Source organism: Streptomyces sp. NPDC013317 (assembly GCF_055563155.1).
Genome location: NZ_JBVHDX010000013.1, coordinates 1 through 55980 on the forward strand (window position 1 = coordinate 1; position 55980 = coordinate 55980).

At 71.2% G+C, this 55980-nt stretch carries 55 protein-coding genes, 2 tRNA genes and 1 pseudogene (1 of these 58 only partly in view); 32 read left to right on the forward strand and 26 right to left on the reverse strand.

The window, feature by feature from the left end; all coding sequences use genetic code 11:
• The first annotated feature begins 119 nt into the window (after positions 1–119).
• The 4 genes from ACZ3IJ_RS28385 to ACZ3IJ_RS28400 are packed head-to-tail and all read left to right on the forward strand — an operon-like array spanning position 120 to position 4602.
• Positions 120–674: a helix-turn-helix domain-containing protein gene (locus tag ACZ3IJ_RS28385; protein ID WP_467472669.1), complete on the forward strand. Its 555-nt coding sequence runs from the start codon at positions 120–122 to the stop codon at positions 672–674.
• Positions 664–1953 (forward strand): PBSX family phage terminase large subunit, encoded by a 1290-nt coding sequence (locus ACZ3IJ_RS28390; RefSeq protein WP_467472672.1) that lies wholly within the window; start codon positions 664–666, stop codon positions 1951–1953. The genes ACZ3IJ_RS28385 and ACZ3IJ_RS28390 overlap by 11 nt, the downstream gene beginning before the upstream one ends.
• Entirely contained in the window at positions 1940–3478 is a 1539-nt protein-coding gene (locus ACZ3IJ_RS28395; RefSeq protein WP_467472674.1) for a phage capsid protein, read from the forward strand. The genes ACZ3IJ_RS28390 and ACZ3IJ_RS28395 overlap by 14 nt, the downstream gene beginning before the upstream one ends.
• A complete protein-coding gene (locus ACZ3IJ_RS28400; RefSeq protein ID WP_467472676.1) occupies positions 3478–4602 on the forward strand; it encodes a phage minor capsid protein in 1125 nt (374 codons plus the stop codon). The genes ACZ3IJ_RS28395 and ACZ3IJ_RS28400 overlap by 1 nt, the downstream gene beginning before the upstream one ends.
• Here the strand turns inward: ACZ3IJ_RS28400 and ACZ3IJ_RS28405 are convergent.
• Complete coding sequence (locus ACZ3IJ_RS28405) at positions 4599–4856, reverse strand: hypothetical protein (protein ID WP_467472677.1); 258 nt, start codon at positions 4854–4856, stop codon at positions 4599–4601. The genes ACZ3IJ_RS28400 and ACZ3IJ_RS28405 overlap by 4 nt on opposite strands.
• 91 nt (positions 4857–4947) lie before the next feature.
• On the opposite strand from ACZ3IJ_RS28405, the gene ACZ3IJ_RS28410 reads away from it, so the two are divergent.
• The 17 genes from ACZ3IJ_RS28410 (at position 4948) to ACZ3IJ_RS28490 (ending at position 18760) form a co-directional block, all read left to right on the forward strand.
• Positions 4948–5682, forward strand: coding sequence for a hypothetical protein (locus ACZ3IJ_RS28410; protein ID WP_467472679.1), 735 nt, complete (start codon positions 4948–4950; stop codon positions 5680–5682).
• Between the two features lie 17 nt (positions 5683–5699).
• The gene (locus tag ACZ3IJ_RS28415) at positions 5700–6704 is read left to right on the forward strand and encodes a major capsid protein (protein ID WP_467472680.1); all 1005 of its coding nucleotides are present in this window, start codon (positions 5700–5702) and stop codon (positions 6702–6704) included.
• 14 nt (positions 6705–6718) lie between these two features.
• Positions 6719–6928, forward strand: a complete 210-nt coding sequence (locus ACZ3IJ_RS28420) for a hypothetical protein (RefSeq protein ID WP_467472682.1) — start codon at positions 6719–6721, stop codon at positions 6926–6928.
• Positions 6925–7512, forward strand: coding sequence for a hypothetical protein (locus ACZ3IJ_RS28425; protein ID WP_467472684.1), 588 nt, complete (start codon positions 6925–6927; stop codon positions 7510–7512). The genes ACZ3IJ_RS28420 and ACZ3IJ_RS28425 overlap by 4 nt, the downstream gene beginning before the upstream one ends.
• 11 nt (positions 7513–7523) lie before the next feature.
• Positions 7524–8033, forward strand: a complete 510-nt coding sequence (locus ACZ3IJ_RS28430) for a hypothetical protein (RefSeq protein WP_467472685.1) — start codon at positions 7524–7526, stop codon at positions 8031–8033.
• Positions 8034–8044: 11 nt separating this feature from the next.
• On the forward strand, positions 8045–8464 hold the full coding sequence (locus tag ACZ3IJ_RS28435) for a hypothetical protein (protein ID WP_467472687.1): 420 nt from the start codon (positions 8045–8047) through the stop codon (positions 8462–8464).
• A complete protein-coding gene (locus ACZ3IJ_RS28440; RefSeq protein WP_467472689.1) occupies positions 8458–8778 on the forward strand; it encodes a hypothetical protein in 321 nt (106 codons plus the stop codon). Before ACZ3IJ_RS28435 ends, ACZ3IJ_RS28440 begins: the two co-directional genes overlap by 7 nt.
• On the forward strand, positions 8775–9128 hold the full coding sequence (locus tag ACZ3IJ_RS28445) for a hypothetical protein (protein WP_467472691.1): 354 nt from the start codon (positions 8775–8777) through the stop codon (positions 9126–9128). Before ACZ3IJ_RS28440 ends, ACZ3IJ_RS28445 begins: the two co-directional genes overlap by 4 nt.
• Positions 9121–9555 (forward strand): minor capsid protein, encoded by a 435-nt coding sequence (locus tag ACZ3IJ_RS28450; protein WP_467472693.1) that lies wholly within the window; start codon positions 9121–9123, stop codon positions 9553–9555. The genes ACZ3IJ_RS28445 and ACZ3IJ_RS28450 overlap by 8 nt, the downstream gene beginning before the upstream one ends.
• A gap of 67 nt (positions 9556–9622) precedes the next feature.
• Positions 9623–10102, forward strand: a complete 480-nt coding sequence (locus ACZ3IJ_RS28455; RefSeq protein ID WP_467472696.1) for a phage tail tube protein — start codon at positions 9623–9625, stop codon at positions 10100–10102.
• Positions 10099–10563, forward strand: coding sequence for a hypothetical protein (locus ACZ3IJ_RS28460; RefSeq protein ID WP_467472699.1), 465 nt, complete (start codon positions 10099–10101; stop codon positions 10561–10563). Before ACZ3IJ_RS28455 ends, ACZ3IJ_RS28460 begins: the two co-directional genes overlap by 4 nt.
• Positions 10564–10706: 143 nt before the next feature.
• Positions 10707–13208, forward strand: coding sequence for a phage tail protein (locus tag ACZ3IJ_RS28465; RefSeq protein WP_467472701.1), 2502 nt, complete (start codon positions 10707–10709; stop codon positions 13206–13208).
• 12 nt (positions 13209–13220) lie between these two features.
• Positions 13221–16556 carry a hypothetical protein gene (locus tag ACZ3IJ_RS28470; protein WP_467472703.1) on the forward strand — a complete coding sequence of 1112 codons (3336 nt, stop codon included), beginning with the start codon at positions 13221–13223 and terminating at the stop codon, positions 16554–16556.
• Positions 16557–16564: 8 nt separating this feature from the next.
• On the forward strand, positions 16565–17002 hold the full coding sequence (locus ACZ3IJ_RS28475) for a hypothetical protein (RefSeq protein ID WP_467472705.1): 438 nt from the start codon (positions 16565–16567) through the stop codon (positions 17000–17002).
• A 67-nt stretch (positions 17003–17069) separates the two neighbouring features.
• Entirely contained in the window at positions 17070–18011 is a 942-nt protein-coding gene (locus ACZ3IJ_RS28480; protein ID WP_467472707.1) for an N-acetylmuramoyl-L-alanine amidase, read from the forward strand.
• Positions 18012–18022: 11 nt separating this feature from the next.
• Positions 18023–18397, forward strand: coding sequence for a hypothetical protein (locus tag ACZ3IJ_RS28485; RefSeq protein WP_467472709.1), 375 nt, complete (start codon positions 18023–18025; stop codon positions 18395–18397).
• 12 nt (positions 18398–18409) lie between these two features.
• Complete coding sequence (locus tag ACZ3IJ_RS28490; RefSeq protein WP_467472711.1) at positions 18410–18760, forward strand: hypothetical protein; 351 nt, start codon at positions 18410–18412, stop codon at positions 18758–18760.
• A gap of 1015 nt (positions 18761–19775) precedes the next feature.
• On the opposite strand, the gene ACZ3IJ_RS28495 is transcribed toward ACZ3IJ_RS28490, so the two are convergent.
• A complete protein-coding gene (locus ACZ3IJ_RS28495; protein ID WP_467472713.1) occupies positions 19776–20321 on the reverse strand; it encodes a flavoprotein in 546 nt (181 codons plus the stop codon).
• A gap of 118 nt (positions 20322–20439) precedes the next feature.
• On the opposite strand from ACZ3IJ_RS28495, the gene ACZ3IJ_RS28500 reads away from it, so the two are divergent.
• The 3 genes from ACZ3IJ_RS28500 (at position 20440) to ACZ3IJ_RS28510 (ending at position 22213) form a co-directional block, all read left to right on the forward strand.
• The gene (locus tag ACZ3IJ_RS28500) at positions 20440–21624 is read left to right on the forward strand and encodes a helix-turn-helix domain-containing protein (protein ID WP_467472714.1); all 1185 of its coding nucleotides are present in this window, start codon (positions 20440–20442) and stop codon (positions 21622–21624) included.
• A 100-nt stretch (positions 21625–21724) separates the two neighbouring features.
• Positions 21725–21883: a hypothetical protein gene (locus ACZ3IJ_RS28505; RefSeq protein ID WP_467472718.1), complete on the forward strand. Its 159-nt coding sequence runs from the start codon at positions 21725–21727 to the stop codon at positions 21881–21883.
• A gap of 150 nt (positions 21884–22033) precedes the next feature.
• Entirely contained in the window at positions 22034–22213 is a 180-nt protein-coding gene (locus tag ACZ3IJ_RS28510) for a hypothetical protein (RefSeq protein WP_467472721.1), read from the forward strand.
• 87 nt (positions 22214–22300) lie between these two features.
• Here the strand turns inward: ACZ3IJ_RS28510 and ACZ3IJ_RS28515 are convergent, their stop codons facing one another.
• Positions 22301–22552: a helix-turn-helix domain-containing protein gene (locus ACZ3IJ_RS28515; protein WP_467472724.1), complete on the reverse strand. Its 252-nt coding sequence runs from the start codon at positions 22550–22552 to the stop codon at positions 22301–22303.
• A gap of 255 nt (positions 22553–22807) precedes the next feature.
• On the opposite strand from ACZ3IJ_RS28515, the gene ACZ3IJ_RS28520 reads away from it, so the two are divergent.
• Positions 22808–23005, forward strand: coding sequence for a hypothetical protein (locus ACZ3IJ_RS28520; protein ID WP_467472953.1), 198 nt, complete (start codon positions 22808–22810; stop codon positions 23003–23005).
• Positions 23006–23061: 56 nt separating this feature from the next.
• Here ACZ3IJ_RS28520 and ACZ3IJ_RS28525 read toward each other — a convergent pair.
• From ACZ3IJ_RS28525 to leuS, 5 genes and pseudogenes are all read right to left on the reverse strand, one after another.
• Positions 23062–23991, reverse strand: a pseudogene (locus ACZ3IJ_RS28525) (ComEC/Rec2 family competence protein); the annotation flags it as partial.
• Complete coding sequence (locus tag ACZ3IJ_RS28530; RefSeq protein WP_467472726.1) at positions 23988–24863, reverse strand: ComEA family DNA-binding protein; 876 nt, start codon at positions 24861–24863, stop codon at positions 23988–23990. The gene ACZ3IJ_RS28530 and the pseudogene ACZ3IJ_RS28525, both read right to left, overlap by 4 nt.
• Before the next feature lie 303 nt (positions 24864–25166).
• Positions 25167–26012 carry a DegV family protein gene (locus ACZ3IJ_RS28535; RefSeq protein ID WP_467472728.1) on the reverse strand — a complete coding sequence of 282 codons (846 nt, stop codon included), beginning with the start codon at positions 26010–26012 and terminating at the stop codon, positions 25167–25169.
• Positions 26013–26100: 88 nt separating this feature from the next.
• Positions 26101–26913 carry a hypothetical protein gene (locus tag ACZ3IJ_RS28540; RefSeq protein WP_467472730.1) on the reverse strand — a complete coding sequence of 271 codons (813 nt, stop codon included), beginning with the start codon at positions 26911–26913 and terminating at the stop codon, positions 26101–26103.
• 135 nt (positions 26914–27048) lie between these two features.
• Positions 27049–29928, reverse strand: coding sequence for a leucine--tRNA ligase (gene leuS / locus ACZ3IJ_RS28545; protein WP_467472732.1), 2880 nt, complete (start codon positions 29926–29928; stop codon positions 27049–27051).
• 397 nt (positions 29929–30325) lie between these two features.
• Here leuS and ACZ3IJ_RS28550 point away from each other — a divergent pair, with 397 nt between their 5' ends.
• Complete coding sequence (locus tag ACZ3IJ_RS28550) at positions 30326–31561, forward strand: hypothetical protein (protein WP_467472734.1); 1236 nt, start codon at positions 30326–30328, stop codon at positions 31559–31561.
• Positions 31558–33135, forward strand: coding sequence for an NADH-ubiquinone oxidoreductase-F iron-sulfur binding region domain-containing protein (locus ACZ3IJ_RS28555; protein WP_467472736.1), 1578 nt, complete (start codon positions 31558–31560; stop codon positions 33133–33135). Before ACZ3IJ_RS28550 ends, ACZ3IJ_RS28555 begins: the two co-directional genes overlap by 4 nt.
• Positions 33136–33198: 63 nt before the next feature.
• Here the strand turns inward: ACZ3IJ_RS28555 and ACZ3IJ_RS28560 are convergent.
• Positions 33199–33271, reverse strand: a tRNA-Ala gene (locus tag ACZ3IJ_RS28560).
• Positions 33272–33390: 119 nt separating this feature from the next.
• Between ACZ3IJ_RS28560 and ACZ3IJ_RS28565 the strand changes: the two genes are divergently transcribed.
• Positions 33391–34617 (forward strand): glycosyltransferase 87 family protein, encoded by a 1227-nt coding sequence (locus ACZ3IJ_RS28565; RefSeq protein WP_467472738.1) that lies wholly within the window; start codon positions 33391–33393, stop codon positions 34615–34617.
• Here ACZ3IJ_RS28565 and ACZ3IJ_RS28570 read toward each other — a convergent pair.
• The 3 genes from ACZ3IJ_RS28570 to ACZ3IJ_RS28580 form a co-directional block, all read right to left on the reverse strand.
• Entirely contained in the window at positions 34596–34829 is a 234-nt protein-coding gene (locus tag ACZ3IJ_RS28570; protein WP_260226316.1) for a hypothetical protein, read from the reverse strand. The genes ACZ3IJ_RS28565 and ACZ3IJ_RS28570 overlap by 22 nt on opposite strands.
• A gap of 3 nt (positions 34830–34832) precedes the next feature.
• Positions 34833–35048, reverse strand: a complete 216-nt coding sequence (locus ACZ3IJ_RS28575; RefSeq protein ID WP_467472740.1) for a hypothetical protein — start codon at positions 35046–35048, stop codon at positions 34833–34835.
• Positions 35049–35120: 72 nt separating this feature from the next.
• A complete protein-coding gene (locus ACZ3IJ_RS28580; RefSeq protein WP_467472936.1) occupies positions 35121–36491 on the reverse strand; it encodes an MFS transporter in 1371 nt (456 codons plus the stop codon).
• 157 nt (positions 36492–36648) lie between these two features.
• Here ACZ3IJ_RS28580 and ACZ3IJ_RS28585 point away from each other — a divergent pair, with 157 nt between their 5' ends.
• Positions 36649–37524, forward strand: a complete 876-nt coding sequence (locus tag ACZ3IJ_RS28585; protein WP_467472741.1) for a helix-turn-helix transcriptional regulator — start codon at positions 36649–36651, stop codon at positions 37522–37524.
• A 48-nt stretch (positions 37525–37572) separates the two neighbouring features.
• Here the strand turns inward: ACZ3IJ_RS28585 and ACZ3IJ_RS28590 are convergent.
• The 6 genes from ACZ3IJ_RS28590 to ACZ3IJ_RS28615 form a co-directional block, all read right to left on the reverse strand.
• Positions 37573–37645: transfer RNA gene (locus ACZ3IJ_RS28590), tRNA-Ala, on the reverse strand.
• 85 nt (positions 37646–37730) lie between these two features.
• A complete protein-coding gene (locus tag ACZ3IJ_RS28595; RefSeq protein ID WP_467472939.1) occupies positions 37731–38384 on the reverse strand; it encodes a histidine phosphatase family protein in 654 nt (217 codons plus the stop codon).
• Positions 38381–38821 (reverse strand): ribosome silencing factor, encoded by a 441-nt coding sequence (rsfS, locus tag ACZ3IJ_RS28600; protein WP_467472743.1) that lies wholly within the window; start codon positions 38819–38821, stop codon positions 38381–38383. Before rsfS ends, ACZ3IJ_RS28595 begins: the two co-directional genes overlap by 4 nt.
• Before the next feature lie 80 nt (positions 38822–38901).
• Positions 38902–40626, reverse strand: a complete 1725-nt coding sequence (locus tag ACZ3IJ_RS28605; RefSeq protein ID WP_467472746.1) for an LCP family protein — start codon at positions 40624–40626, stop codon at positions 38902–38904.
• A 19-nt stretch (positions 40627–40645) separates the two neighbouring features.
• A complete protein-coding gene (nadD, locus tag ACZ3IJ_RS28610; RefSeq protein WP_352187874.1) occupies positions 40646–41266 on the reverse strand; it encodes a nicotinate-nucleotide adenylyltransferase in 621 nt (206 codons plus the stop codon).
• 52 nt (positions 41267–41318) lie between these two features.
• Positions 41319–41480, reverse strand: coding sequence for a hypothetical protein (locus ACZ3IJ_RS28615; RefSeq protein ID WP_015033566.1), 162 nt, complete (start codon positions 41478–41480; stop codon positions 41319–41321).
• Positions 41481–41706: 226 nt separating this feature from the next.
• On the opposite strand from ACZ3IJ_RS28615, the gene ACZ3IJ_RS28620 reads away from it, so the two are divergent.
• The gene (locus ACZ3IJ_RS28620; RefSeq protein WP_467472749.1) at positions 41707–42822 is read left to right on the forward strand and encodes a M48 family metallopeptidase; all 1116 of its coding nucleotides are present in this window, start codon (positions 41707–41709) and stop codon (positions 42820–42822) included.
• On the opposite strand, the gene ACZ3IJ_RS28625 is transcribed toward ACZ3IJ_RS28620, so the two are convergent.
• The 8 genes from ACZ3IJ_RS28625 to ACZ3IJ_RS28660 all read right to left on the reverse strand — a co-directional run bounded on the left by ACZ3IJ_RS28625 (position 42807) and on the right by ACZ3IJ_RS28660 (position 51968).
• On the reverse strand, positions 42807–43889 hold the full coding sequence (locus ACZ3IJ_RS28625) for an SCO2583 family membrane protein (protein ID WP_467472751.1): 1083 nt from the start codon (positions 43887–43889) through the stop codon (positions 42807–42809). The genes ACZ3IJ_RS28620 and ACZ3IJ_RS28625 overlap by 16 nt on opposite strands.
• A gap of 120 nt (positions 43890–44009) precedes the next feature.
• A complete protein-coding gene (locus ACZ3IJ_RS28630) occupies positions 44010–44618 on the reverse strand; it encodes an SCO2584 family spore wall biosynthesis protein (RefSeq protein ID WP_467472752.1) in 609 nt (202 codons plus the stop codon).
• A gap of 114 nt (positions 44619–44732) precedes the next feature.
• Complete coding sequence (locus ACZ3IJ_RS28635; protein WP_467472754.1) at positions 44733–46016, reverse strand: glutamate-5-semialdehyde dehydrogenase; 1284 nt, start codon at positions 46014–46016, stop codon at positions 44733–44735.
• A 108-nt stretch (positions 46017–46124) separates the two neighbouring features.
• The gene (locus ACZ3IJ_RS28640) at positions 46125–46604 is read right to left on the reverse strand and encodes a hypothetical protein (RefSeq protein WP_352187868.1); all 480 of its coding nucleotides are present in this window, start codon (positions 46602–46604) and stop codon (positions 46125–46127) included.
• Between the two features lie 166 nt (positions 46605–46770).
• Entirely contained in the window at positions 46771–47898 is a 1128-nt protein-coding gene (gene proB / locus ACZ3IJ_RS28645) for a glutamate 5-kinase (protein WP_467472757.1), read from the reverse strand.
• 115 nt (positions 47899–48013) lie between these two features.
• A complete protein-coding gene (locus ACZ3IJ_RS28650; protein ID WP_467472759.1) occupies positions 48014–48460 on the reverse strand; it encodes a GtrA family protein in 447 nt (148 codons plus the stop codon).
• Positions 48460–49476 carry a glycosyltransferase family 2 protein gene (locus ACZ3IJ_RS28655; protein WP_467472762.1) on the reverse strand — a complete coding sequence of 339 codons (1017 nt, stop codon included), beginning with the start codon at positions 49474–49476 and terminating at the stop codon, positions 48460–48462. The genes ACZ3IJ_RS28650 and ACZ3IJ_RS28655 overlap by 1 nt, the downstream gene beginning before the upstream one ends.
• A complete protein-coding gene (locus ACZ3IJ_RS28660) occupies positions 49473–51968 on the reverse strand; it encodes a YfhO family protein (RefSeq protein ID WP_467472941.1) in 2496 nt (831 codons plus the stop codon). Before ACZ3IJ_RS28660 ends, ACZ3IJ_RS28655 begins: the two co-directional genes overlap by 4 nt.
• A 423-nt stretch (positions 51969–52391) precedes the next feature.
• Here ACZ3IJ_RS28660 and ACZ3IJ_RS28665 point away from each other — a divergent pair, with 423 nt between their 5' ends.
• Both ACZ3IJ_RS28665 and ACZ3IJ_RS28670 read left to right on the forward strand, forming a co-directional pair.
• Positions 52392–55241 (forward strand): bifunctional glycosyltransferase/CDP-glycerol:glycerophosphate glycerophosphotransferase, encoded by a 2850-nt coding sequence (locus tag ACZ3IJ_RS28665; protein WP_467472764.1) that lies wholly within the window; start codon positions 52392–52394, stop codon positions 55239–55241.
• A gap of 8 nt (positions 55242–55249) precedes the next feature.
• Positions 55250–55980 carry the 5' portion of a glycosyltransferase gene (locus ACZ3IJ_RS28670; RefSeq protein ID WP_467472942.1) on the forward strand. 439 nt of this gene lie beyond the right edge of the window, so 731 of the gene's 1170 nt are visible here — the first part of the coding sequence; its start codon is at positions 55250–55252; its stop codon lies off the right edge, out of view.

Genomic DNA, 55980 nt, shown 5'->3' on the forward strand with positions numbered 1-55980 from the left:
ATGGTCGGCACTTTCGTCATCAGCCACACCCGGTTCCCCCGGACCACGACCAAACTGCCCAAATCCCCTTGGGACCACACCACTGGTTCTAAGGCCTTTCGCATGCCCGGAGGTGACCCGTGGGAGGCAACCAGCACAGCCACCCCGTCACCGACCAGACCCGCGACGACGTACGCCGCCTCCACGCGGAAGGGCTTGGCCGCAACGAGATCGCCCGCCGACTGAAGCGCGGCCCACGCACCATCAGCGTCCTCGCCGCCGAGATGGGCCTTTCCTTCGACCGCACCGCCACCGAAGAAGCCACCCGCGCCCGCATGGCCGACCTCGCCGAGAAGCGCAGCATCCTCGCCGACGCCCTCGTCGACGACGCGCTCCGGCTCAGCGAGCAGATGTGGCAGCCGGCCGTCGTGTTCAACATCGGCGGCAAGGACAACGAGTACACCGAGCAGGCCGTCCCCGAGCCGCCGGCGCTCGACAAGAAGAACCTAATGGCCGCCGCCGGTATCGCCATCGAGAAGTCCGTGAAGCTGGCGCCGCCGGAGGACGACAAGGGCGTTGACGGCGCCGTGTCGATGCTCGGTGACCTCGCCCTCGGCCTGAAGCAGGTCTACCAGCAGGCGCAGGCCCGCCAGGCAGCGGAAGCCGACGACGAGGGGGCCGGTGATGCTCCGTGACGTCCCCCTGCCTCTGTCCGACCGGCAGGTAGCCAGCATCGTCGAGTCGCAGGACGCGCCGATCGCCCTGTGGTCCGGCGCCGTGTCCTCGGGCAAGACGATCGCCTCGCTGCTCGCGTTCCTGATCGCGCTCACGGTCGCCCCGGACATCGGCCTCATCGTCATCGTCGGCCGCACACTCCAGACCATCGAGCGGAACCTGATCGACCCGCTCCAGTCCACAATGCTGTTCGGCCCGCTGGCCCGGCACGTGCACCACACCACCGGCTCGACCACGGCAGTCATCCTCGGCCGCACTGTGCACCTCGTCGGCGCGTCCGACGCCCGCGCAGAGGGCCGGATCCGAGGCGCCACGATCGCTCTCGCCTACGTCGACGAAGCCACGCTGGTCCCCGAGTCGTTCTGGATGATGCTGCTCTCCCGCCTCCGCGTCGGGAACCGGTCGCGCCTCCTGGCCACGACCAACCCGGACGGGCCGTTCCACTGGCTGAGAAAGAACTTCATCCTCCGCGGCGCCGAGGTCGGCCTCACGAACTGGCACTTCACCCTGGACGACAACCCGTCCATGGACCCCGGCGTCGTCCGGCGCCTCAAAGCGCAGTACATCGGCCTGTGGTACCGGCGGTTCATCCTCGGCGAGTGGTGCCTCGCGTCCGGCGCGGTGTACGACATGTTCGACGAAGACCGCAACGTCGTCGACCTCATGCCGTACATGAAGCGGTGGACCGCCGTCGGCGTCGACTACGGCACCGTTAACCCCTTCAGCGCGGTCCTGATCGGCCACGGTGAGGACAACCACCTGTACGCCGTCTCCGAGTACCGCTACGACAGCAAGCTCGCCTACCGGCAGCAGACCGACGCCCAGTACTCCGCCGACGTCCGCCAGTGGCTCGCCACCGTCCGCCGGCCCGGCGAGAAGGGGCGCGGCGTCACCCCGAACTGGATCTTCGTCGACCCCAGCGCCGCGAGCTTCATGAACCAGCTGTGGACAGAGCACGTCCCCAACGTCGCCCCGGCCGTCAACGACGTCCTCGACGGCATCCGCAGCGTGGGCGTAGCCCTCGGTACCGGCCTGCTCCGCATCCACCGCTCCTGCGAGGGCCTCCTCGGCGAGCTCCCTGGCTACGCCTGGGACGAGAAGGCCGCCGAACGCGGCGAGGACAAGCCCCTCAAGGCCGACGACCACTCGGCCGACGCGCTGCGCTACGCCCTGCACTCCACCGCGCACGAGTGGCGCGGCCTCATCGACTACAAGGAGGCGACCAGTGCCGCTGCCTGAGAACAACGTGCCCTGGCCGCCGCTCCACATGGCCGCTCAGCTCGGCGACATGGCCATCGATGACGCCTGGTACTCCGGCGACAAGGTCAAGCTCCGCCAGGTCTACGCCCGCGAGGGCTACGACAACGCCCGCGGTGACCTGCGTGACGAGCGCGGCCGCGGCTGGCGGTTCTGGGAGCGGCCCCGGCCGATCGGCATGCGCGACGGCCGGCTGCACGTCCCCCTCGCCGAGGACATCGCCGCCACGTCGGCGTCGCTGCTGTTCTCCGAGCCGCCGCTGTTCCGGTTCGACAGTAAAGAGACGCAGGCGCGGTTCGCGACGATCTCGGACGAGAACGGGCTGAACAACATCCTGCGCGAGTCGGCCGAGGTGTCTTCGGCGCTCGGCGGGGTCTGCCTGCGCGCGACGTGGAACAAGGACCTGGCCCAACGCCCGCTGCCCACCTCTGTGCACGCCGACGGCATCGTCCCCGAGTGGCAGTTCGGCATCATGACCGCGATCACCCTGTGGCGCGAGGTCCGGCGCAACGGCAGCAGCGTGCTCCGACACCTGGAGCGCCACGAGCCGGGCGTGGTGCTCCACGGCCTGTACGAGGGCACCCTCGACAACCTCGGGCAGAAGGTCCCCCTGACCGAGGACACAGCCACCGAGGACATCGCCGGATCTCTCGACCCCGACGGGCCCGGAGACACGATCACCACCGGAGTCCCCGGCCTCACCTGCGTGTACATCCCGAACATCCGGCCCAACCGCAAGTTCCGCGGCAGCATGCTCGGCCGGTCCGACTGGCAGTCCGACGGCATCCGTGACCACTTCATGTCCCTCGACGAGACCTACACGTCGTGGATGCGGGACATCCGCCTCGCGAAGTCCCGGATCATCGCCCCCGACGGCATGCTCCAGAGCCAGGGCGTCGGCAAGGGCGCGAGCTTCGACGACGACCGCGAAGTCTGGACCGGGATCAACGCCTCCCCGACCTCGGGCGAAGGCCTCACCCTCAACCAGTTCGCCATCCGCGTTGCCGAACACGAGGCGACATGGAACGCCCTCACCCGGCAGGCCGTCCAGGCAGCCGGCTACTCGGCACAGTCCTTCGGGCTGGGCGACTCCACCGCCGTGACAGCCACCGAGGTGGTGGCTCGGGAGCGGAAGTCGATGATCCTCCGCGACCAGAAGGCCGGCTACTACGCCCCGCAGCTCGCCGCGTTCGCCGAGACGTTGCTCCAGCTCGACCGGCACCTCGGGTTCTCGCCGGTCGCGGCCGAGCGGCCGACCATCGAGTTCGGGGACTCGGTGTCGGAAGACCCCAAGACGACCGCCGAGACCCTCGAACTCCTCGCACGGGCGCAGGCCGCGAGCGCGGAGACCCGCGTACGGATCCTCAACCCGGACTGGGACGACACTGCGGTCAAGGAAGAGGCCGAGCGGATCCTCAAGGAGACCGGCGCGCTGGTAGCCGATCCGACGATGACCGGCGCCGAAGGCCCCGGCGCGCCCGGTTTCGGTGGTGAGGAGGCGGACTGATGCCCGTCTCGCCCGCCATGGCCGAAGACCTGGCCGCCGCCGTCGCCAAGCTGTACGAGGACGCCGAGGTCGCCATCCTCGACAAGCTGCGCGCGGCGCTCCTCCAGGGCATCGACAGCCCCCTGTGGGCCGAGATCAAACTCCGCTCGATCGGCGACCTGCGACAGGCCGTCGAGGAGGTCACCACCGCGCTCCAGCACGACGCCAACGGGGCCGTCGCCCGCGCGCTCGCGGAGGCGTACGGGCGCGGGCGTCAGGCTGCCGTCGCCGAGCTGGGCGCGCTTGACACCGGCCGCGAACTCCAGGCCCGGAGCGTCCTCCCCGGAGCCCCGGCCGTGGACCGGCTCGCGGCTTCGTACGCGCAGGACACCCGCCCGCTGTACGTCCGCATCACCCGGGCCGTCCTGGACGTGTACCGCTCGATCGTGACCCGCGCCTCGGCAACCACCCTGCTCGGCGGTCTCACCCGCCGCCAGGCCTCGCAACGCGCTCTCGACCAGTTCGCGCAGCGAGGCGTCACCGGCTTCGTCGACTCCTCGGGCCGGGCCTGGGAACTGGCGGCCTACGCCGAGATGGCCGTCAGGTCCGTCACGGCCCGCGCCGCGATCGAAGGTCACATCGACGCGCTCGCCGAGATTCGCGTCGGCCTCGTCATCGTCTCCGACGCTCCGCTCGAATGCCCGCTGTGCCGGCCGTGGGAGGGCGAGATCCTCACCCTCGGCTCGGCGACTGGCCCGCACACCGTGCGGCTGCCGAACGAGCGGGACCACGGCCGTACGACGGTCGCCGTGCACGTGGCCGGCAGCCTCGTGGAAGCGCGCGCGGCCGGGCTGTTCCACCCGAACTGCCGTCACAGCCTCGGGGCGTACCTGCCCGGCGTGACAACCCGGCCGCCGCACCACGCGACCCCGGGCACGAGCTACGAGGACACGCAGCGCCAGCGCGCCATCGAGCGGCACATCCGCGCGTGGAAGCGCCGAGCTGCGGTCGCCCTCGATGACCAGGCCCGCACCCGCGCAACCGCGAGGGTCCGGGCCTGGCAGAAGGCTGCGCGCGAGCACGTAGCCGCTCACGCGGAGCTCCGACGAAAGCCACAGCGCGAACAGATCGGCTCCGCGCGCTAGAAGCCAGTCAGCCGGCCAGGACGGTCGTCCGCCTTCGTCCGCGGGTCGCCATCGACGCTGAACCAGGCATGGGGTCCATAGACAGAGATCGGCGCTTCGTCCTTCCCCATGGTCCCTCCGACCTCCTTCTCGAACACGGCAAGAGCGCCGTTGTCCAGCACGGTGTACCGGTACTCGCGCCCATCCCCGTCCTCGTACTCGTAGTGGCCGTTATCGCCGCGGTCTTTGCTGTTGAACTGGATTCGAATCGACATGGCGGCACCTTAGGACGACCGTCCAACACGCGGGGACGCCTTCCGTAAACCCGCCCGCCAGGCGCGGGCTCGATGCGCCCCAGGAGGGCACATGCGCCATACCCCTTTCCGGCACCCGCTCGCCGCTCACGCCGCGGGCACGATCCTCGGCCGCCGGCGCAACGGGTCGCCGATCTACGCCATCGCGGGTGGCAGCGGCGAGGGAGAAGGCGGCACCGGCGGCACGCCCCTGGCCGCGCCGCCCGCCGCGCCTCCGGTACCGGCCCCGCCCGCGCCCGCAGCTCCGCCCGCCCCGGCCGCCGACGGCGACGTCAAGGCGCTCCCGGAATGGGCGCAGAAGGCCCTCACCGACGCGCGCGCAGAGGCAGCCAAGAGCCGCACCACCGCCAAGGAGAACGCGGCGAAGGAAGCCCGCGAGCAACTCCTGAAAGACCTCGGGCTGCTCAAGCCCGACGAGACGCCCGACCCGGCCAAGCTCGCCGCCGAGATCGGCGACAAGGACACCCGCATCGGCACCCTCGAAGGCTCCGTGCGGTCCCTCACCATCGAGCTCGCCGCCTACAAGGCCGCGGGCAAGCACGAAGCCAACCCGGCCGCGCTGCTCGACAGCCGGTCGTTCCTGGAGTCCGTCAAGGGGCTGGACCCCTCCGATGCGGACTTCGCCACCAAGCTCGACGCCGCCATCAAGACGGCCGTCGAGAACAACCAGCAGCTCCGCGGCGGCCAGGCGCCGAGGCGGGGCGGGGGCGACTTCGCCGGCGGGCCCGGCACCACAGGACGCCCCACCTCCCTCGGACAAGCCGTAGCCGCCGGCCTCGGCGGCTGACCCCCTAGGAGCACCCCATGCCCATCACCCTCGCGCAGGCGCAGGTGAACACCCAGGCGGACGTGGACTACGCCGTCATCGACAACCTCCGCCGGTACTCGTGGCTGCTCGACCAGATCGTCTTCGACGACACGGTCACCCCTGGCACCGCCGGTGGCAGCCTCACCTACGGCTACACCCGCCTCGTCTCCGCCGCGCCGGCCGCGTTCCGAGCGATCAACTCGGAGTACACGCCCGGCCAGGCGACCCGCCAGCGCTACAGCGTGGACCTGAAGCCGATGGGCGGAAGCTTCTCGGTCGACCGGGTCCTCGCGAACCTCGGCGCCGCGGCGACCAACGAGGTCACGTTCCAGATGCAGCAGCTCCTCACCTCGATCCGGACCCGGTTCGCGCAGGAGCTCATCCTTGGCGACACCGCCGTCGACGCGAACGGCTTCGACGGCCTGTCGAAGCTCCTCGTCGGCTCCACCACCGAGAAGACGGCCGTCGTCTCGGACTGGACCGCCGCCACCGTCATCACCCAGCCGCTGGCCATGGCCCGCCTCGACGAGGTCGACGAGTGGCTGTCCAGCATCGTCCCCTCCCACACCGGAGGCGGCGACCAGGGCACGGCCGGAGCACTCCCGCCCGGCGTGAAGGCCATCCTCGGCAACACCAAGTCCATCACCCGGTTCAAGGCCCTCGCCCGCTGGGCCGCGATCTACACCGAGGAGAGGGACAGCCTCGGCCGCCAGATCATGCGCTACGGCGACTGGGTCCTCGTCGACCTCGGCGACCGCGCGGACGGCTCCGCGCCGATCATCCCCGTCTCGTCCAGCTCCACGGACCTGTACGCAGTCACCTTCGGCCTCGACTCCGTCCACGCCGCGACCCCGGCCGGCCAGCCGCTCGTCCAGACCTGGCTGCCCGACTTCTCGCACGCCGGTGCGGTCAAGTCCGGCGAGATCGAGATGGGTCCGGCGGCGCTCGTCGTCAAGAACACCAAGGCTGCGGGCGTCCTCCGCGGCATCGACGTGGTCTGAGGAGGGTGATCAGCATGCAGTACCGCATCACCACGCCCGTACCCGGGTTCACCGGCGTCTCCGTGGGCGTCAACTTCACCGGCGGCGAGGCCGTCGTTGACTCGGAGACGCAGGCCCCGGCCCTGGCGTACTTCCGCGCGCAGGGCTACGGCGTCGAGGAGATCGAGCCCGAGCCCGAGCCCGCCACCCGCCGCAAGACCGCACCGAAGGGAGCTGACCAGTGAGCCAGCTCGGCGCCTACACCCGCAACGTGCGCGACGCCCTCGCGCACCTCAACCTCTCCGACCCCGCCGGGGCGGACACGTTCTACCGCCGCAACCTGCCGCGCGTGGGCCTGTACGACTCGGCCAGCGACACCGGTCAGGTGGCTCTGGCGACCGGCGTGATGACGTCCGTGCCGATCTACCTTCAGGCCGGGGACGTCGTCACCAACCTGTCGTTCCGATCCGGCGCTACCGCTGCCGGCACGCCCACGAACTACTGGTTCGCGCTCTACTCCGATGCCTCCACCCCGGCACTGATCGCGCAGTCCGCCGACCAGACGAACACCGCGTGGGCGGCGAACACCACGAAGACGCTGGCTCTTTCCGCGGCGTACACCGTGCCGAGGACTGGGGTCTACTGGGCGGCCATCATGGTCACCGCGACCACTCCGCCGACCCTGCTCGGCGCATGCGCGGCGCCCGCCATCGTCACCGGCGAGCGGAACCTGTCCCAGTCGTCCGGGTCGTCCCTGACCGCGACGGCGCCGGCCACGATCGCGACGCCGACGGCGAAGCAGTTCGTGCCGTACGTCGTCGCGACGTGAGGTGAGGGCTGATGGCTCTCACCGCTGATTTCGGGATCCGGGCCAGCGTCCGGAACACCAAGGCCCTGGACCTGACCACTGCTTCGGATCCGCTGGACTTCGTCCGTGGCGTGCACCTGGAGAACGGGACCACGGCGGGGAAGGCTGACCGGGTCTTCCACGACCAGCGCACGCTGGCCGCCTCGGCGAACGAGACCCTGGACCTGGCGGGCGTCCTCACCGATGCCTACGGGGTGGCGATCACCTTCGCCAAGGTCAAGTTCATCGCGATCAGCGCCGCCGCCGGTAACGCGAACAACGTGATCGTCGGGGCCAACGCGTCGAACGACTGGGTGGGGCTGCTCAATGCGGCCGGCACCCTGACGCTGCGGCCTGGCGCCACGTTCTGCGCGATGTCCGGCAGCGCGGACGCCACCGGTATGGCGGTTACGGCCGGGACCGGGGACCTGATCAAGGTCGCCAACTCGGGCGCGGGCACGTCGGTCACGTACGACGTCGTCATCGTCGGCACGTCCGCGTAAGGGGGTGGCTCGTGGCCCGGGTCTACGCGACCAGCGTGCAGTACGCCACGTACACCGGGCAGGCCGCCCCGGCGGACATCGATGTACGGCTCCGGCGTGCCTCCGCGTTCCTTGACGCGAAGGTGCTGCGGCTGTGCTGGTACGAGGTCGACGAGGACGGCCTGCCCACCAACACGCGCGTGGCGGAGGCGTTCGCCGATGCCACGTGCGCGCAGGCGGAGTGGGGCGTCGACATCGGCGACGTCAACGGGTCGGCCGCCGTCGGCTGGAGCGAGGTCGAGATCGGCACCGCCCGGCTGAAGCGCTCCGAGACGGTGAAATCCGGCGAGGAGTCCCCGGCCCGGCAGATCGCCCCCGCAGTCTGGGACGCGCTGCGCTCCCCGGACCTGACCCGGGACATCTTCATCCTGGGCCTGGTGGTGTCGTGCTGACCGCCCTGCCGGGCTACCTGCTCGGCCACACGGTCACCGTGGAGCCGTACGAAGGCCACAGCGCGTACGGGCCGCTGTACGGCGCCCCCGTGGCCGTGCAGTGCTTCCTCGACGACAAGACGAGGACGGTACGGGACCGGACCGGCCGGGAGGTGACGTCGTCCGCGACGTTCTACGCCCGGCCGGGCCTGGTCTGCCCCGCAGAGTCGCGCGTGACGCTGCCATCCGGCCGGCAGACCACCGTGATCGCGGTCCTCGACCGGGACGGCGGCGGGATGCCGACGCCGGACCACGTGGAGGTGCAGCTGCTGTGACGCAGTACACGCGCTTCCGACCGGGCAACGCGCAGCGGCTGTGGACGTCGCGCGGGCGCAGGCTCGCGGGCGAGGGCCTGGCGAAGGGGCTGGAGCACACTCTCACTGTCTCCAACAACCAGGTCCCGCTGGACGAAGGCACCCTGCAACGGTCGGGGAAGGTGCACGTTGACGGCCTCGACGGAGCGATCTCCTACGACACGGTCTACGCCAGGCGCCAGCACGAGGAGCTGACTTGGAAGCACGCTCCCGGGCGTAACGCCAAGTACCTGGAGAACGCGATGAACTCGGAACGCAACGTGGTCCTCCAGCTCATGGCCGTCGACATTCGGAGGTGGTTCCGTGGCTGACGATCCGGACCTCCTTGACGGCCTCGCCCGCTACCTGGCCGAGCGGGGTCTCGTCACCTACGACCCGGCTGGGGCGTCCGGGGACTGCTTCCCCGAGTTCCTGCCCTCCTCACCGGACGAGGCCGTCGCGCTCACGCTGTACGACGACCGGTCCGAGCCCGACAGCCTGCTCCCGTACGCCGAGCCGCGCGTCCAGGTGCGGGTACGCGGCACTGTTGACCCTCGGGTGTCCCGGAGGCGCTGTCAGGCCATCTGGAGCGCGCTCCACGGCCTGGGCCCGGTCATCCTGCCGGATGGCACGAACGTGATCCTTTCCGTCGCTATCCAGGCCGCGCCCGCGTCCCTGGGTGTCGACGAGAACCGGCGGCATGAGCACGTCGCGAACTTCCGCATGGAGGTCCGCCAGACCTCGACGCACCGCCCCTGACCCACCCCCATTCCACGGGCCCGCAGCCAACTCGGCCGCGGGCTCTTCGTCATGCCCTGGAGGAGACATGGCCGCCGAGAAGTACAACGCTCGCGACTGCGAGTTCGAGATCGAGGACAAGCTCAACCCCGGTACCTGGGTCGCCTTCCGCACCGCCGAGGGCGGGTCGGGCGAGGGAGGCATCAACACCTTCAGCATCGACCCGGAGTACGAGACCACCGACACCACCACCTTCGGCTCTCAGGGCCGCGCGGAGTCCCAGGTCATGCAGGAGGGCTTCGCCATGACCCTGGAAGGCTTCCGCCTGAAGGACCCGTCCACCGGCGCCCTCGACCCGGCGCAGTCCCTCGCCGAGCTCCAGGCCGCGCGCCTCGGCGCCGACAGCCTCACCGGCTTCCGCTACGCCGCTCCCGGAGACTCCACCTGGACCGTGTGGGCCAAGGCCCACTTCCAGCTCGGCTCGCAGGGCGGCGGCAACAACGACAAGAAGTCGTGGGCCGTCACGATCACCCGCTCCGGCCCGACGACCACGGCGGCCAAGGCGTGACCGCCCGCAAGGCCGAGTCATGGGACACGTTCTGGGCGGAGGTCAACGGCGCTGGAACGGAGACGATCCGCGGCGTCGAGGTCCCCGTCCCGACGGACGTCCCGCTCGCTCTGGAGCAGCGTTTGAAGGCCCTGGAGTCCGAGGATTCCGAGGAAGCCATCCGCGAAATGGTGTCGCTCCTCTTCGGCGACACCGTCCTCGACCAGTGGATCGACGCCGGCATGGGCCTGATGGAGTTCAAGACCGTCCTCGCCTGGGGCATGGCCCACGCCACCGGCACGAAGGTCACCTTCCGCGAGGCCTACGACACCGTCATTGCGGCGGAGGCCGAAGAGGGAAAAGCCCCGAACCGGGCCGCCCGCAGAGCAGCCTCGAAGCCACGATCCGCCGCCTCTGGTGGGCGATCGAAGCCGACTTCCAGCGCGAATACGGCCTCGGCCCGCAGGCGATCGGCAGCCTGACCCGCCGCCGCTTCCACGCCCTCCTCAGCGGCCTGTCGCCCGACTCCGTGTTCCGGCACGTCGCGGGCGACGACCTGTCGATCGTCGACGACCCCGACGAGATCCGAGCCGCCATGCGGCGGACCTGACCTGAAGGGGGACGCATGCCTGCTCTGAACGTCGGCGAGCTCGTCGGCCTGATCCGCGCGGACGACTCCGGCATGCGCCGCGGCCTCAACGACGCCGACCTGCGCATGCGGGGCTTCCAGCGCGACATGGAGGGGCGACTCCGTCGGCTCGACGGCACGTTCGCGTCCACGGGCGAGCTGATCGCGGCCGGGCTCCGCGAAGGCACTGACGAAGGCCGGCGCTTCGGGGTGAGCCTGCGCGGTCTGGCGGGCATGGCGGGGAAGCTCGGCGGTCTGGCTTCGTCGATCGGGGGGATCGCGGCGAAGCTGGGTGCGGCGGTGCCTCTGGCGGCCGGTCTGGCGGCGGCTGTGGGGCAGATCGCCCCGGCGGCCGGTGTGGCGGCTACGGGGCTGTTCGCGGTCGTCCTGGCCTCGAACGCCCTGAAGCTCGGCATGGTCGGCGTCGGGGACGCGATCAGCGCGGCCATGGACCCCTCGAAGGCGGAGGAGTTCAACGAGGCTCTCAAGAAGCTGTCACCGAGCGCGCAGGCGTTCGCGAAGCAGGTCAAGGCCCTTGCGCCCGAGTTCAAGAAGCTCCAGCAGGCCGTGCAGGAGAGGCTCTTCAAGGGCCTCGACAAGACCCTGAAGGACATGGGCAAGACGACGCTCCCAGTCCTCAAGCGCGGACTCGTCGACGCGGCTGGATCCCTCAACGCCATGGCCAAGGGCGTCGGCACGGCGGCCATCACCCTGTCGAAGAACGGCACGCTGGGCGTCGCGATCTCCGGCGCCACCAAGGGCCTGAACAACCTCACCCGGATCCCGGGCCAGCTCGTGACCGGCCTCGCGCAGGTCGGGGCAGCGGCCGCTCCCGCGTTCGGGAAGCTGACGTCCGCAGCGGGGAAGGCGTTCGACAAGCTCTCCGAGAAGCTCGCCGCCGCCTTCGAGTCCGGCGCGATGCAGGACGCGATCGAGCGGGCCATTGACCTGATCGGCGACCTTGCGGACGTCGCCGGGAACGTCCTGCGGATCGTCGGCAACGTCTTCGGCGCGGCCGAGGTGTCGGGCGGCGGGTTCCTCGGCGTCCTGAAGGAGATCACCGGCCAGCTCGCTGATGCTTTCGGGTCCCCCGAGGTGCAGGCCGGTCTGAAGGCGATCTTCGGCGTCATGGCGCAGATCGGGAAGAGTGTCGGCCCGATCCTCGTCTCGCTCCTGAAGACGCTGGGCCGGGTCTTCGAGGTCCTCGGCCCGCCCGTCGAGGAGCTGGTGAAGCACCTCGGGGACGGCCTGCTGAAGGTCGCGGATGCGCTGGGGCCGGTGCTCGTCGAACTGGCCAAGGTCGTCGGGGAGATCGTCAAGGCGGCGCTCCCCTTCGTGGATCTCGCGGCCGACCTGGTCGCTGCGATCCTGCCCGCACTGGTCCCCCTCTTCGCCAGCTTCGGCGAGGTCGTCAAGGCCGCGGCTCCTTTCCTGGCGCAGCTCGCGAAGACGGCCGGCGAGGTGCTGCTGCCGATCCTCGACACTCTCGCCCGCGAGGTGCTGCCGAAGCTGCTGCCCGCCTTCACCGACATGTCGACCCGGATCTTCCCGCTGCTGACGGACGTCCTGGTCGACCTGACGCCGAGCCTGACCGAGCTGGGGCTCGCGCTGGCCGATCTCCTGGTCGAGGCGACGCCGCTGATCGTCAAGATCCTCGAACTGTCGACGGCGCTCCTCGACAAGCTCCTCCCAGTCATCGCCCCGCTCATCGCCCTGATGACGCGGCTTACGTCGATGGCCCTGTCCTCGCTGGCGGGATTCATCACCCGGTACGTCATCCCTGCGGTGAAGGCCCTGGCGGCCCTGCTTCGCGGCGACTTCTCCGGGGCGCTGAACCACGTCAAGAACCTCGCTCGCAACTTGAGCACCGACATGTTCGCCAGCTTCAACCGCATCAGGGACAAGGGCGGGGCGGCCTTCCGGCAGCTCCGCGACGCGGTCACCCAGCGGGTCGGCGAGGCCGTATCCACGATCCGCGGCCTCCCGGGCCGGGCGAGCGCCGCGCTCGGGGACCTCGGCTCGCGGCTGTACGCCTCGGGCCGCGCCCTCGTCAGAGGCTTCGTTCAGGGCATCAAGTCGATGCTCGGCGAGGTCGCCGACGCCGCCTCGTCGGTCGTCAACCGAGCTCGGAACTTCTTCCCCTTCAGCCCCGCCAAGGAGGGGCCGTTCTCCGGGAAGGGCTGGACGCTGTACTCCGGCCGCGCCCTCGCGGAGGGATTCGCCGACGGCATCGGCTCCCGCGCCGGTCTCGTCCAGACGGCGATCGGCAACCTCACCCGGAACGCCCAGCAGTCCATGGGCGGCCTGGGCGCCGGTCTGCCGGGCGCCTCGCTGCCCGGGATGGGCATGGGGCCCGGGGCGACCTCACAGGCCGCCAGCGCGGTCCCCGTGGACCTTCACATCACCATGCACGGTCCCCGCGAGGTGCGGGAACTCATCCGCGGCATCGTCCAGCGCGACGGTCGCGGAGACGTACAACTCGCCTTCGGCCAGTACTGACAAGGAGGCACCATGCCCGTCCCCGACGCCCGCGTAGAGCTCCAGATCGGCGGAACCTGGACCGACGTCACGGACTACGTGGTCCAGAGCGACGGCATCCAGCTCTCACGCGGACGGTCGGACGAGGGCCGCGTCGTCGACCCGGGGGCCGGCAGCCTCACGCTGCTGTCCCCCGACGGCCTGTTCTCGAACCGCAACCCGAACTCGCCGTACTACGGGTTGCTGCCCCGTAACACGCCAGCCCGCATCAGCACGGTCGCGGGCGAGACGGTCCTCGATGTCCCCGAGGGCGTCGCGGGCCGGGCGACCACCCCGGACCATGCATCGCTCGACATCACCGGGGACATCGACGTCCGTGTCGACCTGTCGCCGGACGAGTGGCGGGGCTCGCGCACCTACGACGTAGTGGGCAAGTACCTGACCACAGGCAATCAGCGATCCTGGCGTCTCCTCATCACGAACGAGGGCAGGGGCGCGTTTGCGTGGACACCCACCGGGTCCCCGGCCCTTGAACGGCAGTCCGCCCTTCAGCTGCCGTATGGTCCCGGGAAGCGCGGGGCAATCCGCGTCACTCTTGACGTCGACAACGGGCTCGGCGGCTACACCGTCACCATGTACCTCGCCGACACCATCGACGGCACGTGGGAGCAGTTCGACCAGATCGTGACCACAGGCGGCACGACATCGATCTTCAACTCCAGCGGACCGCTGGAGGTCGGCGATATCACCACGGTTCTTTTTCAGAACGTGGGCCGGCGGATCCACGCCGTTGAGGTCCGCAACGGCATCGGCGGCTCCCTCGTCGCTGCAACACGCTTCGACCAGCTGGCCGCAGGCACGACCGCGTTCACCGACTCTGCCGGACGGTCCTGGACCGTCACGAACGGGGCCACGATCACCGACCGCCGGACACGGCTCGCGCTCGCCGTACCGCACTGGCCGTCCCACTGGCACACCAGCGGCCACGACGTCCGCGCCCCGATCCAGGCCGCGGGCGTCCTCGGGCGCCTCGGGCAGGGCAAGAAGGAGTTGCAGTCGACGCTCCGGCGCCGAATCCCGTCCTACGACCCGCTGGCGTACTGGCCGCTGGAGGAGGCCGACGGAGCCACGCAGGCCTACTCCCCGATCGACGGCGTGTCCCCGATGCGGGTCACCGGCTTCACGTTCGCCCAAGACGACAGCCTCGCGGGCTCCGGGCCCCTGCCGGCCGTGGCCGCGGCCGGGGTGATGACGGGCGCAGTGCCGGCGCCGTCGGTCGCTCCTGGGGCCATCGGCTCGGGCTGGTCGGTTGAGCTGATCTACAACGTGTCGGCGGCCCCGGGGTCTGATCAGCAGATGCTCCATTTCCGCACGACCGGCACGCTGAAGCGCTGGCGGGTCTACATGCGGTCCGGCGTGGCCACGGTTCAGGGCCTGGACTTCGAGAACATCGCTGGGGTCAACCAGGTGATCGGCATCGGTGCCGACGTCTTCCAGGGCTGGAATCGCTTGCAGCTGAGGGCGTTTCAGGAGTCGTTCGGCGTCGTCCGCTGGACGGCTACTTGGTACAACGTGGGCGGCGTATCCGGGGCTTTCAGCGCCACGACGTTCGCTGACATCGGTTCGGTCTCTCAGGTCGACACGGCCTTCGGGACCCTGTCTGACCTGCGGGTCGGCCACGTGAGCGTCATCCCGCACGTGGACGGCGAAGACGCCGGAGCACCGTACGCCGGGGCGGACACCGGCCACACCGGCGAAACCGCAGTGCAGCGGATGGAGCGGCTGGCCGAGGAAGAGGCCGCCACAGTCGCGCTCTCGATCTACGAGGGGGACACGAGCCGCTCCTCGGAGCAGGTAGGCCCGCAGCGGCCCAAAAAGCTCCTCGACCTCTACCAGGAGGCGGCCGACGTCGACGGCGGCATCCTCTACGAGGACCCCTACCGTGTGGCGCTGATCTACCGGGACCGCAAGAGCCTGGAGAACCAGCCGCCCGCGCTCGTTCTCGACTACGCGGACGGCGACGTGGCGCCCCCGTTCGCGCCGACCGAGGACGACACCCGGCTCCGTAACGACGTCACCGTCTCCAGGGAGGGCGGGTCTTCCGCGCGCGCAGTGCTTGCCGAGGGTCCGCTCTCCGTGGACGAGGCTGGGCTCTACGACGAGGCGACCACGCTCAACCTCTACAACGACGACCAGCCGCTGCAGCACGCCTCGTGGAGGCTGCACCTGGCCACGTGGGACGAGGCCCGCTACCCGGTGGTGCGGGTCATGCTGCACCACCGGCCGGACCTCATCCCGGCAGTCACCGCGTTGCAGGTGGGTGACCGCATCCGTATTGAGAACACTCCCAGTTCGATGCCCCCGGGCCCGGTCGACCTGATCGTCCAGCGCATCGACGACGACATGCAGACCCACCGCTGGGACGTCCGCTTCACCTGCTCCCCCGCGGGCCCGTGGGTGGTGGCGGTCCTCGACAACCTGGTCCTCGGCCGCGCGGACACCGAGGGCTCGGAGCTCGTCAACGCTGTCACGAGCACGGCCACCGTTCTCCCGGTTGTGGCCACCGACGGCATCGCGTGGATTCAGGACCCGGCCGAGATGCCGGTCGACATTCAGGTCGGCGGGGAGGAGGCCACTGTCACCGCCGTCACGGGCGTCGCGCAGGACAGTTTCACGCGGAGCGTGGCCAGTGGATGGGGCACCGCCGACTCCGGACAGGCCTGGGCCAACTCCGGTGGGACGGCGGCCAATTTCAGCGTGAACGGGTCCGTCGGCCAGCACTCCATCACCACCTTGGCTGCCGGCCGGTCGTCGACGATCTCCACTGTCGCGGCGGACATCGACGTTCGGGCGGGGATTGCCCTGTCCGTCGTGCCCACCGGCGACAACGTCCTGATCCAGCTGATGGCACGCCGCGTGGACGCCAGCAACTACTACAACGCCCGGGTCGCGATCGCCGCCGGCGGCGCGATGACGCTCACCATCCGCAAGATCGTGGCGGGCGTAGAGACACAGCTCGCGACGGTGGCGACCGGGTTCACGTACGTTGCGGCCACCGTGTACACGCTGCGCTTCACGCTGGTCGGCACCAGCCTGTCGGCGAGCGTCTGGCCGACGGTGGGAGGCTCGGAGCCGCCGACGCCACAGGTGTCCACCACGGACTCCTCGTTCACCGCCGCCGGAGCCGTCGGGTTCCGCACGCAAACCGGCGCCGCCCTGTCGAACCCGCTGCCGATCACGGTCTCCATGGACAACCTCGCCAGCACCCCGCAGCTGATGACGGTGACCCGCTCTGTGAACGGCATCACGAAGGCTCACGCGGCCGGGACGCCCGTTCGTCTGGCCAACCCCGTCGTCGTCGCCCTGTAAGGAGCGCCATGGTCTACACCCCCTTTGCGGCAGGCGAGACCCTCACCGCCCTGAAGCTCAAGACGCGCCTCGTCGAGGAGCTCATGGAGTGGACCTCGTGGAGCTCCATCGGGTCCTTCGCCGCCAACTTTTCGGCCGGGGCGAACGAACCCCGCATGAGAAAGATCAAGGTCATGGGCGTGGAGGTGTGGCAGTACGCCGGCCGCATCACCGTCACCACGCTGACCGCGAACACGGACACGTTGTGCTTTACCTTCAACGCCGCCTACAGGCCGGTGTACGAACACGGCTTCCAGCTCACCGGCGCGTCGACATCGTTCTACGGGGTCCGCTGCACCCTCCAGACGTCCGGGCAGCTCCGGGTCGGTGTCCCCACGGCGGCCGGTGCGGGCACGAACGGCATCATGCTCGACGGCCTCTACATTGACGACCCCCTCACCCCCTGATCCTGCCCAGCCCCTCGTACGCCCCGCGCCTGTTGGCCGGGGCTTTCCTCATGTCTGGAGGCCCCTCATGGCCACACCGCCAACCGCAGCCGCCTTCGTGGCAGCTCTCCGCGACGAGGGCCTGACCGTCGTCGAGGTCGGCCGCTGGTGGGAGCACAACCGCAACCACAAGGGCCCGTGGGGCCCCGTTCATGGCGTCCTCATTCACCACACCGTCACCAAGGGCACGGCCAACACGGTCCGGATCTGCCGCGAGGGCTACACCTCCCTGCCGGGCCCGCTGTGCCACGGCGTCATCGCAAAGGATGGCGTCGTGCACCTCGTCGGCTACGGCCGCACGAACCACGCCGGCGGAGGCGACCCAGACACTCTCCAGGCCGTCATTGACGAGGACTACGACGTACGCCCGCCGAAGCCCAATCAGGGCAACGCGGACGGCATCGACGGCAACCGGCACTTCTACGGCTTCGAATGCGAGAACCTCGGCGACGGCAAGGACCCGTGGCCGGCGGTGCAGCTGGAGGCGATCGAGAAGGCCGCTGCGGCGGTCTGTCGACTGCACCGGTGGGGGCCGAAGTCGGTGATTGGGCACCTGGAGTGGTCGGACGACAAGGTCGACCCGCGCGGCTTCACGATGGACTCGATGCGGGACCGGATCGCGGACCGCCTGGCCGTGGACGAGCCCGAGCCGCCGAAGACGCCCACGAAGCCCGCTCCGTCGAAGCCGGTCGTGGACCTGTCGAAGCTCGTGGCGGCGGCCAAGTCCGACCCGCCGAAGCGCGGTACGCCGATCTCGTACTACGGCGTGAAGGTCGTCGAGCAGGCCCTTGTCCGTGAGGGGCTCCTCGCGCCGTCGCTCGCCGACGGTCACTTCGGCACGGCCACGCGGCAGGCGTACGCCGCTCTCCAGCGCCGCTACGGCTACTCGGGCAAGGACGCCGACGGCATCCCCGGGGCCGAGTCCCTGAAGAAGCTGGCCGCGAAGCGCGGCTTCACCATCACCCCCTGAAGGAGAACCGCATGCGCATCTTCGGACGCGAGCCCGTCTACATCCTGGCCTTCGTGGCCATCGCCCTGAAGCTCGGCTCGGCGTACGGCCTGGACGTGTCGGCGGAGCAGCAGGGCGCCATCATGGCCGTCCTGTCTCTGGTCGTCGCGGCCGTCAACGCCATCGTGCTCCGCACCGGCGCCGCGGCGGCCGCCATCGTGAACCTCGCGCAGGGCGTCCTCGCGCTGTTCCTGGCCTTCGGTCTGAACATGTCGGCCGAGCAGCAGGCCCTGTGGATGCTGATCGTCGAGGCCGCGGTAGCCCTGGCGATCCGCCGTGAGGTGACCGCCCCGGTGTCTGCGCTCCCGATCGAGCAGGGAAGCCCCGTCAAGTCGCCCGCCGCCTGATCGGAGTAGCACGTGCCCGACGAGCTGAGCGTCGGCGAACTCGGGCGCACCGTAGAGGCCTTGCGCACCGAGATCCACGCCCTAGGCCAAGGCCTGAACTCCCGACTGGACCGGGTGGTCTCCACCGAGGTCTACTCGCTCCAGTCGGCATACACCGACCAGCGGATCACTGCCCTCTCGCAGGACCTTCAGAAAGAGCGGGACGCCCGCGAGCGGCTGGAGAACGAGTTCGAGCAGTACCAGCTCTCTGAACGGGACCGGCGGGAGCGAGAGCGGCAAGCACGGCTGTACCAGCTCGTTGTGCCGGTCCTCCTGGCTCTCCTGTCTGTGGCGGTCGCGATCTGGGCGGTGGTGTCGAAGTGACGGGCACGCGGAAGAAGCGCGCACCGCTCAGACTGCCCCGGGCCGAGTGGCTTGTGGCCCTCACGCTGGTCTTCGTGGTCCTGCTCCTGGGGTGGCTGGCCGTGCAGGTAGTTGCCCTCTCTCATGACCTTCGGACAGCGAACAACGCCCGCGATCAGCTTGCCGCTCAGGTCGAACGCCTGGGCGGCGAGCCGGTCGCGGGCCCGCCGGGGTCTCGCGGGCAGCCGGGGCAGAGCATCGAGGGCCCGCCCGGACCGACCGGCCCGCCCGGAGAACCCGGCCCGACGGGGCCTGCGGGCCCGACGGGCAGCCCCGGCGCGGTCGGGCCGTCGGGGAGCGCCGGCGCGGCGGGCACGGACGGTGTGGGCGTGGTGGGGCCGTCTGGCCCCCCGGGGCCGACTGGTCCAGCTGGCCCGGCTGGGCCGCAGGGCGAGCAGGGCCCGGCGGGGCGGGATGGGACCGACGGCCGGGACGGAGCCGACGGCACCAACGGACAGACCTGCCCGGACGGATACTCGCTCCAGCCGCCGAAGGACGACCCGGACGCGCTGGTCTGCCGCCGGGACTCGGCGCCCGCCCCTGACCCTGTGAAGCGCGCTGCCGAGGCTGCGCTCGATCCAACCCGACGGCAGTACCCGTGAACGGCAACGCCCCCTCTTGCGCTACGTGCGCGGGAGGGGGCGGATTTGTCGTGCGCGCGGAATCTGCCTTGCGGATGTACAGTCCGCCGCCCCGCCAGGGTGGCGGGGGTGAAGGGAGGACACATGTCCGAGGCGCATCAGGAGTCGGCTGCGGTAGTCCGGCGGCACGTACGTGCGCAAGAGGCTTGCGACACGGCGGCCCAGAGCGATGCCCTGGAAGTGTTCGCGGCGGCCCTCGCGGAGGCCGATGCTGCGGGAAAGCTGTACCGGGCGGATCTTGAAGGGCGAGGCTTCTCTGCCCCGTGGGGAGTCGGGAAGTAGCACGACGGCGCCCCCTCGCCTTCGGGCCGAGGGGGCGGCTTCGTGGTGTCTCCTCAGTCCGCCACCGGTAGAACTCGTACCGCGTCCAGGGCCGCGCGCCACGGGTAGGCCGCCGGGTTGCCCTGCCCCGGCTGGTTCGGCTCGAATCCTCCCTCGCCGTACAGCACCGTCACGCCGGCGCCCCGCAGCGTCTCGATCGACCGCTCGAACTGCGGATGCTGCACGTAGGCCGCGTTCACGCACGGCATGACCGCCATCGGGATGCCCTTCCCGATTCCCTCCGCAACGACGCCGACGACGAACTTGTCCGTGAGCCCGAGCGCCCACTGGTTGACCGTGTTGAAGGTGGCCGGCGCGACGAGGATCGCGTCCGCCTTCGGCCACACGTCGGGCTCGCCCGGCAGCTTGTAGTCCCAGCGCACGGGGTGTCCGGTGAGCGCGGCGAGGCCGTCGAGGGACGTGTCGAGCCAGCGGGCCGCGGTCGGGGTAAGGCCGAGGCAGACGTCCCAGCCGTCGGCCTGGGCGTCCTCGACGACGCGGGCGATGTCGAACACCGGCGGCGCGGCGCTGCTGAACAGATACAGGGTCCGAGTGCTCATGCGCCTATCCGATCACATGCAACCGCCCCCGCTCCGGGTGGAGTCGGGGGCGGAAGAGGCACACCCGCGCCTGTACGCGGGTACCGTTCCGGATGACGAGTCAGGAACGGAGACCAGTATGCCCTCCACCGACGACGACCACACCGGAACGCGTATCAAGGAGCAGCGGCGCCTCGCTCGGCTGAGCCAGCGCGAGTTAGCGGATCGGCTGCCGTACTCGTACAGCTGGCTGACGCAGGTGGAGTGCGGCGCCCGCCCGGCGTCCGCCGACTTCACTGCCGCTGTTGCGCGCGTGCTCCGGATCGACGTCACCGTCCTGACGGGACAGCCCTACATGACCCAGCTCCACCAAGACCACCTGGCCGACCTCGTCCGCCCCATCCGCGAGGCCCTCGACCTGTACGACCTCGGCCCTGACCCGGCCGTCACCACCCGGTCCGCGGGCGATCTCATCGCGGCTGCCACCGTGCTGTGCGGGCAGGTCCGCGCCACCCACTTGCACGCTGCCGCGTCCGCGCTCCCCGACGTCATCACGGAGCTCACCACGCTCGCGTGGCAGAACCCAGCCACCGCCCTGTGGCAGGCACTCGCGTCGACATACCGCACCGCCCACGACATCTCCGTCAAGCTCGGCTACTACGACCTATCCGCCGTCGCCCTCGACCGCATGGACTGGGCAGCCCAGCGCGCCTCCGACCCCTGCCTCGCCGCCGTCCGCCAGTACATGCGTGCCCTGGTGTACTTCCGCGAGGGCGAGTACTCCATCGGCCGCCGGCTCATCGGCTCCGGCCACGGCATGCTCCGCCAGACCGAGGAGTCCCGCGAGTCACTGGCGGTCGCCGGGCAACTGCACCTCGGCGCGTCGGTCATCGCCGCCCGCGCGGACGACAAGGCCGCGGTCGACACCCACATCGCCGAGGCGACCAGCTACGCGAACCGGGTGGGGGACGCGTCGGATGTGCACTGGCTGAGCTTCGGCCCGACGAACGTCGCCATGCACAGGATGAGCGCCGCCGTGGAGATGCGGCGCTACGACGAGGCGCTGAAGCAGGCGAAGCAGATCAAGCCCCCGGCGGCCATGGCCACCTCGCGCCGGGCACACTTCCTCATCGACCGGGCCCGCTCCGAGATGGAGCTCGGCAAGGCGGACGCCGCCCTGAAGTCGCTCGTCGCGGCCCGCCGCGCGGCGCCCGAGCAGACCCGGTACCACCCGGGCGCCCGCGAGACGATCCGCGGCCTGGTCCACCTCTCCCGCCGGACCCCGGAGACGCTCGGCAGCATGGCCAACTGGATCGGCATGTAGCAGCCCGGAACTCTCTCTGAACTGAGAGAGTTCTCGCCCTTCCGGCTCGTCACGATGGACGTAGTTCCTGATCAGCGACGAGCCGGGGGTGTGTCCCGTGATGACCATGAAGGTGTACCGGGTGACCCCGGGCACCGGCGAGACTCAGCCGGTCGGCAGGCCCGTGACGGTGCAGAAGGGCGACCCCGAGCGGCCGGTCCAGGACATCATGCGGTGGCCGGCGTGCGCCTGCCCCTGCCACCGGCCGGGCGCCCAGTGACCGCGCGACCAGCCAGGCGTCGGAAGACCCCGGAGTGCCAGCTTCAGGCCTGCGACCTGTGTCGGCCCGGGCCCGTCATCACCTCCTTCAGGGACGTCGCCCTCACCATCCGCTGTGACTGCCCATGCCACCAGACGAAGGAGCGCCGTCGTGACACGTAACCGCAGCTGCAAGAAGTGCCGTCGCTCGACGGTCCCGACCGTCGTTGTCGCGGTGGAGGATGGCAGGGACGTGTACGCGTGCGCCGACCACCGCGCCGAGCTGGCGGCCCCGCCGGGCGATCCCGTCGTGGCGGTCGCCCAGTATCAGGACATGGCCCGGCGCCGGTAGCACCCCTGGACTCCTGCTCGTGGGCGATGCGCCGGCCGTCCACGAGCAGGGCACGACAGCCCCGGTCGGCCCGTCCCCCGGCCGGGGCTACTTCATGAGCTGGGCGAGGGGAACGCCGATCGCGTCGGCGATGAGGAGCAGGCTGTCGAGGGTCGCTGCGGCGTGGCCCTGCTCGATGCGGTTGTAACCGGCACGGTCCATCGGAATGGAGTGCGCCACCGTCTCCTGCGTCAGGTTCGCGTGGATGCGCGCGGCTCGGATCTGGTCGCCGATCTGGCGCCGGCGGGTGATGACCCACTCGGGGGGCGGGGCGGAGCGTGGCACGTGCTCCACGCTCACTGGACCATGATCAGAAAGCCGTAGAGTTAACTCTACATTGTGTGATCATGAGCTCTAGGGGCAGGAAGCTCACGAGCCGCCGCCACGCTTTCCGACGCTGAAAGCCGCCAGGCCGCCCCCAACCCTTCACAGCTAAATCACGTTCATTCACACGTTCGAATTACAAGCCCCGAAAGCCATTGAACGTGCACCATGCACATGCTTCGCTACCGAATCACCCCTCCCGCCGGTAGCGGCGCCCGAAAGGAACCACCCGTGGCCGAGTCCGCACCCCCACACCGGCTCACCGAAGAACAGCGAGCCCGCATCGACATCGCCCGCCGCGAGCTCGACAAGGCGCGCACGCTTAACCTGATCGCACTCACCCCCGTCGACCTCGTCCTGACGATTGAGAACCTGCGCAGCGCGCTCGACCAGTCCCTCCACGTCATCGGTGAACTGGCCGACGACTGACTCGCTGCGGCCTCACCTGCGATCTTGCCGGACCCCGACACATCTCTCCAGCGAAAGTTGTCGCCGGAGACGGCCAGAAGATGGGTGAGATCCGTGGCCTCGAAGGCGTCGCTCAGCTCCGGTTCGATCCGCGAGGTGTCGCCGACGACCAGGCCGGGCAACAGCGCCCGGGCGTCCGGAGGAAGGTCCTCCGTCGCGCGACGCAGCCCCGCCCGCAGCTTCCCCGCCGTGCGCTGCGCGGCGTTCGGCGGCCCCGTGATCCGGGGTGGTCCGGCCCCGTGCACCCGGAACACCGCCGCGAACCGGTCGTCCGGGTGCATCGGGGGCGCGAGCCGTGCGGCGATCCGCAGCCGGGTCGAGGGCAGCAGCCGCAGCCACTCCCGCTGGGCCTCGCCGGCCGGCACGACCACCAGGACCGGAGTCCTGGTCCGGTGCGCGGCTCCGCCCCTCCCCTCGATCCGGATCACCTCCGCGTCCAGCACGACGGAGACCGGCGTCGCCCTGTCGCCCCGGATCCGGGCCCGGGTGAGCCGTGGGTCGGAGGTGACCGTCACCTCCGCCCTCGCCCGGGCGTACTCCTCCGCGAGGCCAGGCACCGGCCCACGGCGCAGGTCCGCCGCGTGAAACCCGGCCGAAGCGGCACCAGCGGCGGCGCAGAGCAGCACGGCACCGCCCGCGGTGGCCCGCAGCGCCCAGCCGGGCCGCACCCGGAGAGCCACCAGAAGGGCAGCGGCCCCCGCCAGACAGACCAGTACCGCCGCGACCACCCACCACCCGGCGGCCCCCACCGCCCACGCCGCCGCTCCCCACGCCGCCAGCGCCGGTGGCACGAGCCGGAGGTCGACCGGCCCCTCCTCAGGCCCTCGCCCACGCCCGGTCGCCTCAGTCCTCTCGTCCACCTCGTCCGCCTCAGCCGCCTCGAGCACACCGGGGTCGACGGGCGCACCGCGCACGGCCGGCGCGCTGGGCGGCTTGGGCGCGCTCATGGCCGGACCAGGGGTGACAGGTCCGCGAACCGGCGCTCCCCGATGCCGTTGACCTCGCGCAGCTCGGCGACCGACCGGAACCCGCCGTGCTCCGTGCGGTGGTCGACGATGTGCCGGGCCAGTACCGGCCCGACCCCGGGCAGGGTGTCGAGCTGCTCGACCGTCGCCGCGTTCAGGCTCAGCGGCGCCGCCCGCGTACCCGCAGCGGCGCCCGACCCCGTACCCACGCCCGCACCACCGCCGCCACCGCCACCCACGACCGCGGCCGCCGGCACTCCGACGGCGACCTGCTCTCCGTCCATGAGGATCCGGGCGCGGTTGAGGTGGGTGAGATCCGTCCCCGGACGGACTCCGCCGGCCGCTCGCAGCGCGTCGGCGACCCGCGACCCGGCCGGCAGGGTCAGCACCCCGGGCCGTCGCACCTTGCCGCTCACGTCGACCACGACGCCCGCGGGCGGTGCCGCGCTCGTCGGCGCCGCCGGGGCCGCGGGGGACGCCCCGGCCTCCGGCATCGGAGCGGCCCGCACGATCTCCGGAGCCCTGACGGCCTCCGGCCGCCCGGCCCAGAAGTACCGACCGGCGAACCCGGCGGCGACGACGAGCACCACGGCGAGCGCGGCGAGCGTCCTCGGTTCCAGGCCGCACCGGGACTGGACCCAGACCGGTAACCGCTCGCTCAGCGCGAGCCGCAGCCGCTCCCACCGCCCGGCGGCCACCCTCTCGTCCGGGTGGCCCGGTGGCGCCTCGACGACCTCCCGCGCGCCCCATCCCGGCGGGGGCGGGGGCGATGGCGACGGCTGCGGCGAAGCGGTGGGCCCGGCCGGGTCGAGGAACAGCGCCTCGCCCCGGCGCCGTACGGCGGCGCCGTCCACCGCGACGGCGCTTCTCCGCCGGGCCCGGCCTCGGTCGGTGAGGGGCCTCGTCGGGGGCGAACCGCGCCCGCGGACACGGATGCGCCCGTCCGATCCGGGCGCGCGGCCGGGACCGCTGGACGCGGCAGGACGAGTGATGCGACGCGCGGAGTCACGCGTCGGCGGACGGGATGCTAGATGTGTGCGAAGGGTCATGGACAGGACGGTAGGCACATCCGTCCGAATCCGCTGAGACGCCTCGATTTCCGTGGACAGGCGCCCAGTTGTGGAAAAAACCGTCACTCACACGAGGGACGGGAAACGTCAGCGGGGCGAGACGACGACGGCCAGGAGCCCGGGACCCGTGTGCGCCCCGATCACCGCTCCCACCTCGCTGACGTGCAACTCCTCCATCCCCGGCACCCGTTCCCGCAGACGGTCGGCCAGCACGGCGGCCCGCTCGGGGGCGGAGAGATGGTGCACGGCGATGTCGACGGCACCGGTGCCCGCCCGTTCCACCGCGATCTCCTCGAGCCGGGCGATCGCCTTCGACGCCGTCCGCACCTTCTCGCGCAGCTCGATCCGGCCTCCGTCGAGCTGGAGCAGAGGCTTCACCGCGAGCGCGGAGCCGAGCAGGGCCTGCGCGGCTCCGATCCGGCCTCCGCGGCGGAGATAGTCCAGCGTGTCGACGTAGAAGAACGCGGACGTACCGGCGGCACGCTTCTCGGCGGCGGCGACCGCCTCGTCGATCGAACCGTCGGCGTCCACGACCTCGGCCGCCGCAAGCGCGCAGAAGCCGAGCGCCATCCCCACCATGCGCGTGTCGACCACCCTGACCGGTACGGGCGCGTCCATGGCGGCGACGACGGCGGCGTCGTACGTACCCGAGAACTCACCGGAGAGGTGCAGCGAGACGATCCCCCGCGCCCCGGCCTCGGCCGCCGCGCGGTAGGTCGCCGCGAAGACCTCGGGGCCCGGCCGCGAGGTGGTCACCGGCCGCCGCTTCTGGAGCGCCTGGGCCAGCGAGCGGGCCGAGATCTCGGTCCCCTCCTCCAGCGCTCTGTCGCCGATGACGACGGTGAGCGGGACCGCTGTGATGCCGTGCCGCTCCATCGTCTGGGGTGGCAGGTAGGCCGTGGAATCGGTGACGATCGCGACATGCCGGGACATGAGCGGGAGGTTACCCGCCGGGGCGGCCCCACGGCAGCCCGGCCCCGTGTTCCGCGACGCCGGCGCGTTCCTCGGCGTCGGCCGGAGGTCAGTTCGTGGTCTCGGGGCGCGCCGTCTTCTCCCACGGATAGGCGGCCCGGCGCGGGTCAGGGGCCGTGATCGCCTGCGGCGGCTGCTGCCCGGGGGCCGCCGTGTCCGGGCGTTGCCCCGCGTTCGCTCCGTCCGCCTCGGCGGACGCGGACGCGGCGGCCCGGCCGTCGGCCTCGCCGGGCCACACCTGTCCACGCTCGGCGCCCGGCGCGGCGGAACCCGCGTCGGGCCAGGAGAAGTCGTCCGAGGCCGGGTCCTGGGCGGTCGCCCCCGACCAGTGGCGCAGCGCGCCCGCCTCCAGGTCGATCTGGGCGCTGAGGGAGCTCAGGTCGTCCTCGGCGAACCGCAGCGCCCGGTCCCTGGCCGCCCAGCGCAGCGAGTCGGCCGAGTGCGTGATCCGTTCCGTGCGCTCCCGCAGGTCCTTGAGCTGTGCGGCGACCCTCGCCCGGTCGGGCTCGCGCTCCAGGCGCTTGAGGTCCTCGTCCAGCTCACGGCCGTGGGCGCTGAGGCGCTGGAAGAGGTCGAGCGACTCCTTCAGCGAGGCGTCCTCGGCCACCCCGGCCTGCAGGGCGTCCTGTGTCGCGCGCATCGAGGTGCGCAGGGAGAGACGCAGCTGGGCCAGTTCCCCGCCGACGCCGGCCTGCCCGAAGCTCTTGGCGCGCAGGGTGGTGTCCTCGACGGTGCGCCGGGCCTGGTGGATCGTGCGGTCGACGCCGCGCTTGGCGGCCTTGACCGCCTTCACGGTCGCGTAGACCCCCAGCGCCACGAAGGCGAAGAAGAGCAGCGCCATGATCACAATCGCGGCTTCCATGTGCGCCCCTCCGGCGTGGGTCGAGTTCCCTCGGCTGTCGTTCTTCCACGGTAAACGGAACGGGCAGGCCGGTGGTTCCCCGGGAACCCCCAACCTGCCCGTAGGGGAAAGCCCCCATGCCGTGCCGTGCGGCTGTCAGGCGACGATGTTGACCAGCTTCGGCGCGCGCACGATCACCTTGCGGATCTCGGCTCCGCCCAGCGCCGCGACCACGTTCGCGTCACCCAGCGCCAGCGCCTCCAGCTCCGCGTCCGTGATCGCCGGGGAGACCTCCAGCCGGGCCTTGACCTTGCCCTTGATCTGAACGACGCAGGTCACGGTCTCGTCCACGACGTACGCCGGGTCGGCGACCGGGAAGTCCTGGTGGACGACCGAGTCGGTGTGGCCCAGCTTGCGCCACAGCTCCTCGGCGATGTGCGGCGCCAGCGGGGCGACCAGCAGGACCAGCCGCTCGGCGACCGAGCGGGCGACCGGGCCGCCCACCTTGGTCAGGTGGTTGTTCAGCTCGGTGACCTTGGCGATGGCGGTGTTGAAGCGCATGGCCGCCATGTCCTGCGAGACGCCGTCGATCGCCTTGTGCAGGGCGCGCAGCGTGTCCGCGTCGACGCCCGCGTCCTCGGTGTCGACGACCGTCGCCTCGCCGGTCGACTCGTCGACGATGTTGCGCCACAGCCGCTGCAGCAGCCGGTACTGGCCGACCACCGCGCGCGTGTCCCACGGGCGGGAGACGTCCAGCGGACCCATCGCCATCTCGTACAGACGCAGGGTGTCGGCGCCGAACTCGGCGCAGATCTCGTCCGGCGTGACGGCGTTCTTCAGGGACTTGCCCATCTTGCCCAGGACCCGGCTGACCTTCTCGCCCTCGTACCAGAAGGCGCCGTCGCGCTCCTCCACCTCGGCCGCCGGCACCGCGATACCGCGCGCGTCGCGGTAGACGAAGGCCTGGATCATGCCCTGGTTGTACAGCTTGTGGAACGGCTCGGCCGAGGAGACGTGACCCAGGTCGAACAGCACCTTGGACCAGAACCGCGCGTACAGCAGGTGCAGTACGGCGTGCTCGGCGCCGCCGACGTACAGGTCGACGCCACCGGTGGGCATGCCTTCACGGGGGCCCATCCAGTACTGCTCGACCGCCGGGTCGACCAGCTTCTCGGAGTTGTTCGGGTCCAGGTAGCGCAGCTCGTACCAGCAGGAACCGGCCCAGTTGGGCATGGTGTTGGTCTCGCGGCGGTACTTCTTCGGTCCGTCGCCCAGGTCCAGCGTGACGTTGACCCAGTCCTCGTTGCGGGACAGGGGCGTCTCGGGCTGGGTGTCGGCGTCGTCCGGGTCGAAGGTCCGCGGCGAGTAGTCGTCGACCTCGGGCAGCTCCAGCGGCAGCATCGACTCGGGCAGCGAGTGCGCGATGCCGTCCTCGTCGTAGACGATCGGGAAGGGCTCGCCCCAGTACCGCTGGCGGCTGAACAGCCAGTCGCGCAGCCGGAAGTTGACGGTGCCCTCGCCGATGCCGCGGTCGGCCAGCCAGGCGGTGATCCTGGCCTTGGCCTCGACGACGCCCAGGCCGTCCAGGGAGATCGCGTCGTTCGCGGAGTTGACCAGCTTCGCCTCGTACGAGGCGAAGGCGTCGTCCCAGGTGGACGGGTCGGTGCCACGGTCGTCGCTCGGCTCGACGACGCAGCGCATCGGCAGCTCGAAGGCGCGCGCGAAGGCGAAGTCGCGGGTGTCGTGCGCCGGGACGGCCATGATGGCGCCGGTGCCGTAGCCCATCAGGACGTAGTCGGCGATGAAGACCGGGACCTGCTCGCCGCTGACCGGGTTGGTCGCGTACGCCCCGGTGAAGACTCCGGTCTTGTCCTTGGCCTCGGCCTGGCGCTCGACGTCGGACTTGGAGGCGGCCTGCTTGCGGTAGGCGGCGACGGCGTCGGCCGGTGTGGCGTGCCCGCCCGTCCACACGTCGTGGGTACCGGCCGGCCACGCGTCCGGGACGATCTTCTCGACCAGGTCGTGCTCCGGGGCCAGGACCATGTAGGTGGCGCCGAACAGGGTGTCCTGGCGGGTGGTGAAGACGGTGATCGCGCCGGTCTCGCCGACCTGGAAGTCGACGCGGGCGCCCTCGGAGCGGCCGATCCAGTTGCGCTGCTGCAGCTTGATGGCCTCGGGCCAGTCCAGCGCGTCCAGGTCGTCCAGCAGGCGGTCCGCGTACGCGGTGATGCGCATGTTCCACTGGCGCAGCTTGGCCTTGAAGACGGGGAAGTTGCCGCGCTCGGAACGGCCGTCGGCGGTGACCTCCTCGTTGGCCAGGACGGTGCCCAGGCCGGGGCACCAGTTGACCGGCGCGTCGGAGGCGTAGGCCAGGCGGTACTCGCTCAGGGCGTCGGCGCGCTCGGCGGCGCTCAGCTCGCTCCACGCGCGCGTGGAGGCGCCGGGGATCTCACGGGTGCCGTTCTCGAACTGCTCGACCAGCTCGGCGATCGGACGGGCCCTCTTCGCCTCGTCGTCGTACCAGGAGTTGAAGATCTGCAGGAAGATCCACTGCGTCCACTTGTAGTACTCCGGGTCGATCGTCGCGAACGACCGGCGCTTGTCGTGGCCCAGGCCCAGCCGGCGCAGCTGGACCTTCATGTTCTCCATGTTGGCCTCGGTGGACACGCGCGGGTGCGTGCCCGTCTGCACGGCGTACTGCTCGGCCGGCAGGCCGAAGGCGTCGAAGCCCAGGGTGTGCAGCACGTTGTGCCCGGTCATGCGCTGATGGCGGGCGAAGACGTCGGTGGCGATGTAGCCCAGCGGGTGACCGACGTGCAGGCCCGCACCCGAGGGGTAGGGGAACATGTCCATGATGAACTTCTTGGGGCGGGCCGCGATCGCCGCGTCACCCGCCAGGTCACCGGTCGGGTTGGGAGCCTCGTAGGTTCCCTCGGCGTCCCAGAAGTCCTGCCAGCGTGCCTCGATGTCGGCGGCCATGGCCGCCGTGTAACGATGCGGGGCCGCCGTCTCGGCAGCCGAATTCATCTCGCTCATGATCCTTGAAGCTCCATCGATCGTCTCTGCCCACTGCCCGCGAACTGCACTGCCACGAAATGAAAAATCCCCTCGCACAGGAGGGGACGCCGCGCCGATTCCGACCGGATCTTTCATCCGTCGGGACTGATCAGCGCGGCTCGCTAAGCAGAAGGCGTACGGCACGCATGGCGTCAGGGTACCGCAGGGCCCGTGCGGGCCGCACCGGCGTTCCACCGTGCGGCCGGGCCGCCCGAGCCGCCCGGGTTACTCCGCGTATCGCCCTTATCCGGGGCAACCCAAAAGTCAGTTACGCGTCCTGCGCGCTGTAAACGTGCAAACCACCTACCGCCTGGTATGGGGCGACCTAGCATGCGGCAACGGGACCTCTTAATCCGCACCATTCGGAGTCGCCCCCATGAACCCTCATCGCAAGATCCGCTCCACCCCCGCCCAGCGCACCGGTTTGAGCAGACCGGCGCAGGGCGGGATATCGGCCGCGGCCCTGGTGATCATTCCTGTGCTCGCCATCGTCGGCAGTGACGGATTCCGGGCCGCGCTCGACTTCACCAGCGGCGTGCTGTCGCTGGTGTCCCTGACCGCGTCGGTCGCGTGGGGTCTGATCGCCACCGACCGGCTTTTGCTGTCGACCCGGCATCGGCTGCTCGCCCAGGGCATCCATCGCGCCACCGCGATCGCCTCGCTCGGCTTCCTGCTGCTGCACGGCACCGTCAAGGTCTCGCTCGGCCATGTGGAACTCATCGGCGCGCTCGTCCCCTTCGGGCTGGGCATCACGGGCACGTCGGCGCTCATCGGCTTCGGCTCGCTCGCCGGACTCCTCATGGTCGTCGCCGCGACCACCGGCGCGCTGCGCAGCGCGCTGGCCGGCCGCGGCCGCTTCGCGGCCCGCTGGCGCCCGCTGCACATGCTGGCCTACCCGGCCTGGTGCTTCGCCCTCGTGCACGGTCTGTACACGGGCCGGCCGGCCGCCACCTGGGTCGTGGTCATGTACTGCCTGGCTCTGACCGCGGTCGCCGCCGCCGTCTCGCTCAGGATGCTGCCCGCCCCGACGCAGCGGGCGCTCGCCGAGCGGTTCGCCGGACTCCTCGCCTCCCTGGAAGGCCGTACACGGCCCCCGGAGCGCGACCGCGCCGAGCTGCCCGGCCTGGTCACAGGACCGGCCGAACCCGCCGCCGCGTTCGGCGAGGAGCCACGCTACGAACCCCCCACCGTGTCCACCGAGTGGCTCGACCGCCCGACGCCCGGCGTCCCCGGCGGCTTCTCCGCCGCCTACCGCGCGGTGTCCCGCGCCACCGCCGCGCCCGAGCCCGCTCCCTACCCCCCCGAAGGCACTGCCCCGCTCGCCGAACGCATCCCCCTGACCGAGGAGCTCCCCGTCGTCCCCGACACACCCGTCCGTCCCGGCTACTGGCCCTCTCCCTCGCCACCGATGCCGACGTACACGACCCCGCCCGCGATGCAGTCGTACGAGGAGCCGCCCGCGGCGCCGATGTACACGGCCCCGCCCTCCGTGCCGGCGTACACCACCCCGCCCCCGGTGCCGACGTACACGACCCCGCAGCCGACCTCGACCTACGCCACCCCGCCTCCCGCGGGTGAGCCCTGGACCGCACCCGCAGGAGACCGCCCGTGAACGCCCCGCTCCCCGACGTCCCCGAGGTCCGCGTCGTCGGTCTGCCGCAGCTCACCCAGGGCTTCGACCTGGTCGAGCGGCTCGGCCTCGACATGCACCTGAAGGTGCACGGGCCGCTGGATCCCATGAGCGGTGACCAGCTCGCCCAGCTCGCGGACGACATATCCCTCCACGGGCGCGGGGGCGCCGGGTTTCCCTTCGGCCGCAAACTCAGAGCGGTCGGCAAGGCGGCGATCCGCCGCGGGGTGCGCCCCGTCGTCGTCGTCAACGGCAGTGAGGGCGAGCCCGCCTGCCGCAAGGACACGGTCCTGCTCAACCGTGCCCCGCACCTGATCCTGGACGGCGCGCTGCTGGCCGCGGAGGCGCTCGGCGCCCGGACGCTGATCGTGGCCGTGACGCGTAACTCCACGGAGATCTCCATCCGGTCGGCGCTCGCCGAGCGGGGTCTCAGCGACCGGCGCGGGCAGGCGCTGCGCGCGCGTGTCGTCCGGACTCCGGAGCGGATGGTCTCCGGAGAGGCCTCGGCGGTGATCCGCGCGGCATCGGGCGGGCCCGCCCTGCCGGCCGGCCGCCGGGAGCGCGCGGCGGAGTCGGGCGTGGGCGGCGCGCCGACGCTGCTGTCCAACGCCGAGACGTACGCCCAGCTGGCGATAGCCGCCCGGGTCGGCCCGCGCCGCTACGGGCACTCCGGTCTGGACTCGGAGCCCGGCACGGTCCTGCTGACGCTCTCCGGGGCGGTGGCGCGCCCCATGGTCGTCGAGGTGCCGACGGGTGTCCCGCTGCGGTACGTGCTCCAGCTGGCGGGCGCACCGCTGCTGCCCCAGGGCGTCCTCACGGGCGGTTACCACGGCAACTGGATCGACTCGGTCTCGGTCGACAACGCCGTCGTCTCGCGCGCGTCCCTGGCGGCCGTAGGCGGCGCGCTGGGGGCCGGGGCGATCCTGCCGATCGGCCCGGAGACCTGTCCGCTCGGCGAGTCGCTGCGGGTCGCGAACTGGCTGGCGGCGGAGACGGCGGGACAGTGCGGACCCTGCCGGCTCGGGCTCCCCGCGGCGGCGGGCGGACTGTCCGACGTCCTGAACGGGGGCGGCCCGGCCGCCCTGGAGGCGCTGCGGGAGGTCACCCAGGCGGTCAAGGGCCGCGGCGCCTGCAAGCACCCCGACGGTTCGGCCCGCTTCTTCGCCTCGACCCTCTCGGCCTTCACGGACGATCTGGCCGCCCACGTCCTCGACGGGGGCTGCGGCCGGCCGACGGTCGGTGTGCTCCCGCTCCCCGCCCCCGGCTACCAGGACGCGGAGGAGTCGATTCCGAGCGGCGAGAAGCTGGCGGTGGACTGGACCCTGTGCCAGGGCCACGGGCTCTGCGCCGACATCGTGCCGGAGCTGATCAGGCTGGGCCCCGACGGCTACCCGGCGCTCGCCGACGCCTCCGTGCCGATGCATCTGCGGGGCCGGGCGCAGCGGGCCGTACGCCGCTGTCCCGCGCTGGCCCTCCGGATCGAGCAGGGGCCCCAGGAGCGGCCGGCCCTGCCGCCGGGCGGCGGCCGTAAGGCACTGGGCAGCGGGCGGGGTTGATCCCCGGACCACCGGAAACGAAGAAGCGGACCATCCGATTCGGATGGTCCGCTTCTCTTTCTGTGGAGCTAAGGAGAATTGAACTCCTGACCTCCTGCATGCCATGCAGGCGCTCTACCAACTGAGCTATAGCCCCGTGCTGTCCGCCTCGTCCGGGTTTCCCCCGCGGCGACAGACAGAACATTAACCGGCTCCCCGTGGGATCACCAAATCGTTTCCCTGGCGGCCCGACGGCGACGGGTAGGGTCCCCCTCTGTGACCGTGTCCGTGCTCGCCCGAACCCGCGCCCGCCAGTGGCCTCTCGCCACCGCCGCGGCCGCCTGTCTCCTGTCGTTCATAGCGTTCTGGGTGGCCCAGCGGCTCGCCCACGTGAACATGCTCGACGTGATGGTCTACCGGGCGGAGGGGGAGACGGTCCGGGCCGGCGGCGACCTCTACGCGATGCGCGCCACCTCGGCGAACCTCGCCATGACCTACCCGCCCTTCGCGGGGCTGCTGTTCGTCCCGCTGACGTTCGTGAGCGTTCCGCTGATGCGGACACTGACGACCGCGGGGAACCTGCTCCTCGTGCTCGCGCTGGTCCAGCTCTCCCTGCAACTGGTCCGCCCGTCCCTGTCCGGGGCGCGGCTGTGGCGCGCGGCGCTGCTGGTGGCGGCGGTCGTGGTCTGGTGCGAGCCGGTGTGGACGACCCTGCGGTACGGGCAGATCAACCTGCTCATCGCCGTGGCCGTGCTGTGGGACTTCACACGCCGCGAGGGGAACCGCTGGGCGGGAGTGGGCATCGGTCTGGCGACTGCGGTGAAGCTCACACCCGGCCTGTTCGTGGTGTTCCTGCTGGTCGCCGGGGTGCTCCGGTGGCGCGGGGAGAGGCGCTGGAACCAGTGGCTGCGCACGGCCGCCACGGCGACGGGGGTGTTCCTCGCGACGACCCTGGCGAGCGCGGTGGCCCTGCCGTACGACTCCAGGCGGTTCTGGACCGAGACGCTCTTCGAGACGGGGCGGGTCGGCTTCGCCGAGGAGACCGCCAACCAGTCGCTGCGTGGAGTGCTGGCCCGGCTGATGCACACCGACGACCCGGGCCTGTGGTGGCTGGTGGTCGCGGTGCTCTTCGGAGGCGCGGCGATGGCGCTCGCCGTACGGGCCGCGCTGCGGGAGGACAAGGCCCTGGCCGTCGTGGTCTGCGCGATCACGGCGCTGATGGTCAGCCCGATCTCCTGGTCCCACCACTGGGTGTGGTGCGTCCCGCTGCTCGTCCTGTTGGTGGACCGCCGTGACCGCGTGCGGCCGCGCTGGGCCGCGGGGGCGGTGGCGCTGGTCTTCGCCTCGTTCGCGCTGTGGTGGGTGCCACACGACCCGGGCCGCCCCGAACTCGACCAGAACGCCGGTCAGATGCTGCTGTCCGCGGTCTATCCGCTGACCATGACGGTGCTCTTCGCGGGTTACGCGCTGGCCCGCCGGCGTCAGGCCGTGGCGAAGGAGTAGAACCGCTTGAGGGTGCAGTGCTCGTCGAGGAGACGGCCGTAGATCGGCTCTCCTTCGAGCTCACGGTACGTCTCGATCGGGTCGCCCTTTATGATCAGCGCCCGCGCGCACTCCTCGCACCAGTACTGGTACTCGGCATTGACCGGATCCATGTCCCTGACGATGGGCGTACCGCTGCCGCACCAGTCGCATTTCCGCCTGTGTGCTCCCATCACTCAGCTCCAGCTGTGGCCGCAGGACGTGCACACATAGGACACTCCGCCGTTGTCACCGAGCATTTGGGCCACCTGGGCGGAACCGCACGGGGGGCAGTCGAGCCGGGGTCCGGCCCCCTCGACGGCGGCGCGGACCGCGCGTGGGACCGCGTCTGGGACCGCTGCGGGCTCGGCGACGGCATGGGCCTCGGCATCCTCGGCACCACTCACGGCCAACGCGCACTCCCCTCCCGCCCGGACCCTCGTTCCCCTCCGGCCGTCCGATTCTGCCATGGCCCCGCAAGGGGGTCAGGCGCGTCGGCGTACGAGGGCGGTCGACGCGCCCAAGATCGACGCGGCGGCCAGCGCGAGAGCGCACGCCCAGAGCGCGTCGCCGGAGGCGGGCGCCCCCTGCGCGTCCAGCCGGCCGAGGAAGAGGGTGCCGAAGGTCGCCACGCCGAGCAGCTGGCCGAGCTGGGTCACGGTGGCGAGCAGTCCACCGGCGTCGGCGGCGTCCTCGGGCCGCACCCCGGCCAACGCGCCGGTCAGCGCGGGACTGAAGGCCAGGGCGAGCCCGCCGCCCATGGCCGCGAGCGCCAGGTAGAGCACCAGGCCGCCGCTGCCGCCGTCCTTGAGCAGGCCTCCGACGGCGGCCACCGCGCCCGCCGCGACGAGGAATCCTCCGGGGATCAGGAAGCGCTGCCCGCGGGCGGGCCAGCGGCGCCAGGTGAGGCCGACCGCGCCGAAGACGACGGCGGCCGGCGCGAAGGTCAGCCCGGCGCGCAGGGCGCTGTACCCGAGCCCTCCCTGCAGGTGCAGGGTGATGGTGAAGAGGAACCCCGCGTTGACGGCCATGGCCGCACCGATCCGGATCGCGGCCCGTCCGATCCCGGGGGTGCGCAGGACGCGCGGGGAGATGAGCGGGGCGCCGCCCCGGCGGGCGAGCCGCGACTCGTACGCCCCGAAGACGGCGAGGACCACGGCGGAAGCCGCGAGCGAGAGCCAGGCCCACAGCGGCCAGCCCTCCTCCTGCCCGAGGACCAGGGGGACGGTCAGGAGGGAGACGGCGGCGGCGAGCAGGACCAGGCCGGGCACGTCGAGGGAGCGCGAGCGTTCCGGCTCGGTGCGCGCGTCGGGCGGCAGGACGCGCGCACCGAGGGCCAGCAGGGCCAGGCCGATGGGCACGTTGACGAGGAAGACCGGCCGCCAGCCGCTGCCGAACAGATCCGCGCTGACGAGGACACCGCCGGCGACCTGGCCCGCGGCGGCGCCGGTGGCCAGCACCGCGGAGTAGGCGCCGAGCGCGCGGACGCGGCCCTCCCCCGTGAAGTTGCGCTGGATGAGGCTGAGCACCTGCGGGATCATCAGGGCGGCGCCGGCGCCCTGGACGGTCCGGAAGGCGATCAACTGGCCCGTTCCCGCGGCCAGTCCGCAGGCGAGCGAGGCGGCGGTGAAGAGGGCGAGTCCGCCGAGGTAGGTACGGCGGTGGCCGAGCCGGTCGCCGAGGCGCGCGCCGGTGATCAGCAGGACCGCGTAGGCGACGGTGTATCCGGCGACGACGAGCTGAAGTCCCGCTCCGGAGGCGGAGAGTTCGGTACGGATGGTGGGTGCGGCGACGTTGACGATGAAGACGTCGAGCAGCGCCATGAACTGGGCGGCGAGCACCACCGCGAGCAGCATCCGCCGCCGGTTGTCAGTGCCGCCGTCTTTACTGAGTACGGGACGTGTTGAGGTCGTCGTCATGTCAGGGAGCCTGACGCCGATCCGATACGAGTAACGAGAGCCCGCCGATGCTGGTACTGACACCACCTGGCAACGGCGGCGGGGGGACTCGACCATGGGGGGTGTGACGATCGTGGCAACACCGACACCGCGCCGGCGCAGGCACGAACTGGCCGCGTTCCTGCGCAGCCGCCGGGCCCGGGTGACACCGGAGGACGTGGGCATGCCACCGGGCCTGCGTCGGCGCACGCCCGGGCTGCGCCGCGAGGAGGTCGCCCAGCTCTCCGGCGTCGGCGTCACCTGGTACACCTGGCTGGAACAGGGGCGCCCGATCAACGCCTCCGCCCAGGTGCTGGATGCGGTCGCACGCGTCCTCCGGCTCGACCGGCCCGAGCGGGAGCATCTGTACCACCTGGCGGAGGTGCCGTTCGCACCCGACCAGAGCACCGAGGACGTGGACGTCGTCACCCCGGAGATCCAGGGCATCCTGGACGCCCTGGCGCCCCATCCGGCGGTCGTCTACAACAGCCGGTACGACGTGCTCGCGACCAACTCCCCGTACCGGCTGCTGTTCTCCGTCCCGGAGATGCGAGCGCCCGGCGTCCGCAACGTCCTGTGGACGCTCTTCACGATCCGCGACGCGGACTGCCCGCTCGTCGACAAGGAGCGCGAGCTGCCGCTCATGGTCGCCCAGATGCGCGGGGCGTACGGCCGGCACGTCGGCGAGCCCGCCTGGGAGTCGTTCGTCCGGCGGCTGGCGGAGGCGAGCCCGGAGTTCGCGCGGATGTGGCGGAGCGGCGACGTCGTGCCACCCCGCAGCCAGATCAAGACGTTCCGGCACGACGCGGTGGGCGTGCTGCGGCTGACGTCGGTGTCGCTCTCGATCAACGGGATGCCGGAGTGCCGGATCGTGGCGTACACGCCGAACGACGAGGAGAGCCGGCGGGCCGTCGAGACGCTGTGCGTCGAGGAGGTGGACACCTGGGAGTGACGGAAACGACGGATCCCGCCCCCTGGTGGGGACGGGATCCGGTGACTGTGGAGCTAAGGAGAATTGAACTCCTGACCTCCTGCATGCCATGCAGGCGCTCTACCAACTGAGCTATAGCCCCTCGTGTTCTTCGCGCTCCGCGCTGCGAACAAGAAGAACTTTAGCCTGTGACCTGCCGGAAAGTGAAATCCGGGTCTGCGGGCCGCTCAGTCGTCGTCGCCGAGGACCGGCTCGGGCAGCGTGCCGGCGTTGTGCTCCATGAGCCGCCAGCCACGGGCGCCCTCGCCGAGGACGGACCAGCAGCAGTTGGAGAGCCCGCCGAGGCTCTCCCAGTGATGCGCCTCCAGGCCGAGGAGCCGTCCGATGGTGGTGCGGATCGTGCCGCCGTGGCTCACGACGACGAGCGTGCCGTCCTCGGGCAGCTTGTCGGCGTACTCCAGGACCACCGGGGCGGCCCGGTCGGCGACCTCGGTCTCCAGCTCGCCGCCGCCCCGGCGCACGGGCTCGCCGCGCTTCCAGGCGGCGTACTGCTCGCCGTACCGCGCGACGATCTCGTCGTGGGTCAGCCCCTGCCACTCCCCCGCGTACGTCTCGCGCAGGGCGGAGTCGTGCGCGACGGGGTGACCGGTGAGCGCGGCCAGCTCGGCCGCGGTGGCCGCCGCCCGCTTCAGGTCGGACGCGATGATCGCGTCCGGCTTGAGCGAGGCGAGCAGCCGGGCGGACCGGCGCGCCTGGGCGACACCGGTCTCGGTCAGCTGGATGTCCGTGGAGCCCTGGAAGCGGCGCTCCAGGTTCCACGAGGTCTGACCGTGCCGCCACAGGACGATGCGGCGGCCGCTGCCGCCTCTGGCGGTGCTCAGCTCAGCTCACCGTCCGTCTCGTCGGCGGCACCCGTCAGCGCGGCGTGCTCGGCGGCCTTGCCGCGGGTCTTCAGGGCGTCCTCGGGGAGGGGAAGCTCGGGGCAGTCCTTCCAGAGCCGCTCCAGAGCGTAGAAGACCCGCTCCTCGCTGTGCTGGACGTGGACGACGATGTCGACGTAGTCCAGGAGGATCCAGCGGGCGTCGCGGTCGCCCTCACGGCGGACCGGCTTGGCGCCGAGGTCCTTGTTCAGCCGCTCCTCGATCTCGTCGACGATCGACTTGACCTGGCGGTCGTTGGGCGCGGAGGCGAGCAGGAAGGCGTCGGTGATCGACAGCACATCGCTGACGTCGTACGCGATGATGTCGTGCGCGAGCCGGTCGGCCGCCGCCTGGGCGGCGGCGTTGACGAGCTCGATGGAGCGATCCGTGGCGGTCACAAGCAGGCTTTCGTCGGCGGTCAGAGACACATCAAGGGTCTCACGTACCGCCGACCGCCCCGCAAACGATTACGAACGGGTCACTTCTTGCTCCCGGGGATCTTGTAATCCTGGCCCAGGACCACCGTGACCGCCGCGTTTCCGGCGGGCTCGCCCTTCTTGACCGCGGTCTCCGGGAGGCCGAGGGTCTTGGCGACCTCGACCGCGGTCGGCTTCTGGGCGTCTTCGCCGTACAGGACCTGCGAGCTCTTCTGCGTGTCGGCCTCCGTGCCGCCCACGAAGGCGAAGCCTCCGTTGACCAGGACGACCCTGGCGGCCTCGGTGGCGTCCTTGCCGGTCGCGTCGCGGACCGAGACGCGGACCGCGCCGCCCTGCTCGGGCGGGGTGACCTTGCCGCCGAGGATGTCCTTGACCACGCTGTCGGCCGCGCCCTCGCCGAGGGAGCCGTCCTGCTGCACCGGGAGGACCGCGGTCTTGTAGTCGCCGCCCTTGGCGTGCTTGGCCAGCCCGGCGAGCGAGGCGCCGAGGTCCTTCTCGGGCAGCGAGGGGTCGAGGATCATGACCAGCGTGGCGATCGTGTCCGCGTTGGCCTTGGGGTCGTCGGACATCTTCCGCAGCACGGCGTACATGACCTGGCCGAAGCGCTGGAGCTGCTTGGCCTCGGCCTCGCCGGGCGCGCGGTAGGTCGCGTAGGCGACGGCGGCGCGGCCGTTCAGCGTCTGGTTCTCGCCCTTGGTGACGAGCGGGTCCTCGCCCTTCTTGTCGCTGGGCACGGTGACGTCGGTGGTCAGGTCGATGTTGCTGACGATCTCGACCAGGTTCTCCAGGTACGGGGTGTCCAGCCGCCAGGTGCCGGCGATCTCCGTACCGAGGAGGTTGCCGATCGACTCGCGGGTTCCGCTGGAGCCGTCGTCCTCGACGGACTTGGCGAGGGTGGTCGAGGTGCCGTCGTCGGTGGAGACGGAGAGCGCGTTCGGGAGCAGCACGGTGGTGCCCTGCCCGGTCGTCGTGTTGTCGACGAGCAGGGCGGTGGAGGTGCCGCCGCCCTTGAGGTCGTGGAGGTGGACGACGATCGTGTCGCGCTTCTGCGGGCCGGTCGCGGTGTTCTGCTTCTGCTCCTCGCTCGCGAAGCCGGGGAGCTTGCCGGCGGACCAGAGGTAGCCGACCCCTCCGACTGCGGCGAGGGCGAGCACCACGATCAGGGCGACGATCCGGTTGCGGCCCTTGCGCCTGGCCTCCTCGCGGCGCTCGGAGCGGCTCTCGGTGAACTTCAGCCAGTCGATGACGTCTTCGGAGTCCTCGTCGGGCTCCTCGATGAACGAGAACTGCTCGGTGCGGTAGTCGCGCTCGCCGCCGTCCTCGGGCGCGGAGCGCGGGCCCGGCACACCGGCCGGAGCGGCCACGGGGGCGGCCGGAGCGGGAGCGGGAGCCGGCGCCGCTTCGGGCTGTACGGCCCACTGCTGCCCCGTCTCGTACGAGGCGTATCCGTAGCCCTGCTGCTGCCCGTGCTGCCCGTACGGGTCGTACTGGGGCTGCTGGGAGGTCTGAGGCTGCTGGGGCTGGGCGGGCTGCCCGTAGGCGTCGTAGCCGTACCCCTGCTGCTGCCCGTGCTGCGGCGCCTGCGGCTGCTGCGGCTGCTGCGTGTGCGGCCGGCCCTGCGGCTGCTGCTGCGCGTACGGGTCGTAGGCGTCGTACGACTGCTGTGACTGCGGTGGGACCTGCTGGTACACCGGTTGCCCGTACTCGTCGTAGCCGATGATCTGCGGCTGCGGGTAGTACGGGTCGTACGGGTTCTGATCGTTCACCGGTGCCCCTCTCCGAGGCTCACTCGCCGCGGTACAACTGGCGCTTGTCGATGTAGCGCACCACGCCGTCCGGCACCAGATACCAGACAGGGTCGCCCTGCGCGACCCTCGCCCGGCAGTCGGTGGACGAGATGGCGAGCGCGGGAACCTCGACCAGCGAGACGCCGCCCTTGGGCAGGCCGTCGTCCGTGAGGTCGTGGCCCGGCCGGGTGACGCCGATGAAGTGGGCGAGCGAGAAGAGCTCCTCGGCGTCGCGCCACGTGAGGATCTGCGACAGCGCGTCGGCCCCCGTGATGAAGAAGAGGTCCGAGTCGCCGTTGAGGGAGCGCAGGTCCCGCAGGGTGTCGATCGTGTACGTCGGCCCTCCGCGGTCGATCTCGATCCGGCTGACCGAGAACTGCGGGTTGGACGCCGTGGCGATGACCGTCATCAGATAGCGGTCCTCGGCCGGCGAGACGGCCTTGTGGCTCTTCTGCCACGGCTCGCCGGTCGGCACGAACACCACCTCGTCGAGGTGGAACAGGGCGGCCACCTCACTGGCGGCCACCAGGTGCCCGTGATGGATCGGGTCGAACGTTCCGCCCATCACGCCGAGTCGGCGCTTGCCGCGGCCGCCAGTAGACACTTCCTGCTCTCCCATGCGTGCAGAGCCTACTGGCACGGCAGCGGGCGCCTACGGTCCGGTCGCCGGCTCAGCGGTCGCGGTTGAAGCGGGTGGTGATCCACAGCAGCAGAAGCAGCGCGCCGAACGCGCCGAAGCCGGTGAGGTAGGGGCTGAGGCTGTCGTGGTTGCCGCCGTGCTCGGCGCCTTCGGCGAGCGTGACCAGGTTGGCGGCGGTGCTGTGGAGGCTCATCTTCAACAGGACCTATCGATCGGGGACGGGAGCGAAGACTTCGCGGACATCGTATGCGGGCCGTCCGGGCACGCTCACGCCGACTCAGTCGTTGTCCCGGCTGTCGTACCCCGTCGCGGCCCACCGTGCCCGAGTTATCCACAGGCTCCGGTGGCGATGGACCCCAGCGCCTAGGCTGGGACGCGTCAGGGGGACGAGCCAGGTCTCGTACGAACAGGGGGCATCCATGACCGAGAAGTCCGACAACGACCGGGGGAACGTGCCGAGCAGGCAGCGCAGGCGCTTCCCCGGCATCTCCTCACGCGCCTACGAGCACCCCGCGGACCGCTCGGCGCTCGTGGCCCTGCGCAAGCTCACCGGCTTCGACACGGTCTTCAAGGCCCTCAGCGCGCTGCTGCCCGAGCGCAGCCTGCGACTGCTCTTCCTCTCCGACTCCGTGCGGGTGAGCGACGCCCAGTTCGCGCACCTCAACGACATGCTGCGGGACGCGTGTTACATCCTGGACCTGGAGAAGGTCCCGCCGATGTACGTCACGCAGGACCCGAAGCCGAACGCGATGTGCATCGGCCTGGACGAGCCGATCATCGTGGTCACCACGGGCCTCGTGGAGCTGCTCGACGAGGAGGAGATGCGGGCGGTCGTCGGCCACGAGGTGGGCCACGCCCTCTCCGGTCACTCCGTGTACCGCACGATCCTGCTGTTCCTCACCAGCCTGGCGGTCAAGGTCGCCTGGATCCCGCTGGGGAACGTGGCGATCATGGCGATCGTGACGGCGCTGCGGGAGTGGTTCCGCAAGTCCGAGCTGTCCGCGGACCGCGCGGGCCTCCTGGCCGGTCAGGACCTCCAGGCGTCGATGCGCGGTCTGATGAAGATCGCCGGCGGCAACCACCTGCACGAGATGAACGTGGACGCGTTCCTCGCCCAGGCCGACGAGTACGAGAAGGGCGGCGACCTGCGCGACTCCGTCCTGAAGATCCTCAACGTGCTCCCGCGCACGCACCCCTTCACCACGGTCCGGGCGGCCGAGCTGAAGAAGTGGTCCGAGACCCGGGACTACCAGCGGATCATGGACGGGCACTACCCGCGGCGGTCGGAGGACAAGGACACCTCGGTGACCGACTCCTTCCGGGAATCGGCCGGGCACTACGCCGAATCGGTGCGCACCAGCAAGGATCCGCTGATGAAGTTGGTCGGTGACATAGCCGGCGGCGCGGGCGACCTGGCGAACGACCTGGGCGGGAAGCTGCGCAACCGGTTCGGCGGCGGAGCCCCGGGCACGGACGGCGACGCGGGCGGCGCGGGCGACGGCGGTGGCGCCGAGGGCGGTCAGAAGGAGGGCTGAGCGCTCGGGGCGAGAGTCCCGCAGAGCGAGGAGACGGCCGGGCGGCCTGTGGCGTACGGGTCGGTGACGGCCGCCCCGCCGGGATCCGGGGCCCGCTCGCCGGCGAGCAGCGGGTGCAGCGTGCCGGACGGGTCGGTGACGCAGGCCTGCGGACCGGCCTGGACGGTGCTGGCCAGCAGTTCGGCCCGGTGCATCCGCAGGTCTTCACGGTCGAAGCGGAAGTGCGTCTCGCGGTGCACGGTGAAGAGCGACGCCTCGCTCACGGGCCCGGCGCCCGAGGCCGCGGGGCGCAGGGCGTAGGTGAAGGTGTGGTCCGAGGTGACCTCCAGCATGTCGGTCGCCGTCTCCGCGAAGCGGAGGGTGCCCTGGACGCGGATGCCGGGGGACGCCAGGGCGACCTCTGCGGGGTCGAACCGCACCAGCCAGCCGGCGACCGCGTGGCGGCCGTCGTCGAGCGGGGCCTCGACGCTCTGGTCGAACTGCGCCAGCTGGTCGGGGTCCAGGAGCAGCCGGGCGGGCCGGACCGTCGCGCCCTTCAGGACCTCGGGGTCCAGTGAGGAGGCCACGAGGTAGTCCTTGGCGATCGTCAGGGCTGCCACGACCTGGCTCTCCGAGAAGTGCGTCGTGCGTCCCGTCGCCGGGAGGTTGATGCCGGCGGCGCCCGTGCGGTACTCGGCGGCGGGGCTGTGGGCGAACAGCTGCGCGGGCTCGCCGCCCGGCACGGGGCTCTGCGGGGCGAGCGGGACCATGGTGATCCGCAGCGGTTCCGCCCGCTGGTCGACGGGGGGCTGATAGGGGTTGCGGACGCCGAGGTAGATGGCCGTACCGAACGCGAGGAGGATCAGCAGGATCAGCATGAGGGCCTGGCGGGAGCCGCTTCTGGCCTCCCTCCACGTGGGGCGGGAGCGCACGGCCTGGGAGTGCTCGCCCATCCGCTCCTCGGCGGAGAACTCCTGGAGCCGGGCAGCGCGGACGAACGACTCGTCGAAGACGACGGATCGGTACTCGTCCTCACCACCGCCGGGGTCGGGAACCGGCCCCTCAGGCGGGTCGCCACGCCCTGCCATACCTTCAGAGTAGGTCGGACGGGGCTCGGGTAAACGCCCAGGTACACGACAAGTTCCGAAGAATTCCGACGAAACCCCCGACCACCAGGGCACATGCTCCCGAAGCGCGGACCGGAGGGTTCAGGGCGTCCGGGGGACGGCGGGGGCGGGGGCGGGGGGCGCGGAGTACTCGGCGGAGGCCGAGGGCGCGGTGACCGCCGGAGGGTTCACCCGCGGCTTGTCGATGCCGGTGGTGGCGGGTGCGGGGACCTGGTCCTGCCGGTTGGCGGAGGCGCCTCGGTAGACCGCGGTGAAGGCGAGGGCGACCATGCCGACACCCATCACGAGGGCGAGCACCCAGGCGACGGGCCGGTGCCAGCGGGCGCTGCCCCGGTAGGGGCGCAGGGCGCCGCCGTGGGGGCCGTAGGGACCGGAGTCGTCGTCGGGGTCGTCCGGGTCGTACGCGTGGCCGTAGTGGCCCCCGAGGGGGTCCGAGAGGTCGTAGCCGTCCTCGTAGAGATCGTCGTCGCCCGGTCCGCCGCCGGCCCGGGCACGGGCGGCCTCCGCCTCGGCGCGCGCCTGGGCGGCCGCGAGCAGGCGCTCCACGGCGGTCGGCTCATGGACCTCGGCGGCCCGTACGAAGTCCTCGTCGAACACCACGGTGGCGAAGTCGTCCGCGCCCCCGCGGTCGTCAGCGTTCTCAGGGTCCCTGCCGTCCGGGAACGGCTTGCCCCCCACGTCGTCCGGCACGTTTTTCAGAGTAGACCTGGGAGGTGGTTTTGGGCAGGGAGAGTGCGAACTATCCCCGCCCGTCCGGCTCCCCGATCGCCCCGCGGAGGCGGGGCCGATCGGGGGATTCGGAGGTCAGCGCGTGTGGCCGTCGCCGGTGACGATGTACTTCGTCGAGGTCAGCTCGGGCAGGCCCATGGGCCCACGGGCGTGGAGTTTCTGGGTCGAGATGCCGATCTCGGCGCCGAAGCCGAACTGGCTCCCGTCGGTGAATCGGGTGGACGCGTTGACGGCGACCGTCGTGGAGTCGACCAGCTGGGTGAAGCGGCGGGCGGCGGCCTGCGAGGTGGTGACGATCGCCTCGGTGTGGCCGGAGGACCAGAGCCGGATGTGTTCGACGGCCTTGTCGAGGGAGTCGACGACGGCGGCGGCGATGTCGTAGGAGAGGTACTCGGTCTCCCAGTCCTCCGGGGTCGCGGGGACGACGGTGGCCTTGGAGCCCTCGGCCTGGGCGAGGACCCGCTCGTCGGCGTGGACGGTGACCCCGGCGTCGGCCAGGGCGGCCAGGGCGCGGGGCAGGAAGGCGTCCGCGATGTCCCGGTGGACGAGGAGGGTCTCGGCGGCGTTGCAGACGCTGGGGCGCTGCGCCTTGGAGTTGATCAGGATGTCGACGGCCATGTCGAGGTCGGCCTGGGCGTCCACGTAGACGTGGCAGTTTCCGGTGCCGGTCTCGATGACCGGGACGGTGGACTCCTCGACGACGGTACGGATCAGGGAGGCGCCGCCGCGCGGGATGAGGACGTCGACCAGGCCGCGGGCGCGCATCAGCTCCCGTACCGAGTCGCGGGACTCGCCGGGGACGAGCTGGACGGCGTCGGCGGACAGTCCCGCGCCGCCGACGGCGTCGCGCAGGACCTTCACCAGGGCGGTGTTGGAGGAGTAGGCGGAGGACGAGCCGCGCAGGAGGACGGCGTTTCCGGCCTTGAGGCAGAGGGCCGCCGCGTCCACGGTCACGTTGGGACGGGCCTCGTAGATGATGCCGACGACACCGAGGGGGACGCGGACCTGGCGCAGGTCGATGCCGTTGGGGAGGGTCGAGCCGCGGACGACCTCGCCGACCGGGTCGGGCAGGGCGGCGACGTCGCGCACGTCGGCGGCGATGGCTCGGACCCGCTCCGGGGTGAGGGTGAGCCGGTCGATGATCGACTCGCTGGTGCCGGCCTCCCGGGCACGGGCGATGTCCTCGGCGTTCGCCTCGACGATCTCGGCGGTGCGGACCTCGAGGGCGTCCGCGATCGCCAGCAGGGCGTCGTCCTTGGCCGCGCGCGGAAGTGGCGCGATTTCGGCGGCGGCGGCGCGGGCGCGGTAGGCGGCCCGGGCGACCGGGGACAGGTTGTCGAGGGGCGTGAGCGAGGTCATGCCCGCAGGGTACTGGCACCTCTGCGGACATCCCTCACGAATGCCGTCCGTATCCCGCACTGCGAGACGGCCGTCTCGGTGGCCGCGTGGGCCGCGGGGACGCCGGTCTCAGTACGGGTGGACGCCCACCGGGGCGGCCGGCGGGGGGCCGTAGCCCTCGGCGATGCGCTGGTGGTAGGTCTCGCGGTCGATGACCTCGAGGCCGACGATCTCCCAGGGCGGCAGTTTGGCGCTCTGCCGGTGCTCGCCCCACAGCCGCAGCGCGACCGCGGCGGCATCGTGCAGGTCACGGGCCTCTTCCCAGTACCGGATCTCGGCGTGATCATTGGCATAGCGGCTGGTCAGCAGGAAGGGATGGTCGTGGGCCAGCTGTTCGAGGCCGCGCCTGACCTCCTTCAGCGGGGCCTCGGCGCCCGAGACGCTGAGGGTGATGTGCCAGAGCTTCGAGGCGACCACCGGTCGCTCCTCGACGCGTGTCCCAGCTGTGTCGGTGTCCTGTCCCTCGTCGAAGTCGGCTCCGGCCTCGACACTGGTCAGGGCGCGTTCGGCAGTCCCGCGGGGCGGTGCCCCTGGGCGCGCTCGTCTCACCGGCGGCCTCCTGATTGATGCGTGTGGTGCTGTACCCCGCCCTTGTCTTGTCCCCAAGACAAAGTTGACCAGCCCGAGGCGGCGTCCGGGGCGGTTTTGGTAAAGGTCCCTACCGGATGGCCGGTCTTTCGGCCGTTTCTCCACACGGCTCTCACGCAGCTGCCCGTCAGGGGCGGACGACGACCAGATCGTCGCGGTGGACGACCTCCCGCTCGTACTCCGGGCCGAGCTCCCTGGCGAGCTCGGGCGTGGAGCGGCCGAGCATCCGGGGGATCTCCTTGGCGTCGAAGTTGACGAGGCCGCGGGCGACGGCGCGGCCGTCGGTGTCGCGCAGTTCGACCGGGTCGCCGGCCACGAACTCCCCCTCCACGGAGGCGATTCCGGCCGCGAGGAGCGACTTCTTGCCCTCGACGACGGCCCGTACCGCACCCTCGTCCAGGGTCAGGTGGCCCTGCGGGGTGGAGGCGTGGGCGAGCCAGAGCAGCCGGTCGGCGGAGCGGCGGCCGGTGCGGTGGAAGTACGTACCGGTGTCGCGGCCGGAGAGGGCGTCGGCGGCGCGGACGGCGGAGGTGAGGACGACGGGGATGCCGGCGGCGGCGGCGATCCGGGCGGCCTCGACCTTGGTGACCATGCCGCCGGTGCCGACCCCCGCCTTTCCGGCGGAGCCGATCTCGACGTGCGCGATGTCATCGGGGCCCGCCACCTCAGCGATCCGCGCGGAGCCCGGCTTGGCGGGGTCGCCGTCGTAGAGCCCGTCGACGTCCGAGAGCAGGACGAGCAGGTCGGCGCGGACGAGATGGGCGACGAGGGCGGCGAGCCGGTCGTTGTCGCCGAAGCGGATCTCGTCCGTGGCGACGGTGTCGTTCTCGTTGACGACCGGCAGGGCGCCCATGGCGAGGAGCTGGTCGAGGGTCCGGTAGGCGTTGCGGTAGTGCGCGCGCCGACTGGTGTCGTCGGTGGTGAGCAGCACCTGCCCGACGCGTACGCCGTAGCGGGCGAAGGAGGCGGTGTAGCGGGCGACGAGCAGGCCCTGGCCGACGCTGGCGGCGGCCTGCTGGCGGGCGAGGTCCTTGGGCCGGCGGGTGAGGCCGAGCGGGGCGAGACCGGCGGCGATGGCACCGGAGGAGACCAGCACGATCTCCTTCTCGCCGCCGCTGCGGACCGTGGCGAGGACGTCGACGAGGGCGTCCACCCGGTCGGCGTCCAGGCCGCCGGAGGCGGTGGTGAGCGAGGAGGAGCCGACCTTGACGACGATCCTGCGGGCTTCCGTCACGAACTGCCTTGCCTCTGTCACCTGTACCGCCGTCACCTGCGTAGCCCTCATCCGGATGTCTGCCAGGCAATCTACGCGAGCGGGGACGGACGGCGCCCGTCCATTCCGCCGAGTGGAACGGCGGCCCGGCCCGTCGTCACGGGCTGGCGACGGAGTCCGACTCCACGCCCGCGTCACCGGCGGGGCCCGCGGCGTCCGCCTGTGCCTTCCGTCCCCCGGGCACGAGGATCTTCTTCGCCAGCAGGTAGGTGAACGGGATGGCGACCACGGCCGCGACCAGCGGCGCGATCCGGTCGTCCATCCCGGCCCACGTCACCAGGGCGTACAGGCCGACGCTCTGCACCAGGTAGTTGGTGAGGTTGGTGAGCGGGAAGAGCGCGAACTTCTTCCAGGTGGGGCGGGTGCGGTAGGTGAAGTAGGTGTTCAGGAAGAACGAGCCGACCATGCTGAGCACGAAGGCGAGGGAGTACGCGGCGAAGTACGGCATCCAGGGGTGCAACAGCAGGTAGCAGCCGTAGAACGTCCCCGTGTTGATTCCGCCCACCACGCCGAAGCGGACGATCTGTCCGAGCTGACCGCGCATCACATCTCCCGTTCGGTGGCCGCGACGCGGGTGCGGCTGCCGTCGCGGCGGCCCGCGGCGTAGGCACTGCCGGTGACGGGGCGGCGCCTCGTGGAGCGGTCGGTCTCCTTGACGAGGAAGTGCGGCCGGCGCTTGGTCTCGTAGTAGATCCGGCCGATGTACTCGCCGATGAGTCCCAGCATGATCATCTGTACGCCGCCGAGCCCGACGATGATCGCGACCAGGGTGACGTAACCCGGGGCGCTGACGCCCTGGGTCAGGGCGGCCACGACGATCCAGATCGCGTACAGCGCGGCGAGACCGGTGAGCGTGAGGCCGAGCCAGATGGCGATGCGCAGGGGACGGTTGTTGAAGGAGATCAGCCCGTCCATGCCGTAGTTGAGCAGGGAGCTGAACTTCCACTTCGTCTCGCCCGCCTCGCGCGCGGCGTTCTGGTAGTCGAAGGTGACGGTGTCGAAGCCGATCCAGGAGAAGAGCCCCTTGGAGAAGCGGTTGTACTCGGGGAGCGACAGCAGCGCGTCCACGGCCGCGCGGGAGAGCAGGCGGAAGTCGCCGACGCCGTCGGTCAGTTCGACGTCGATCCACTTGTTGACACCGCGGTAGTAGAGCCGGCTCAGGGCGCTGCGGAGCTTCTTGTCGCCCTCGCGGGTGCGCCGGGCGATGATCTGCTCGTGACCCAGCTCGTGGAGTTCGAGCATCCGCCGGATGAGCTCCGGCGGGTGCTGGAGGTCCGCGTCCATGATCACGACGGCGTCTCCGGTGGCCTCGCGGAGCCCGGCGAGCATGGCGGCCTCCTTGCCGAAGTTCCGGCTGAAGGAGACGTAGCGGGTCTCCTTCTCGAACTCGGCCGCGATGGCGCGCAGCCGGAGGAAGGTGCCGTCCCCGCTGCCGTCGTCGACGTAGCAGATCTCGTACGTGACGGGCAGGGCGCCCAGCACCTCACGGATGCGGGCGTCGAACTGGTCGATCACCGCTTCCTCGTTGTAGCAGGGGACAACGACGGACAACTTGATCATGGACGTTGGCTCCTGAACGACGAGCGCGATCTGCGGGACGGGTGGTCGGTACGAGACGAACCGGCGGTGCGGGTACGGAGCAGGTGGGCGGCGGTCACGGCGAGCAGCAGCGCCGCGGCCGCACCGCTCGCCGCGAGCCCGAGTCGCAGCCCGGGGGTGCGGTAGGAACAGGCGAGCCGCGAGGCGCCGTCGCCGAGTTCCACGGCGATCAGGCCACCGAGCGTGCGCGGCACACGCGCCGGGCCGCCGTCGACGGCGCACAGCCAGCCGGGCACGGCGGGCACGGAGAGGACCGCGGTCCCTGTCGTACCGGGCGCGAAGGCGGCGCCGATGCCGTGGCCGGAGGAGTCCACGCGGCCGGGGCCGGTGGCGCGCAACTGCCGCACGGTCCGGTCGAGCGCGGCGCGGTCGAGGCAGCCGACGGGGCTCTCCGGGATGTACTGGCGCTGCGCCGAACGGACCCTGACCGCGACCCGGCCGTCGGCGGGGACGGTCCCGAGCCGGTGCAGCGGGTTGCTGGTCATGGGGTACTTGCCGGCGGGCCGGAGGGTCGTGCCGAGGGCGTCGACCCGGCCGCGCAGCCAGGGGGCGTACCAGTACGCCTCCGAGCCGGGGGCACAGCGGGCGGTGAAGGTCGTCCCGGCCGCTTCCGCTCCGTCCGCGCCGAGCGGCCAGCCGTGACCCGGGACCGGCCGGGGGCCACCGCCGCCGCGGGCGAGCGTGGGCACCTCGTAGAGGCGCGCGCCCAGCACCCGTTCCTGGCGGGAGAAGAGCGAGACGTCGCGGACGGTCCCGTCGAGGGGCGTGCCGGCGGGTCGCAGGGTGACGACGGGCGGGGCGAGGGCCGAGCGCCGGACGAAGCCGTCGGGTCCGGCGTCCGGTTCGAGGTAGGTGCTCACGCCCAAGACGGCGCGGCCGACCGGGTCGTCGAAGCTCCGCGTATGGCGCCCCTGGATGTACCAGCCGGCGCCGAGCCGGTGCAGGGCGTCGGCGGTGACCGCCGGGAGGTAGCTGCTGTAGTAGCCGCCGCCCTGCCCGGCGAGCAGCATCGGGTCGTTGGAGGCGAACGAGTGCGGGCCGGGGTCGGTACGGCTCGCGGGCCACGCGTCCGCCGCCTTCAACTGCCCGTACGCGGCGAGCGCCTGGCTGTCGAAGGTGCGCTTGGGCTTCCACCACTCGACGGCGTCGCGGATCCGGGTCGTGGACAGGACCGTGTACGAGGAGGAGAGGAAGACGGCCCCGGCCAGGGCCACCGTGAGGCCGCGGCGCACACGGCGGTCGCCTCGGAAGCGGTCCAGCGCGAGGAGCAGACCGAGGAGGACGAGGCCGCCCGCGGCGAGGATCCAGGGCCCCGTCGTCATGTACGCGGTGGTGCCCACGCTCAGGACCAGAACGAGCACCAGGGCGCCGCCGCGGAGCAGTTCGGGAAGGCGGGGTCGCCGGGCGAGCGCCAGCCAGGCCACGCAGACCAGCACGGCCGTGAGGGCGATCGAGGCGCGGTAGGGGCTGCCGTTGGGCATGGCCAGTCCGTGCCAGAGCAGGATCGTGGGCTTCCAGACCAGGGAGCCGGCCATCAGCGCGACCAGGGCGAGCCAGGCGACCCGCTCCCGGCCCGGCGCGCGGCGGACGAAGGGGTAGGTGGCGACGAGGAGCAGGGCGAGCATGCCGACGGAGATGTGCGGCACCCTCCCGACGAGACCGCCCGGGATCAGGTGCGCCAGGTAGTCGAGGGGCGCGGGCGGGCCCTGGTAGACGGCCTCGGGGGCGGGCTGGGAGAGCTTGCTGGCCTTGAGGCCGACGGTCAGCACGGGCGCGGCGAGCAGGATCCCGGCGCCGGTCATGGAGGCGGCCCGCGCGACCACGCGCAGCCGCTCCGCCGCGGGCCGCCCGTCCAGCAGCACCCGTACCAGCAGGACCAGGGCCATGCCGATGGTGGCCATCGCGGCGGTGTAGAAGTTGCCGGCCCAGCAGACGGTCACGAGGAGCGCGCCGGTCACCCAGCGGCGGCGGCGCAAGCACCAGTCGTAGGCGATGCCGAGGAGCGGGAGGGCGACGAGCCCCCACATCCACATGGGGTCGGAGAATCCGTCCGAGACCATCCAGGCGCTCAGTCCGAATCCGACCGAGAGCAGGGCGCGCAGCCAGGGACTTCCCTCGTGGAGCCGGCCGAGAAAGACGGTCATGAGCGCGGCGGCGAGACCGACGCTGAACAGCGTCACCAGAAAGACGGGGAACTCGACACTGTGCCGCGGGAAGATCCCGACCAGCCACGAGAACGGGTTCATCAGATAGGTGAAGAAGTCGGCGAGAAAGGGCGTGCCGTATCCGCTGGCCCAATTGAAGAAGAGGTCGCCGGGGGCTTCGCCGTGCATCAGGTCCCGGAGGTGCGCGTGGAACGGCACGAACTGATTGCCGAGGTCGTTCACCGCGCGGGATCTGCCGCCGAAGGGATAGGTGCCGTGCACGGCCATGGCGAGGCAGTACGCCGCCATGGCGGTCACGGCGGCGAACCAGGGCGCGGTCCGCCGCGCCCTGAGGTCTCCGGAGAGCGCCGGTCCGGTCCGTGTCAGCCCTGGAGAGGAATCGTCTCCTCGCCGGCCGGCGCCCTGCTCAAGCGACGGATTCAGCACGGCGGACATCCCTGAATTCCGAACTCCTGGTCGACATTCGAACGGCCCGTCACTTTCCCTCGTCCATTTATGCACAAACAGGTTATGACCCGATGCGCACACTTCTCTTGGAAGAGGACGGAGCCGATAGGGTTGCCCCTTAAAAATCGACGAATCCGATCGCGGAGCGCCCCGTCATCCAGGCGCGGACCCCCACCCGGACGCCTCCCACCCCATCGGACCGTCGGAAAGTGAACGCGAGGTGCCGTCGAGGCGGCCTGCGCACGAAAATGGATCGAGGTGCCAGTGCCTGACGTCTCAGTGATCGTCATCGCCTACAACGACGCGGAACGTCTCCCGACGGCCGTGCGATCGGTGTTGGACCAGACACTGCGGAGCGTCGAGGTCGTGATCGTCGACGACTGCAGCGGGGACCGCACCTTCGAGGTCGCCCAGGAGCTGGCAGCCGCCCAGCCGGAGCGGGTCCGGGCCTACCGGCTGCCGGAGAACAGCGGCGCGGGCGGAGAGCCGCGCAACGTCGGCATCGGACACGCGCGAGGCCGGTACGTGATGTTCCTGGACAGCGACGACGTCCTGGAGCGCAACGCCTGCCGCAACATGGTCGCGGCCGCCGAGGAGACCGGCGCCGACATCGTCTCGGGCCTGTGCGTACGCCTCACCAAGGACACCGCGCACGAGAAGCGCAACGAGTGGTACCCATGGCTCTACTCGGCCACCCGCACCCTGGAGTCCGTCACCGAACTGCCCGACCTGTTCGTCTGGGACACGCTCTCCACGAACAAGTGCTACCGCCGCGGCTTCCTCCTCGACAACGGACTCCGCTTCCCCAAGGGGATGTTCTACGAGGACCTCATGTTCGTCGCCGACGCCTACCTCGCGGCGAAGAAGATCACCCTCATCCCCAACCAGGTCTACTTCTGGCACGTCTACGAGCAGGCCGAGGTCAAGTCGGTCACCAACAGCCGCCACGAGATGGTGAACTACCGCCACCGGCTGGAGATCCACCGCCGGATCGACGCGCTCCTCGACCGGCACGGCCTGGAGGAGCTCCGGGCCGCCAAGGACGTCAAGTTCCTCAAGCACGACCTCGTCCTCCATCTGCGTGATCTTCCGTTCCGGGACGAGGCCTACCGCCGCGAGTTCGCCGAGCTGACCCGGCCGTACCTCCAGGGCCTCGACCGCGAGGCGTACGCCAGGGCCGCAAAGATCCAGGCGATCTGCGCGTACCTCCTGGAGCAGGGCGACTGGGAGAACCTGCTGCCCGCCGTGGACACGCTGATCCACCGCGACAAGGTCTCCTCACCGCTCGCCCGGCGCGACGGCCGGGTCTACTGGTGCGCCGAGCACCTCGACGACCCGTTCGGCCGCGAGGTGCTCGACGTGACCGAGCTCGGCTACCACCAGAAGCCGATCGGAAAGCTGTTCCTGCGCAACGAACTCACCTCCTACACGGAGTCCGGCGGCACCGCACGCCTCGCCGGCCGGATCACCAACCCGCTGGGGATCGTGGCGCCCGGGGACACCCTCACCGCCCAGCTGGAGTTCCGTGCCCGCCGCCGCAGCCTGCGGACGTACCTCTTCCCCGTCACCTCGCTCCGCCACGACGGCGAGACGGTCCACTGGGAGACCGAGGCCGACATCGGCTCGACGCTCCGCCCCCTCGGCGTCATCGACCCGGTGTGGGACGTCCGCGTCGTCCTCCGGGCCAACGGCGTGCCCACCCGGACCCGGCTCACCGTCGACCGGCACGACCTGGGCGGCGGTGCGCTCCCGGTCACACCACGGCTGACCCGCCTGGTGGGCGACCGCATGGAGCCCCACCCCACCGCCAAGGGCCATCTCGCCTTCCGGCTCGTCTCGTCCAAGGGCGACAGCGACCGGATCGAGGAGTTCGTCCAGCGCGGCCTGCGGGGGAAGCCGGGGCAGCTCGCCAAGTCCGGCCTGCGCCGGGCCAAGGCGCTGCGCAAGACCCTCACCTCCGGCGAGACGAAGCTGCGCCTGTACCACGAGGTGTACAGCCGACTGCCCGTGAGGAAGCGGACGGTCGTCTTCGAGAGCCAGCTGGGCAAGCAGTACAGCGACAGCCCCCGCGCGATCTACGAGGAGATGCGCCGCCAGGGCCTGGACTTCCACGCGGTCTGGTCGTACGCCGGAACGCCCCAGGACTTCCCCGAGGGCGTCCAGCTCGTACGCCGCTGGTCGCTGCCGTACCTCAAGGCGCTGGCCCGTGCCGAGTTCTGGATCGACAACCAGAGCTATCCGCTGAAGCTGGCCAAACGGCCCGAGACGACGTACATCCAGACCTGGCACGGCTCGGCGCTCAAGAAGATGGGGTTCGACCAGCCGCTGCTCAAGGCGCAGACCCGGCAGCAGCAGGAGGCCCAGCAGACCCACCTCGACCGCTTCGACCACTTCCTGGTCCGGTCGGAGCACGACGTACGCACGCTCGCCAAGGCCTTCCGGCTGGAGGACCGCACGCTGCTGCGCTCCGGGTACCCGCGCAACGACGTGCTGGTCCGGGCCCGGCGGCGCGAGGAGGAGGCGGGTCGCCGGGTGCGCGGCCCGCTCGCCGAGAAGCTCGGCATCCCCGCGGACAGGACGGTGCTGCTGTACGCGCCGACCTTCCGCACCACGGGCAAGGCCGGCCGCTTCGCGCTCCCGTTCGACGTGGAGCGCTTCGCCGAGGAGTTCGGCGACCGCTACGTGCTGCTGGTGCGGGCCCACTACTTCAACCACGTGGTGCTGCCGCCCGACGTGGAGGGCAAGGTCGTCGACGTCTCCTCCGTGCACGACGTGATGCCGCTGATGGAGCTCGCCGACGCGCTGATCACGGACTACTCCTCCGTGATGTTCGACTACGCGCTGCTCGACCGGCCGATGCTCTTCTTCACGTACGACTACGAGGCGTACGTCCACGAGGATCGCGGGACGTACTTCGACCTGCTGGAGCACGCGCCGGGACCGGTCCTGCGCACGGAGGACGAGCTGTACGCCTCGCTGCGGAACCTCGAGTCCGAGGGCCGGGAGTACTGCGACGCGCGCAAGCGCTTCGTGGCCGAGTTCGGCGAGTACGACCAGGGCGACGCCGCGCGGCGAATCGTCAGCAAGTTCTTCTCCGGGTGGAGCCGTCGATGACCGACACGATGCAGACAGCGACCGGGACGACCACCAGGGACATCGTCCTCGTCTCCAACAGTGTCGACGAGGTCGGCGGCATCACCAGCTGGTCGCACCAGATGGCCCGGCTCTTCAGCGAGCGCGGCCACGCGGTCCATGTGGTCGGCATCGTCCCCGCGCCCGAGGAGCGGCGGGCGGACCTCGGGGACGATCTGCCCTACCGGACGACGACGCTGTACGACGCCCATCCGCCGGTCCTGAAGCCTCGTCGTGGCGTGAGGGGCAGGCTCGACCTGGTCGAGCGGCGGCGCAGGGCCTCGCGCGCGTCGGGCATGCGCAGGGAGGCGGCCAAGCTCACGGAGATCCTGCGTGCGGTGCGCCCGGGCTCCTTCGTCGTCGTGACGCAGGTCTGGGCGATGGAGTGGGTGGCCCTCGCGGACACCACGGGGCTGCGGGTGATCGGCATGAGCCACGAGTCCTTCCAGACGTGCCGTGCCTCGTCGCGCTTCCAGCGGGTCAAGCGGTACTACCAGGACGTCGACCGGATGCTGACGCTGACGCGCGAGGACGCGGACCTGTGGATCCGCCAGCGCTTCGACCACGTCGGCGCCATGCCGAACCCACTGCCGTTCTTCCCCGACGAGCCCTCCCCGCGCACCGCCAAGGCGGTCGTCGGCATCGCCCGGCTGCACGAGGAGAAGGGCGTCGACCTGCTCCTGGACGCCTGGTCCGAGGTCGCGCCCCGGCATCCGGACTG

Excerpts from the sequence above, each read along its gene's own strand:
- ACZ3IJ_RS28390 (WP_467472672.1), top strand. The coding sequence starts at position 664 with ATGCTCCGTGACGTCCCCCTGCCTCTGTCCGACCGGCAGGTAGCCAGC.
- ACZ3IJ_RS28400 (WP_467472676.1), top strand. The coding sequence starts at position 3,478 with ATGCCCGTCTCGCCCGCCATGGCCGAAGACCTGGCCGCCGCCGTCGCC.
- ACZ3IJ_RS28405 (WP_467472677.1), bottom strand. The coding sequence starts at position 4,856 with ATGTCGATTCGAATCCAGTTCAACAGCAAAGACCGCGGCGATAACGGC.
- ACZ3IJ_RS28410 (WP_467472679.1), top strand. The coding sequence starts at position 4,948 with ATGCGCCATACCCCTTTCCGGCACCCGCTCGCCGCTCACGCCGCGGGC.
- ACZ3IJ_RS28415 (WP_467472680.1), top strand. The coding sequence starts at position 5,700 with ATGCCCATCACCCTCGCGCAGGCGCAGGTGAACACCCAGGCGGACGTG.
- ACZ3IJ_RS28420 (WP_467472682.1), top strand. The coding sequence starts at position 6,719 with ATGCAGTACCGCATCACCACGCCCGTACCCGGGTTCACCGGCGTCTCC.
- ACZ3IJ_RS28430 (WP_467472685.1), top strand. The coding sequence starts at position 7,524 with ATGGCTCTCACCGCTGATTTCGGGATCCGGGCCAGCGTCCGGAACACC.
- ACZ3IJ_RS28455 (WP_467472696.1), top strand. The coding sequence starts at position 9,623 with ATGGCCGCCGAGAAGTACAACGCTCGCGACTGCGAGTTCGAGATCGAG.
- ACZ3IJ_RS28465 (WP_467472701.1), top strand. The coding sequence starts at position 10,707 with ATGCCTGCTCTGAACGTCGGCGAGCTCGTCGGCCTGATCCGCGCGGAC.
- ACZ3IJ_RS28470 (WP_467472703.1), top strand. The coding sequence starts at position 13,221 with ATGCCCGTCCCCGACGCCCGCGTAGAGCTCCAGATCGGCGGAACCTGG.
- ACZ3IJ_RS28475 (WP_467472705.1), top strand. The coding sequence starts at position 16,565 with ATGGTCTACACCCCCTTTGCGGCAGGCGAGACCCTCACCGCCCTGAAG.
- ACZ3IJ_RS28480 (WP_467472707.1), top strand. The coding sequence starts at position 17,070 with ATGGCCACACCGCCAACCGCAGCCGCCTTCGTGGCAGCTCTCCGCGAC.
- ACZ3IJ_RS28485 (WP_467472709.1), top strand. The coding sequence starts at position 18,023 with ATGCGCATCTTCGGACGCGAGCCCGTCTACATCCTGGCCTTCGTGGCC.
- ACZ3IJ_RS28495 (WP_467472713.1), bottom strand. The coding sequence starts at position 20,321 with ATGAGCACTCGGACCCTGTATCTGTTCAGCAGCGCCGCGCCGCCGGTG.
- ACZ3IJ_RS28500 (WP_467472714.1), top strand. The coding sequence starts at position 20,440 with ATGCCCTCCACCGACGACGACCACACCGGAACGCGTATCAAGGAGCAG.
- ACZ3IJ_RS28505 (WP_467472718.1), top strand. The coding sequence starts at position 21,725 with ATGACCATGAAGGTGTACCGGGTGACCCCGGGCACCGGCGAGACTCAG.
- ACZ3IJ_RS28535 (WP_467472728.1), bottom strand. The coding sequence starts at position 26,012 with ATGTCCCGGCATGTCGCGATCGTCACCGATTCCACGGCCTACCTGCCA.
- ACZ3IJ_RS28540 (WP_467472730.1), bottom strand. The coding sequence starts at position 26,913 with ATGGAAGCCGCGATTGTGATCATGGCGCTGCTCTTCTTCGCCTTCGTG.
- leuS (WP_467472732.1), bottom strand. The coding sequence starts at position 29,928 with ATGAGCGAGATGAATTCGGCTGCCGAGACGGCGGCCCCGCATCGTTAC.
- ACZ3IJ_RS28550 (WP_467472734.1), top strand. The coding sequence starts at position 30,326 with ATGAACCCTCATCGCAAGATCCGCTCCACCCCCGCCCAGCGCACCGGT.
- ACZ3IJ_RS28570 (WP_260226316.1), bottom strand. The coding sequence starts at position 34,829 with ATGGGAGCACACAGGCGGAAATGCGACTGGTGCGGCAGCGGTACGCCC.
- ACZ3IJ_RS28580 (WP_467472936.1), bottom strand. The coding sequence starts at position 36,491 with ATGCTGCTCGCGGTGGTGCTCGCCGCCCAGTTCATGGCGCTGCTCGAC.
- ACZ3IJ_RS28585 (WP_467472741.1), top strand. The coding sequence starts at position 36,649 with ATGGGGGGTGTGACGATCGTGGCAACACCGACACCGCGCCGGCGCAGG.
- nadD (WP_352187874.1), bottom strand. The coding sequence starts at position 41,266 with ATGGGAGAGCAGGAAGTGTCTACTGGCGGCCGCGGCAAGCGCCGACTC.
- ACZ3IJ_RS28615 (WP_015033566.1), bottom strand. The coding sequence starts at position 41,480 with ATGAGCCTCCACAGCACCGCCGCCAACCTGGTCACGCTCGCCGAAGGC.
- ACZ3IJ_RS28620 (WP_467472749.1), top strand. The coding sequence starts at position 41,707 with ATGACCGAGAAGTCCGACAACGACCGGGGGAACGTGCCGAGCAGGCAG.
- ACZ3IJ_RS28625 (WP_467472751.1), bottom strand. The coding sequence starts at position 43,889 with ATGGCAGGGCGTGGCGACCCGCCTGAGGGGCCGGTTCCCGACCCCGGC.
- ACZ3IJ_RS28635 (WP_467472754.1), bottom strand. The coding sequence starts at position 46,016 with ATGACCTCGCTCACGCCCCTCGACAACCTGTCCCCGGTCGCCCGGGCC.
- ACZ3IJ_RS28650 (WP_467472759.1), bottom strand. The coding sequence starts at position 48,460 with ATGCGCGGTCAGCTCGGACAGATCGTCCGCTTCGGCGTGGTGGGCGGA.
- ACZ3IJ_RS28655 (WP_467472762.1), bottom strand. The coding sequence starts at position 49,476 with ATGATCAAGTTGTCCGTCGTTGTCCCCTGCTACAACGAGGAAGCGGTG.
- ACZ3IJ_RS28660 (WP_467472941.1), bottom strand. The coding sequence starts at position 51,968 with ATGGCGGCGTACTGCCTCGCCATGGCCGTGCACGGCACCTATCCCTTC.